Source organism: Promicromonospora sp. NPDC052451, from assembly GCF_044547525.1.
Lineage (GTDB): Bacteria > Actinomycetota > Actinomycetes > Actinomycetales > Cellulomonadaceae > Promicromonospora.
This window is the reverse complement of the sequence record NZ_JBIUAP010000003.1, coordinates 1-55844: the sequence shown is the minus strand read 5'-3', so window position 1 is coordinate 55844 and position 55844 is coordinate 1. Positions and strand designations below refer to the sequence as shown.

The 55844-nt window shown below is 73.4% G+C and carries 54 protein-coding genes (1 of these 54 running past the window's edge); 30 read left to right on the top strand and 24 right to left on the bottom strand.

Annotated elements, in window-relative coordinates; genetic code table 11:
• The 3 genes from ACIG47_RS05995 to ACIG47_RS05985 form a co-directional block, all read right to left on the bottom strand.
• Positions 1-1255: the 5' portion of a DNA/RNA helicase domain-containing protein gene (locus ACIG47_RS05995; protein ID WP_397430040.1), read on the bottom strand. It extends 473 nt beyond the left edge of the window; 1255 of the gene's 1728 nt are visible here — the first part of the coding sequence; the start codon lies at positions 1253-1255; its stop codon lies beyond the left edge, outside the window.
• 156 nt (positions 1256-1411) lie between these two features.
• Positions 1412-1747 carry a nucleotide pyrophosphohydrolase gene (locus ACIG47_RS05990; RefSeq protein ID WP_397430039.1) on the bottom strand — a complete coding sequence of 112 codons (336 nt, stop codon included), beginning with the start codon at positions 1745-1747 and terminating at the stop codon, positions 1412-1414.
• Positions 1748-1773: 26 nt separating this feature from the next.
• Positions 1774-2451: a DUF429 domain-containing protein gene (locus ACIG47_RS05985; protein ID WP_397430038.1), complete on the bottom strand. Its 678-nt coding sequence runs from the start codon at positions 2449-2451 to the stop codon at positions 1774-1776.
• A 112-nt stretch (positions 2452-2563) separates the two neighbouring features.
• Here ACIG47_RS05985 and ACIG47_RS05980 point away from each other — a divergent pair, with 112 nt between their 5' ends.
• On the top strand, positions 2564-2833 hold the full coding sequence (locus tag ACIG47_RS05980) for a hypothetical protein (RefSeq protein WP_397430037.1): 270 nt from the start codon (positions 2564-2566) through the stop codon (positions 2831-2833).
• 36 nt (positions 2834-2869) lie between these two features.
• On the opposite strand, the gene ACIG47_RS05975 is transcribed toward ACIG47_RS05980, so the two are convergent.
• Positions 2870-3370 carry an HAD domain-containing protein gene (locus ACIG47_RS05975; RefSeq protein WP_397430036.1) on the bottom strand — a complete coding sequence of 167 codons (501 nt, stop codon included), beginning with the start codon at positions 3368-3370 and terminating at the stop codon, positions 2870-2872.
• Positions 3371-3411: 41 nt separating this feature from the next.
• Positions 3412-3957 (bottom strand): hypothetical protein, encoded by a 546-nt coding sequence (locus tag ACIG47_RS05970; RefSeq protein WP_397430035.1) that lies wholly within the window; start codon positions 3955-3957, stop codon positions 3412-3414.
• A 65-nt stretch (positions 3958-4022) separates the two neighbouring features.
• Between ACIG47_RS05970 and ACIG47_RS05965 the strand changes: the two genes are divergently transcribed.
• Together ACIG47_RS05965 and ACIG47_RS05960 are read left to right on the top strand one after the other, a co-directional pair.
• On the top strand, positions 4023-4484 hold the full coding sequence (locus tag ACIG47_RS05965; RefSeq protein ID WP_397430034.1) for an NUDIX domain-containing protein: 462 nt from the start codon (positions 4023-4025) through the stop codon (positions 4482-4484).
• 33 nt (positions 4485-4517) lie between these two features.
• Positions 4518-5162: a LysE family translocator gene (locus tag ACIG47_RS05960; RefSeq protein WP_397430033.1), complete on the top strand. Its 645-nt coding sequence runs from the start codon at positions 4518-4520 to the stop codon at positions 5160-5162.
• A 44-nt stretch (positions 5163-5206) separates the two neighbouring features.
• Here the strand turns inward: ACIG47_RS05960 and ACIG47_RS05955 are convergent, their stop codons facing one another.
• Both ACIG47_RS05955 and ACIG47_RS05950 read right to left on the bottom strand, forming a co-directional pair.
• A complete protein-coding gene (locus ACIG47_RS05955) occupies positions 5207-6547 on the bottom strand; it encodes an FtsX-like permease family protein (protein ID WP_397430032.1) in 1341 nt (446 codons plus the stop codon).
• A complete protein-coding gene (locus tag ACIG47_RS05950) occupies positions 6544-7248 on the bottom strand; it encodes an ABC transporter ATP-binding protein (protein ID WP_397430031.1) in 705 nt (234 codons plus the stop codon). Before ACIG47_RS05950 ends, ACIG47_RS05955 begins: the two co-directional genes overlap by 4 nt.
• A gap of 206 nt (positions 7249-7454) precedes the next feature.
• Between ACIG47_RS05950 and ACIG47_RS05945 the strand changes: the two genes are divergently transcribed.
• From ACIG47_RS05945 to ACIG47_RS05930, 4 genes are all read left to right on the top strand, one after another.
• On the top strand, positions 7455-8600 hold the full coding sequence (locus tag ACIG47_RS05945) for a protein kinase family protein (protein WP_397430030.1): 1146 nt from the start codon (positions 7455-7457) through the stop codon (positions 8598-8600).
• Between the two features lie 124 nt (positions 8601-8724).
• Complete coding sequence (locus ACIG47_RS05940) at positions 8725-9672, top strand: sugar phosphate isomerase/epimerase family protein (protein ID WP_397430029.1); 948 nt, start codon at positions 8725-8727, stop codon at positions 9670-9672.
• Positions 9673-9807: 135 nt separating this feature from the next.
• Positions 9808-10209 (top strand): DUF6234 family protein, encoded by a 402-nt coding sequence (locus ACIG47_RS05935; RefSeq protein WP_397430028.1) that lies wholly within the window; start codon positions 9808-9810, stop codon positions 10207-10209.
• An 84-nt stretch (positions 10210-10293) separates the two neighbouring features.
• Positions 10294-10809: a GNAT family N-acetyltransferase gene (locus ACIG47_RS05930; RefSeq protein WP_397430027.1), complete on the top strand. Its 516-nt coding sequence runs from the start codon at positions 10294-10296 to the stop codon at positions 10807-10809.
• 116 nt (positions 10810-10925) lie between these two features.
• On the opposite strand, the gene ACIG47_RS05925 is transcribed toward ACIG47_RS05930, so the two are convergent.
• From ACIG47_RS05925 to ACIG47_RS05915, 3 genes are read right to left on the bottom strand one after another with little or no spacing between them, the layout of a single operon-like run.
• Positions 10926-12137: an ABC transporter permease gene (locus tag ACIG47_RS05925; protein ID WP_397430026.1), complete on the bottom strand. Its 1212-nt coding sequence runs from the start codon at positions 12135-12137 to the stop codon at positions 10926-10928.
• Positions 12134-12832, bottom strand: coding sequence for an ABC transporter ATP-binding protein (locus tag ACIG47_RS05920; protein WP_397430350.1), 699 nt, complete (start codon positions 12830-12832; stop codon positions 12134-12136). Before ACIG47_RS05920 ends, ACIG47_RS05925 begins: the two co-directional genes overlap by 4 nt.
• Positions 12829-13359 (bottom strand): hypothetical protein, encoded by a 531-nt coding sequence (locus ACIG47_RS05915; RefSeq protein ID WP_397430361.1) that lies wholly within the window; start codon positions 13357-13359, stop codon positions 12829-12831. Before ACIG47_RS05915 ends, ACIG47_RS05920 begins: the two co-directional genes overlap by 4 nt.
• A 115-nt stretch (positions 13360-13474) precedes the next feature.
• On the opposite strand from ACIG47_RS05915, the gene ACIG47_RS05910 reads away from it, so the two are divergent.
• On the top strand, positions 13475-13963 hold the full coding sequence (locus tag ACIG47_RS05910) for a hypothetical protein (protein ID WP_397430360.1): 489 nt from the start codon (positions 13475-13477) through the stop codon (positions 13961-13963).
• Here the strand turns inward: ACIG47_RS05910 and ACIG47_RS05905 are convergent.
• Positions 13915-14418 carry a hypothetical protein gene (locus ACIG47_RS05905; RefSeq protein ID WP_397430025.1) on the bottom strand — a complete coding sequence of 168 codons (504 nt, stop codon included), beginning with the start codon at positions 14416-14418 and terminating at the stop codon, positions 13915-13917. The genes ACIG47_RS05910 and ACIG47_RS05905 overlap by 49 nt on opposite strands.
• A 160-nt stretch (positions 14419-14578) precedes the next feature.
• On the opposite strand from ACIG47_RS05905, the gene ACIG47_RS05900 reads away from it, so the two are divergent.
• Complete coding sequence (locus ACIG47_RS05900; protein WP_397430024.1) at positions 14579-15235, top strand: response regulator transcription factor; 657 nt, start codon at positions 14579-14581, stop codon at positions 15233-15235.
• Positions 15232-16464: a sensor histidine kinase gene (locus ACIG47_RS05895; protein ID WP_397430023.1), complete on the top strand. Its 1233-nt coding sequence runs from the start codon at positions 15232-15234 to the stop codon at positions 16462-16464. Before ACIG47_RS05900 ends, ACIG47_RS05895 begins: the two co-directional genes overlap by 4 nt.
• Here ACIG47_RS05895 and ACIG47_RS05890 read toward each other — a convergent pair.
• Positions 16461-17639 (bottom strand): GTP-binding protein, encoded by a 1179-nt coding sequence (locus ACIG47_RS05890; RefSeq protein ID WP_397430022.1) that lies wholly within the window; start codon positions 17637-17639, stop codon positions 16461-16463. The two genes, ACIG47_RS05895 and ACIG47_RS05890, sit on opposite strands and share 4 nt — an antisense overlap.
• Before the next feature lie 169 nt (positions 17640-17808).
• On the opposite strand from ACIG47_RS05890, the gene rpmB reads away from it, so the two are divergent.
• The 6 genes from rpmB to rpmF are packed head-to-tail and all read left to right on the top strand — an operon-like array spanning position 17809 to position 19194.
• On the top strand, positions 17809-18045 hold the full coding sequence (gene rpmB, locus ACIG47_RS05885; protein ID WP_119146075.1) for a 50S ribosomal protein L28: 237 nt from the start codon (positions 17809-17811) through the stop codon (positions 18043-18045).
• Entirely contained in the window at positions 18045-18350 is a 306-nt protein-coding gene (gene rpsN, locus ACIG47_RS05880) for a 30S ribosomal protein S14 (protein ID WP_397414482.1), read from the top strand. The genes rpmB and rpsN overlap by 1 nt, the downstream gene beginning before the upstream one ends.
• A gap of 32 nt (positions 18351-18382) precedes the next feature.
• Positions 18383-18505 (top strand): type B 50S ribosomal protein L36, encoded by a 123-nt coding sequence (ykgO, locus tag ACIG47_RS05875; protein WP_020013141.1) that lies wholly within the window; start codon positions 18383-18385, stop codon positions 18503-18505.
• A 16-nt stretch (positions 18506-18521) separates the two neighbouring features.
• Positions 18522-18818 (top strand): type B 50S ribosomal protein L31, encoded by a 297-nt coding sequence (locus ACIG47_RS05870; protein ID WP_397414480.1) that lies wholly within the window; start codon positions 18522-18524, stop codon positions 18816-18818.
• A complete protein-coding gene (gene rpmG, locus ACIG47_RS05865; protein WP_119146081.1) occupies positions 18818-18985 on the top strand; it encodes a 50S ribosomal protein L33 in 168 nt (55 codons plus the stop codon). Before ACIG47_RS05870 ends, rpmG begins: the two co-directional genes overlap by 1 nt.
• A gap of 38 nt (positions 18986-19023) precedes the next feature.
• On the top strand, positions 19024-19194 hold the full coding sequence (gene rpmF / locus ACIG47_RS05860; RefSeq protein WP_397430021.1) for a 50S ribosomal protein L32: 171 nt from the start codon (positions 19024-19026) through the stop codon (positions 19192-19194).
• Positions 19195-19256: 62 nt separating this feature from the next.
• Here rpmF and ACIG47_RS05855 read toward each other — a convergent pair whose 3' ends face one another.
• Complete coding sequence (locus tag ACIG47_RS05855) at positions 19257-20525, bottom strand: ATP-grasp domain-containing protein (protein ID WP_397430020.1); 1269 nt, start codon at positions 20523-20525, stop codon at positions 19257-19259.
• Positions 20526-21100: 575 nt separating this feature from the next.
• Entirely contained in the window at positions 21101-22510 is a 1410-nt protein-coding gene (locus ACIG47_RS05850) for an MFS transporter (protein WP_397430349.1), read from the bottom strand.
• A 341-nt stretch (positions 22511-22851) separates the two neighbouring features.
• On the opposite strand from ACIG47_RS05850, the gene ACIG47_RS05845 reads away from it, so the two are divergent.
• The 3 genes from ACIG47_RS05845 to ACIG47_RS05835 all read left to right on the top strand — a co-directional run bounded on the left by ACIG47_RS05845 (position 22852) and on the right by ACIG47_RS05835 (position 25391).
• The gene (locus tag ACIG47_RS05845; protein WP_397430019.1) at positions 22852-23571 is read left to right on the top strand and encodes a response regulator transcription factor; all 720 of its coding nucleotides are present in this window, start codon (positions 22852-22854) and stop codon (positions 23569-23571) included.
• Between the two features lie 10 nt (positions 23572-23581).
• Positions 23582-24676 carry a sensor histidine kinase gene (locus ACIG47_RS05840; protein ID WP_397430018.1) on the top strand — a complete coding sequence of 365 codons (1095 nt, stop codon included), beginning with the start codon at positions 23582-23584 and terminating at the stop codon, positions 24674-24676.
• 67 nt (positions 24677-24743) lie between these two features.
• Complete coding sequence (locus tag ACIG47_RS05835) at positions 24744-25391, top strand: M15 family metallopeptidase (RefSeq protein WP_397430017.1); 648 nt, start codon at positions 24744-24746, stop codon at positions 25389-25391.
• A 61-nt stretch (positions 25392-25452) separates the two neighbouring features.
• Here the strand turns inward: ACIG47_RS05835 and ACIG47_RS05830 are convergent, their stop codons facing one another.
• The gene (locus ACIG47_RS05830; protein WP_397430016.1) at positions 25453-25917 is read right to left on the bottom strand and encodes a winged helix-turn-helix transcriptional regulator; all 465 of its coding nucleotides are present in this window, start codon (positions 25915-25917) and stop codon (positions 25453-25455) included.
• Between the two features lie 77 nt (positions 25918-25994).
• Between ACIG47_RS05830 and ACIG47_RS05825 the strand changes: the two genes are divergently transcribed.
• Together ACIG47_RS05825 and ACIG47_RS05820 are read left to right on the top strand one after the other, a co-directional pair.
• Positions 25995-27257 carry an MFS transporter gene (locus ACIG47_RS05825; RefSeq protein WP_397430015.1) on the top strand — a complete coding sequence of 421 codons (1263 nt, stop codon included), beginning with the start codon at positions 25995-25997 and terminating at the stop codon, positions 27255-27257.
• The gene (locus tag ACIG47_RS05820; RefSeq protein ID WP_397430014.1) at positions 27257-27967 is read left to right on the top strand and encodes an SDR family oxidoreductase; all 711 of its coding nucleotides are present in this window, start codon (positions 27257-27259) and stop codon (positions 27965-27967) included. Before ACIG47_RS05825 ends, ACIG47_RS05820 begins: the two co-directional genes overlap by 1 nt.
• A gap of 115 nt (positions 27968-28082) precedes the next feature.
• Here ACIG47_RS05820 and ACIG47_RS05815 read toward each other — a convergent pair whose 3' ends face one another.
• The 4 genes from ACIG47_RS05815 to ACIG47_RS05800 form a co-directional block, all read right to left on the bottom strand.
• The gene (locus ACIG47_RS05815; RefSeq protein WP_397430013.1) at positions 28083-31436 is read right to left on the bottom strand and encodes an ATP-binding protein; all 3354 of its coding nucleotides are present in this window, start codon (positions 31434-31436) and stop codon (positions 28083-28085) included.
• Positions 31433-32161 (bottom strand): DUF4194 domain-containing protein, encoded by a 729-nt coding sequence (locus ACIG47_RS05810; RefSeq protein WP_397430012.1) that lies wholly within the window; start codon positions 32159-32161, stop codon positions 31433-31435. The genes ACIG47_RS05815 and ACIG47_RS05810 overlap by 4 nt, the downstream gene beginning before the upstream one ends.
• A complete protein-coding gene (locus tag ACIG47_RS05805) occupies positions 32154-33677 on the bottom strand; it encodes a DUF3375 domain-containing protein (RefSeq protein ID WP_397430011.1) in 1524 nt (507 codons plus the stop codon). The genes ACIG47_RS05810 and ACIG47_RS05805 overlap by 8 nt, the downstream gene beginning before the upstream one ends.
• A 71-nt stretch (positions 33678-33748) precedes the next feature.
• The gene (locus tag ACIG47_RS05800; RefSeq protein ID WP_397430010.1) at positions 33749-34369 is read right to left on the bottom strand and encodes a TetR/AcrR family transcriptional regulator; all 621 of its coding nucleotides are present in this window, start codon (positions 34367-34369) and stop codon (positions 33749-33751) included.
• A gap of 139 nt (positions 34370-34508) precedes the next feature.
• On the opposite strand from ACIG47_RS05800, the gene ACIG47_RS05795 reads away from it, so the two are divergent.
• On the top strand, positions 34509-35267 hold the full coding sequence (locus ACIG47_RS05795; RefSeq protein WP_397430009.1) for an SDR family NAD(P)-dependent oxidoreductase: 759 nt from the start codon (positions 34509-34511) through the stop codon (positions 35265-35267).
• On the opposite strand, the gene ACIG47_RS05790 is transcribed toward ACIG47_RS05795, so the two are convergent.
• Complete coding sequence (locus ACIG47_RS05790) at positions 35258-36313, bottom strand: DUF4037 domain-containing protein (protein WP_397430008.1); 1056 nt, start codon at positions 36311-36313, stop codon at positions 35258-35260. The genes ACIG47_RS05795 and ACIG47_RS05790 overlap by 10 nt on opposite strands.
• A gap of 372 nt (positions 36314-36685) precedes the next feature.
• Positions 36686-38107, bottom strand: a complete 1422-nt coding sequence (locus ACIG47_RS05785; protein WP_397414440.1) for an FHA domain-containing protein — start codon at positions 38105-38107, stop codon at positions 36686-36688.
• A gap of 58 nt (positions 38108-38165) precedes the next feature.
• Here ACIG47_RS05785 and ACIG47_RS05780 point away from each other — a divergent pair, with 58 nt between their 5' ends.
• A complete protein-coding gene (locus tag ACIG47_RS05780) occupies positions 38166-38957 on the top strand; it encodes a UdgX family uracil-DNA binding protein (RefSeq protein ID WP_397430348.1) in 792 nt (263 codons plus the stop codon).
• A 41-nt stretch (positions 38958-38998) separates the two neighbouring features.
• Here the strand turns inward: ACIG47_RS05780 and ACIG47_RS05775 are convergent, their stop codons facing one another.
• Both ACIG47_RS05775 and ACIG47_RS05770 read right to left on the bottom strand, forming a co-directional pair.
• A complete protein-coding gene (locus ACIG47_RS05775) occupies positions 38999-43444 on the bottom strand; it encodes a hypothetical protein (RefSeq protein ID WP_397430007.1) in 4446 nt (1481 codons plus the stop codon).
• Positions 43445-43561: 117 nt separating this feature from the next.
• Complete coding sequence (locus ACIG47_RS05770) at positions 43562-44233, bottom strand: GAP family protein (protein WP_397430006.1); 672 nt, start codon at positions 44231-44233, stop codon at positions 43562-43564.
• A 157-nt stretch (positions 44234-44390) separates the two neighbouring features.
• Here ACIG47_RS05770 and ACIG47_RS05765 point away from each other — a divergent pair, with 157 nt between their 5' ends.
• From ACIG47_RS05765 to ACIG47_RS05755, 3 genes are read left to right on the top strand one after another with little or no spacing between them, the layout of a single operon-like run.
• Positions 44391-46712 carry an arylsulfatase gene (locus ACIG47_RS05765; RefSeq protein ID WP_397430005.1) on the top strand — a complete coding sequence of 774 codons (2322 nt, stop codon included), beginning with the start codon at positions 44391-44393 and terminating at the stop codon, positions 46710-46712.
• A gap of 7 nt (positions 46713-46719) precedes the next feature.
• Complete coding sequence (locus ACIG47_RS05760; RefSeq protein ID WP_397430004.1) at positions 46720-48660, top strand: SulP family inorganic anion transporter; 1941 nt, start codon at positions 46720-46722, stop codon at positions 48658-48660.
• Positions 48660-49223, top strand: coding sequence for a DUF4203 domain-containing protein (locus tag ACIG47_RS05755; protein WP_397430003.1), 564 nt, complete (start codon positions 48660-48662; stop codon positions 49221-49223). Before ACIG47_RS05760 ends, ACIG47_RS05755 begins: the two co-directional genes overlap by 1 nt.
• A gap of 9 nt (positions 49224-49232) precedes the next feature.
• Here ACIG47_RS05755 and ACIG47_RS05750 read toward each other — a convergent pair whose 3' ends face one another.
• Entirely contained in the window at positions 49233-49925 is a 693-nt protein-coding gene (locus tag ACIG47_RS05750; RefSeq protein WP_397430002.1) for a GAP family protein, read from the bottom strand.
• A 122-nt stretch (positions 49926-50047) separates the two neighbouring features.
• On the opposite strand from ACIG47_RS05750, the gene ACIG47_RS05745 reads away from it, so the two are divergent.
• The 4 genes from ACIG47_RS05745 (at position 50048) to ACIG47_RS05730 (ending at position 55710) form a co-directional block, all read left to right on the top strand.
• Complete coding sequence (locus tag ACIG47_RS05745) at positions 50048-51736, top strand: SulP family inorganic anion transporter (protein WP_397430001.1); 1689 nt, start codon at positions 50048-50050, stop codon at positions 51734-51736.
• 93 nt (positions 51737-51829) lie between these two features.
• Positions 51830-52327: a DUF1269 domain-containing protein gene (locus ACIG47_RS05740; protein ID WP_397430000.1), complete on the top strand. Its 498-nt coding sequence runs from the start codon at positions 51830-51832 to the stop codon at positions 52325-52327.
• Between the two features lie 21 nt (positions 52328-52348).
• A complete protein-coding gene (locus ACIG47_RS05735; protein ID WP_397429999.1) occupies positions 52349-52801 on the top strand; it encodes a hypothetical protein in 453 nt (150 codons plus the stop codon).
• A gap of 191 nt (positions 52802-52992) precedes the next feature.
• Entirely contained in the window at positions 52993-55710 is a 2718-nt protein-coding gene (locus ACIG47_RS05730; protein ID WP_397429998.1) for a LuxR C-terminal-related transcriptional regulator, read from the top strand.
• Positions 55711-55844: the final 134 nt, after the last annotated feature.

The following is a 55844-nucleotide window of genomic DNA, read 5'->3' as shown; positions in this document are numbered from 1 at the left end:
CCCGAACGGTGCGCACCATCTCGCCCAGGTCGTCGAACATCCGTAGGTCGTACGACCCGAACGACTCGACCGAGGGACCGGCCGGGCCGTCGGCCAGCACCTCACGCACGTACCGCACGTAGTCTGAACCCGCCCGGACGCGCATCTGTGAGGTCAGCGTGTACAGGCGTCCGCTGCGGCGAGCCACCTCGACCACGGCATCCTGCTTGTCCTGCGGGATGTCTGCGGGCATGACGCTCTGCTCGCTGTCGAGCATCAGGACCTGGTGCTCGCTCTGCGCGCGGATCCAGTCGAGCTGGGTGTACCCAGGATCGTCGTCGCCGAACAGCCGCCTGTTGATCTCCCCGAACTGCGTGTTCATCGCGCCGTTCGACTGACTCGCTCGCTGTCCGAGCCGATGTGCCTCGTCCACCACCAGCAGGTCGAACTTCTCGCGCGCGTTGCCCACGGCGAAAGGGCTCAGGACCATTGACGGGCTCAGTCCCGCCGTCGTCCGGAACACCCGCTTGATCGTCTTGCGCAACGACTGCTGCGGGACGACCAGGCCGAACCGCTTACCACGCACGAGATCCGGGTAGCCCTCGGTGAACAGGTCCGAGAACAGTTCGTCGCCGTCCACCAGTTCCGGGTGCTCGGCATCCGCAACATCCTGGAGAAGCTTGATCAGGAAGACCCCGACGATCGTCTTCCCGGTGCCCGGCTCGCCCCGGATCACTGATGTCGTCGCAAGGCCCGCCTCGATGTCCTCGAAGAGCCCTTCGGCGACACTGTCGACGACGCTCGTCTGGTCCGGGTTCAGTGCTTTGAACGGCGAGTACTTGAACAGGTCGGAGTTCTCGATCTCGCGGATGCTTCTCCTGAGCACACCTCGCTCGCGGAGCATCTCGAAGATCTTGTCGAACGTCTCCTGGTACTCACGACGCCGGTAGTAGTCGGCGTCCGTGATCCCCCCGTTGCGGTTGCGAACCGTGCATCCGTCACCCGCGAGATAGGTGATCAGCCTCGATTCGAGGTCGAGACACACAGACTTGTGAAAGGTCTCGGCAAGGACGATCCGCAGCTGCTTCAGGTCGTTCTTCAGGCGCCGGTGCTGGTCCATGCGCTTCGCAAGGTTGAACGTCTCGCCCACATAGACCTCACGTCGCCTGCTGAGAACGTAGACGACGGGCCAGTTCGTGTACCGGCCACCTCGCGACCGGAGGTGCGCGCCGGTCTTCGCCGTGTAGCGCAGGTCCTCGATCTCGAAGCTCGTCATGCGTCGCGCCACCACGTGGCGCGGTGCTTGCGGTTGCGTTCCCTCGCGTCTCCCCCGGATCCAGCGGCCCACGCCCAGACATCCACCATGAACTGAGAATATCGGTCGCGGTCAGACCCTAGGTCGGGGCCACGCCAGGACCACGGTTCCGTCCTTTCAGGACGATGGCTCCGTCGGCGGGAACCTGCCGTCGTTCCTCGTGATCTTCGCGTGCGCTGCCTCGATCAGGTCGACGCCGCAGACGTCGGCGAGCTGGACCAGGTACAGGAACACGTCGGCGAACTCCTCCTCGATCCCGTCACGCGTGTCCGGATCAGCCAGCTTCTGAAGGACTTGGGCATCAGTGAGCCACTGCATCTCGGCAAGCAGCTCACCCACCTCACCACCGAGCGCCATGGCGAGGTTCTTCGGCGTGTGGAACTGACCCCAGTCCCTGGCGTGGGCGAAATTGCGGAGTCGGTCGCGTACGGACTCGATGGTGGTGTCGTTCATGGGACCGATTGTCGCGGGTCGCGCGCTCATGCATGAATGCATGCCACCATGCCGTCCAGGACCTGGGGCGGGTCCGGGTATCGCTGCGCGCTCCCTGTCAGGACGCGCCCTGCGGTCCAGCATGCGACGGCAGCATCGAGAACGTCGTCAGCGCCGGCTACGAATCCTGGAGGACCGAGATCCGCCGGCAGGCTGATACCCGCAGTCTCCAGGAGACGTCGCCGGTCCTCCAGCCCGGCCCACGTCGACTTCGGCGCTGGAAGGTAACGGCCCGCCATGGTCACGAACGACACCTCCGGATGCACCTCTACCACCCGCCAGGTGTCTGAGCGGACGGTCAGATCCGCCTCCAGGATGCGCTGCTTGAGTGCCCATGCCTGCCGGCTGATCCCCTTGCCGGTCATCCGTCTCGCCACCTGGCCGGCAGCCTCATAGGTCTCCGCGTCGAGCACGCGACGCGGAGGAGTGACGAAGACGGACCGCCACCGCGGGCCGACAGCCTCGCGTGCCAACCGATCGGCCAGCCGTGGCTCGTTGCTCGCGGGCAGGCCGATGGGGATGTCGACTCCGATCACCTCGACAGGCCCCTCGGCACTCGCCGCCGCCAGCAGTCCCGTCAGTGTCAGATCGGCATACGCTCGCATGTCGCTCGCGACCGCGACCCAGTACCGTCCCGCGCCGTCGACACCCAGTACCCTGGTCACCCCACCATCGTGGCGCACCGAGCATGACACTGGCGGGCACATGCCGCGCGGACGCGGGTGAATCCCACCGGTGATTGGCCGGCGCAAGCCTGTTCCGGCCAGGATCCTGAGCGTGTCTCCCCTCGCCTTGTTCCTGCTCCTCGTCGCTACCCCGGTCGTCGCCGGTTTCGCCGCGACCTACCCGTGCGGCGCGAAGAACAAGGACGGCACGCGGTGCAGGCGCGGGCGAAAGGGTCCGATGGAGCGTTGCCAGGACCACACGGAGCAGGGCAGCACACCGTCGGACTGGTTCTGGCTCGCGGGCTGTGCCGCTGGGCTCGGCATGTTCTACGTGTGGCGCCTGCTCTACCCCGGGCCGCTCCTGGAGACGTTGCTCGCCTGACCACATTCCCAGCGCCTTGGTCGGACAAGCCAGCGATCAGAAGCGGCCGAGCCACTCAGCGATCACCGCAAGATCCGGAGCCGTCACTCCCACCTCGGACGGCACTCCGTACAGCAGAGCCTCCCCGTCGTGCTCTGCGGCCACGAACTCCCGGTCGGCATCACCGATCACGTCGTCCACCCACACGAACGGCTGCCCGTCCGCGATCCGTACCAGCGCTCGCGTCTTCCACTGGAGCTGGTCGTCCCCTTGGTCCCCGGCGTAGGCGGGCAGCTCGGCAACCGGCAAGGGCGGAAGCCCCAGTAGCGGCCCGATCACCTCGTTCGCACCATCCATCCAGGCCGTGGCCCATACCAGGTCACACCCCAGCCCGGACAGCAGTGGGCCCAGCGCGCGATCCACGCGCGCGAGGTGCGGGTTGGACGCCGTCGTCCACACCTCCGGCGCCTCCGGCACCGCCGGCATCCCGGCGCCGCCGAAGGGAAGCAGCGTCCCGTCCACGTCAAGGAACAGGACGGTGCGTACTGCACCGATCATTCGAGAACTGTAGGGCCACACGCACCATCGCGGCACGCGACCTACGCGCGGTGGAGGTCCAGCCCACCGTCCTGATGAACAAGGCTCGAACTGGTCGTCAGCCCTCTTACCCCCATGCGCGATCTTGCCGCCGCACAGAAGTCGTCACGGGCGCGGCGAAGAACTAGAGCTTGCTCGAGCCATCCGCTGTGGTCGAACTCGGCGTCCGGATCCAGCCGCGCAAACTCTTCCAGCTGTCTGGCGGCAGCTCTCATCCGGCGTGCCGCACGAACAGTCTCGGTGTCTGCGAGAAGGCAGAGCTCCTCCCATGCCTCGGTCACCGCCCGGTCGAGCTCCTGGTTCGACAGCGCGGCCAGGCCTTCGGCGGGATCGACCCGGGTCGTCGTGGCGCCTGGCCGACGGTCGGCGGTGATCCCCGCGACGAGCTGTGAGTACCGACGCAGCGCTCGCGAGTATCGGAGGCAAGCGTCGTAGAAGCGCTCACGGCGCCACCGTGCGGCGTCTGTGACCATGGTGGTCGCCAAGGTGCCGACCACCCCCAGCGTCACGCCGATGAGGGCGGGCATCTGCGCCAGGAAATCGTCCACAGCACGAGAGTGGCATAACGCCCAAGTTGGTCATAGCCCCCTCAAGCTCGCACCTGAAAGGAATCATGTTCCCTGCCCGCTCCGCCGAGCAGCCCTACCTCGTCGAACGCAACCCCGGCTACTTCGAGTACCAGCTCCCCGTCTCCGTCAAGGCCGTCATCGCCTGGCGAGGACTGCTCCCGCTGCTGCGCAACGAGCGCGACGAGTGGGAGCTCCCCGGCGGCAAGCTCGAACCGGGCGAGGACCCGGCGTCGTGCCTGGCCCGCGAGATCCGCGAGGAGCTCTCCTGGGACACCACCGTCGGCGACCCCGTCGACGCCTGGGTCTACGAGGTCTTCCCGCACCGCCACGTCTTCGTCCTCACCTACCTCGCCACGTACGACGGCGAGGCCGCCCCCGCCCACAGCCACGAGCACAAGGAGCTCGTCCTGGTCCGCCCGGACGACGTCGCCGGCCTCCCCATGCCCGACGGGTACCGCACCTCGATCGCCCGGGCCGTCGCACGGGGTCACCTCGAAAACACCTGACGGGCCCCGCGACCCGGTCGCTACCATCGCCTCATGCCCGAGACCACCCAGCTCGTCGCCTTCCTGGCGGCGTCCGTCGTCTTCATCGCACTGCCGGGACCCAGCGTCCTGTTCGCGATCGGCCGCGCCCTGACCGTCGGCCGCCGCGACGCCCTCCTCTCCGTGAGCGGCAACGCGCTGGGCCTGCTCGTCCAGGTGGGCTTCCTGGCGGTGGGGCTGGGTGCGCTCGTCGAGGCGTCGGCCACCGCCTACACCGTGCTCAAGCTCGTGGGCGCGGGGTACGTCATCTATCTCGGCATCCAGGCGATCCGGCACCGCGCGGACGCCCGCCTCGCCCTCGCCGCGCCCGAGGGCGCCCGCCCCACGAGCGCGCGGCGGGCGGTCTGGACCGGGTTCGTCGTCGGCGCCACCAACCCGAAGACCATCGTCTTCTTCGCGGCCTTCCTTCCGCAGTTCATGAACGACGCCGCGCCCGCCGCACCCCAGCTGCTGTTCCTCGGCCTGCTGTTCGGCGTGCTGGCCCTGTGCCAGGACTCGATCCTCGCGCTGGTCGCGTCGCAGGCGCGCACGTGGTTCTCCCGCGAGCCGAGGCGGCTGGACCACCTGAGCGTGGCCGGTGGGCTCGCGATGGTCGGGCTCGGCGCGGGCCTCGCGCTGGAGGGCCGGGTCCGGGCCTAGGGCCCGGCCCGGGCTGCACGTGGTGAGCTGACGGATACAGCGGCTCAGGACCCCTGCGACTGACGGACGGCGGCCCCGCCCGTCGCCCAGCGGGCGACGGGGAGAGCGGAGCCGGCAGCCAGGACCGCACAGGCCACGGCGACGGCGAGTACGGGCCACCAGTCCGGCCGGCCGGGATCCGCCCCGTGCGCCGACGCGTGCCCAGCCGCGGTGAGCACGACCACCACGGTGACCAGCACCGCCTGCACCACCGCGACCAGCAGGACCAGGACCACGTCCGCCGCGACGACCCGCAGGACGTCCGCCCGTGCGGCGCCCGCCAGCCGGAGCGCGGCCAGCTCACGCCGGCGCCGCTCGGTGGACATCGCGAACACGACAGCCACCGAGATCGCGGTGTACACGAGCGCGAGCCCGATCACGCTGCCCACGGCCACGTAGTCGGCCGTCGTCAGCCCCTCCCGGCCCGCGCCGGCGATGGTCGAGGTCCCGGCAAGGACTCCGGACGCCAGGGCGACCGTGACCAGGACCGGCGTGACGGTCGCCACCGTCCGGCGCAGGTCGGTCCGCGCCGCCGCCAGCGCGAGCAGCAGGGGCCCGCCGCGCGCCAGGAGCCCGGTCGCGCCCAGGATCACCCGTGCCAGCACCGGGCCGCACAGGGCGGCCAGCGCGGTCAGGGTGAGCGTCAGCAGCACCAGGTAGGCGGTGGCCGACGGCGTGTCGGCCTCACCGATCAGCGCGATCTCCAGCACCGCTCCGGCGGCCAGCAGCACGACGCCGACGAGCCGGACGGCCCCCGTGCGGACCACCGGTACACCGGCGTCGCGCAGCGCGGCGGCCGCAGGCACACGACTGCTGGTCAGCGCCACCGGGACGGCCGCCGCCAACGCCACGACGAGGGCGACCCCGGCGGACAGCGCGGCCGGCCACACCGGCAGGGCGGTCTCCAGCGCCGCGGGGGCGAGGCCGGCGTCGGACAGGCCACGGGCGGCCAGGGGCGCGAGCGGCAGACCGCACAACGCTCCCCCGACCGCGGCGACCAGACCCACGACGAACGCCTCCACGAGCAGGAGCGCACCCGTCCGCGCTCCGCTCGCACCGGCCAGCCGAAGGAGTGCGAGCTCGCGTTGCCGCTGCACCGCGGAGTACGACAGGGTCGAGGAGGTCACGAAGGTCGCCGCAAGCACCGCCACGGCGGTGGCGTTGGCCAGCAGGGTCGTCGCCAGCGTGGCCAGGTCCGGGGCGGGCCCGACCACCTCGGGACGGCGCACGGCGACGACGGCGCTGGTCGTCACGGTCAGCAGCGCCGCGGCCAGCGCGACCGACACGAACGCACCCGCGAACCCGGCAGGGTGCGCGCGCACGCTCCGCGCCGCGATGCCGATCATGCCGCCTGCCCCAGCCGGGCGAGACGGCCACCGAGCTCGACCGCGTCGCGTGAGGCCGATTCCCCCACGATGCGCCCGTCACGCAGGTACACGACCCGGTCAGCGGCGGCCGCGGCGACCGGGTCGTGCGTCACCATCACGACCGTCGTACCGGCCTCGTCGACCAGGCCCCGCAACAGGTCCAGCACCTGCGCCCGCGAGCCGGTGTCGAGCGCCCCCGTCGGCTCGTCCGCGAACAGCACACGCGGCCGCAGCGCGACGGCGCGCGCCATCGCGACCCGCTGCTGCTGACCACCTGACAGCGCGCCGGGCAGGCGATGCTCGACGCCCGACAACCCCACACGGTCCAGGGCGGCCGCCACCGCACGCCGATCAGCCCGCCGACCGCCGACCAGTCGCGGGAGGGCCACGTTCATCCAGACCGGGAGTGTCGGCACCAGGTTGTAGTCCTGGAACACGAACGCCACCTGCTCACGGCGCAGACGCGAACGTGCCCGGTCGCCGAGGCCCGCCACGTCGTGGCCGGCCAGCACCACGCTGCCCTCGTCGGGCTCGTCCAGCCCCGCCGCGCAGTGCATGAGCGTGGTCTTGCCCGACCCGGACGGGCCCATGATCGCGGTGAACGTCGCCGGCGCGAACTCCACCGAGACCTCCCACAGCCCCAGGACGCGTGCGGCACCGGCACCATGGTGCTTCGTCACGGCACGCACCTGAACCGGGGCACCAACATCGCTCATGCCATCGAACGTAGGGCGCAGGCCGATGGGGCGGCTTCCGGTGATCTCCCGAGATCCACCCGGATCCGACCCTGGGCCGTCTCAGGGTCACGGCGCTCCGTCACCGACGACAGCCTCCGCATGCCGTCACGTCCGGGCGGCCTGGTCACACGATTGGTACGGTCCAGGTCGTGAGTGTCGGGCGCGGTGAGCCGAGCGGTACGGACTCGCGCGGGTCGCTGACGCACGGGCAGTGGACGACACCGCGCGAGCGCCCGCGTGCGCGGACCGCAGGTCGCTCCCGTGACGCGCGCCTGGCCCGCCATGGCGTCGTCTCCACGGCGCTGGCACTCCACAGCGACCACAGACTTGGCGAGCTCGTGGACGCCGGCACGCCGGCCGGCAGCGGCATCGGCGGGCAGACCGTGGTCGTGGACGTCGACGGAACCCCGGTCTTCGTCAAGCAGGTGCGCCTCACCGACCTGGAGCGACAGGCGGAGAACGTCCGCTCCACGGCCAACCTGTTCGACCTGCCGCTCTTCTGCCACTACGGCGTGGGCACCATCGGCGGCCCCGGGTTCGGTGCCTGGCGTGAGCTGGCCGTACACGCCATGACCACAGGCTGGGTGATCGCCGGTGACCACGACGGCTTCCCGCTGATGCACCACTGGCGGGTGCTGCCGGACGCGGGGCAGCCGCTTCCGGAGGAGCTGGCCGACATTGACCGAGCCGTCGCCTACTGGGGCGGCGGTGCGGCGATCCGCCGCCGGATCGAGGCGCTGCGCGACTCCTCGGCCAGCATCCTGCTGTTCCTGGAGTACATCCCGCAGAACCTCCACGACTGGCTGGGCGGTCAGGTCCGCGCCGGTGGCGTGGCTGCTACGGAGGCTTGCGCCATGGTGGACCAGGAGCTGCGAGCCGGGATCTCGTTCATGAACGACCGCGGCCTGCTGCACTTCGACGCCCACTTCCAGAACATCCTGACCGACGGCGCGCGTCTGTACTTCGCCGACTACGGCCTCGCGATCTCCTCCCGTTTCGAGCTCACGCCGGACGAGGCCGGATTCCTCGACGACCACCATGGCTACGACCACCACTACGCCGCCACGCACCTGGTGAACTGGCTGGCCGTCGCCCTGTACGGACACGCACCGGAGGAACGGCGGGCGGCCGTGCGCTCCTGGGCCCAGGGCGTGACGCCGGAGGGTGTGCCCGCGGCCGTCGCCGCGCTCCTGACCCGTGACGCGCCCGTCGCCGCAGCGATGGGGAGCTTCTACCGCCGGTTCCAGCGAGAGAGCCGCACGACGCCGTACCCGGACGAGCTCTCCCGGATCTGACTGCGGGACACCCGGCCGGCCCAGTCACCCCTTGACAGACATATTTCACCCGACAAGACTCTTTTGTGCGTCGCGCGTCAAAAGTCCGGCGTGCGGTGATCACGACAACGACGTCAGGAGCACGATGCGGGGTACACGACAGCGCTCACGACACCACCGTCGACGACTGCACGGCACCGCGCTGGTCGCGGCGCTCGCCCTGGGCACCCTCGCGGGCACCCCGGCAGCTACGGCCGCGGCGCCGGGGCACGCGGAACCAGGCTGCGGGCCAGGCCCCGGCATCCCGGACTCCCAGATCTCCATCCAGCTCTACACGCACGTCGGTGAGCTGGGCTCGGGAACACCGTCGGCCGACACGCTGGACCGAGTGCTCGGCGAGGTCGCCGACGCCGGGTTCCGCAACGTCGAGCTGTACGACCAGCCCTACGACATGCCCGTGGGGGAGCTCAAGGCGCTGCTGCGCGAGCACGGCCTGCGCGCGGCGTCGAGCCACGGCAGCACGGACTGGGAGACCTGGCCGCAGACCGTGGCCTACGCGAAGGCGCTCGGCCAGCGCTACGTGGGCTCCGGCAGCATCCCGGGCAGCACCGCCACCTACGAGGACGCCGTCGAGACGGCGGCCTACCTCGACCGGCTCGGTGAGTACTCCCGCGACCACGGCGCGGGCAAGATGCTGGTGCACAACCACACCGACGTCTTCGAGCGGACGTTCACGCACCCGGACACCGGCGAGACGGTCACCGCGTGGGAGGCCCTCGTGGAGAACACGAACCCGCGCTACGTCACCTTCGAGCTGGACGTCGGCTGGGCCGCGGAGGCCGGCATCGACGTCGTGGACCTCATCGAGGAGCACGGCGACCGGATCGAGCTGCTGCACGTCAAGGACGCCGTGAACATCGGCTCCGAGGAGGGACTCACACAGGTGGGCCTGGGTGACGGCGAGATGGACCTGACCGGGATCCTCGGGGCGGCCCGCGGCGACGTGCGGTACTACACGTACGAGTGGGACTGGGCACCGTCGTTCGAGTCCTCGGCGCGGTCGTTCGACTACCTGGACTGCTTCCGGTACTGATCCGCGGACGACGGCGCGACCGGCTTCGGTCGCGCCGTCAGCGCCCCTTCAGTTTCCTTCCGCCCCGACATCCCCGAGCCGTACGATCCGCGCCATGACACGTTCGGGCCGAAGCGGGCAGCAGGGGCAGCCGGGATGAGCGACCCGGGCGAGAGCACCGGCGCCGCTCCCGGCGTGGCGGGCGAAGTCCTCGGGTCGCTCGCCGCGCTCGCCGGACCGTGGGTGCTCCTGTTCAACACCTGGAACGCCTACGGCTTTCTGACCGACGCCACCCCGGAGCCGAAGCACACCGTGGTCTATGCCGTCGTGGCCGCCGGCATGCTGTCCGGGGTCGTGTGGACGTTCGTGTCGGCCCGGCGACGGGGTGCGCGCGTCCTCACGTACGTCTGGCACACGCTCGTGGCGGTCGTGGCAGTCGGAGCGATCGGACTGCTGGTCGTGCCCCAGGTGGACTGGCGCTCTCTCAACGATCCGCCGCCCGTGGAACAGAACCTGGACTACGAACCGTGCTACTCGGGCGGGGATCCCTGCGGCTGACCGGAGACCCGCCAGACCCGCTGTCGCCAAGCGACCCGAATCCGGGCTCAGCGCAAACCGACCACCATCCGCTACCTTGTCCGCGTGCCCGACCTCCTCATCGCCCCGCGCCATCCGGCCCACCTGGATCGCACCGTCGAGGCACTGCGACTGGTCCACGAGAAGGACCGTTACCCCCTGGTCTGGCCCGACGACCCGAAGGCCTGGCTCACCCCGGACAGCACGCTCGGCGCCTGGGTCGCTCTGTCGGACGGGGTCGTCGTCGGGCACGTGATGCTCGTGGAGGGGGGCGCCGTCGAGCACGCCGACCAGCTCGCCGAGGCCGCGGGTGTCCCCCTGGTCGGGCTCGCCGGGGTCAGCCGTCTGTTCGTCGCCCCGGCGGCACGCGGCATGGGCATCGCCTCGGCGCTCCTGGAACGTGTCGAGGACACGCCCACCCGGCGCGGCCGCCGTCTCGCGCTCGACGTCGTCGATGACGACGGCCCCGCCGTCCGCCTCTACGAACGCCTGGGCTGGACCCGCGTGACCCAGGGCCCGGCCACCTGGACCACCCCGTCGGGCACCCGCCCGACGTCGGCCGCCTACCTCTGCCCCCGCTGAGGCCACCGCCCGTCACCCGGTCCGGGCCCGAGCATCTCCTCGAGGGGGCCACCCCTGGCGAGCACCGGCCCGTCCGGGCGCTCCGGCGCTCGACCAGGGGCGGGCAAGGACGACGGTCACGCGGCCGTCAGCGCCTCCGTCGGCGACAGCCGCGACGCACGCGTCGCCGGGTAGAGGCCGGCGAGCCCGCCGATCACGACCGTCGCACCGACCGCCAACCCGGTCGCCCACGGCGGGACGACGGTGGGCCACCCCTGGAGCGCCGAGTACAGGGCGGTGACCGCGACACCGAGCAGCACGCCGCCCGCGCCCCCGAGCGCGGACAGCAGCACCGCCTCGACGAGGAACTGGTTGCGGATGTCGCCCCGGGTGGCACCCAGCGCGCGGCGCAACCCGATCTCACCCCGCCGCTCCAGCACCGAGACCACCATGGTGTTGGCCACGCCGATCCCCCCGACCAGGAGCGACACGGCACCCAGGCCCAGGAGCAGGGCGCTCAGCGTGCTGTCCGCGGCGTGCTGCGCGGCCAGCGCGTCGGACGGACGTGACACGTCGGCCTCGTTCGGCGCAGCCGGGTTCGCGGCCCGGGCCAGCATGCCCTGCACGGTGCCCACCGCGGCCGGGTCGGCCCGGGCGTAGACCGTGGTCGGGTACCCGTCGAACCCGAGCAGCCCGGTGGCCGCCGGCCAGCCGATCAGCGCCGCCGTGTCCAGCTCGGGCGCCAGCACCACCGGCCCCAGGATGCCGACCACGGTGAACCACTGTCCGCCCAGGTACACCTGCTGGTCGGGGCCGACCGACCCGACGCCGAGCCCCGCGGCGGCGTCGGCGCCCAGCACGACGGCCGGGTAGTGCGCCGTGGCGTCGTTCAGGAAGGCGCCGGAGAGCACCGCACCGCCCACGGTGTCCAGCAGGTCGAGCTGGGCAGCCGTCACCGCGATGCTGCCCGACTCCGCGGCGGGCACGTGGTCGTTCCGGTACACCCGGGCCCCGCCGACCACGCCGGTGGCGCTCACCGTCTCGACCAGATCCAGGTTCTCGACCATGGGGACCGACTCCGGAGGTAGGTGCGCCTCCTCGCCGAGCAGGCTCTGGCCCGGGCTGACGGTGAGCAGGTTGGTGCCGAGCGCCGCCATCTGCCGGTCGAGGTCCTCGCGGCTCGACGACGAGATGCCCACCACCGAGACCATCGCCGCGATACCGATCGCGATCCCGAGCGCCGACAGGACGATGCGGACCGGGCGTGAGCGCAGCCCGGAGCCGCCGGCACGGAGCAGGTCCGCGCCGGACAGGCGGGCCGGCCGGAGCCGGGCGGGTCGGGCGGTCACGAGAGGGCTCCGGCCGGGCTGCTGTCGGCGACCTTCACGCCGTCGCGTACCTCCACCTGCCGGGGCAGGGAGGCGGCGATGTCCCGGTCGTGGGTGATGACCACCACCGTGGTGCCCACGCCGTTGAGCTCGCGCAGCAGGTCCATGACGCCGCTCCCGGAGGCCGAGTCGAGGTTTCCGGTGGGTTCGTCGGCGAGCAGCAGGAGCGGGTCGCCGACGACGGCGCGCGCCACCGCGACCCGTTGCCGCTCGCCGCCCGACAGCTCGTGCGGACGGTGCCCGGTCCGGTGCGACAGGCCCACCCGGTCGAGGGCCCGCCGTGCGCGGACGAGCCGTTCGGAGCGCCGGGTCCCGGAGTACAGCAGGCCGTCGGCCACGGCCTCCAGCACGGGCACGCCGGGCGCGAGATGGAACTGCTGGAAGACGAAGCCGATCGTCCGGGCGCGCAGGGCGGAGAGCTCGGCGTCCCCGAGCGATCGGACGGCGTGGCCGTCGATCGCGACGCTGCCGGTGGTGGGCCGGTCGAGGGTGCCGAGGATGTTGAGCAGGGTCGACTTGCCCGAGCCGGACGGGCCGACGATGCCGACAAGCTCCCCGCGCGTGATGCGGAGCGAGACCTGGCGCAGGGCCGTGACGCCGCCCGGGTACTCCTTGGAGGCGTCGTCGAGGACGGCGATCGGCGGTGGCGCGCTCATTCCGCGACCCCGACCGTGACGCCCTCGGCGATGCCGGGGCCGCTGACCTCGACCATGCTCTGCGCGAACATGCCGGTCTCGACGGGGACGAATGTGGTGGTGCCGTCCTCGACGACCTCGACCGTGTACCCGCCGTCGGGTGCCGCCACCAGGGCGGTGACCGGCACCATCAGCACGTCCTCCCGCTCGCCGGTGACGATGCGCAGCGTGACCGGCGCGGAGTCGAACCCCCCGGCCAGCGCCTCCGGCTTCTTGATCTGGACGACGACGGTCACGAACGTCTCCTCCTCGATCTCCTGGGCGACCTTGCCCACGCTGCTGACCTTGCCGTCCACGGTGGTCCCGTCCGGCAGCGTGATCGTCGCCGGGTCGCCCTCGGCCACCAGGTGCTGCAGCTCGACGTCCAGCGGGATGGTCGTCACGGGCGTGGTGCCGGTGTAGGTGACGACCTGCTGGTTCGGTTCGGCGCCGAGGTGGCTGCCGGGGACGAGGCCGCCGAGCGCGATCCGGATGTCGCCGTCGTGCACGAAGACCTGGCCGGGGGGCGACGGTGCCGGTCTGCGGCCAGCCGACGTCCGCCTGCCAGGTGGAGACGGCGGTGGCCGTCGCGGCGTCGTAGGTGTCGTCCACGTCGAGGTCGGTGTGGCCCAGGTCGTGCAGGCTCTGCTCGAGCTGCTCGACGTCGCTGCCCACGGAGCCGACGCCGAGCACCCGGTACGGCTGGACGGTGCCGTGCAGCAGCAGCACGGGCTCGTCGTCGACGGCGTAGACCGGCTCCCCGAGGCCCACGGTCGTGCCCGCACCGGCGACCCAGGTCACCACGCCGGAGTCCTGCTGCGCGACGAGCCCGACCGGCTCGCCGTAGGAGATCAGCCCGCCGACCTGCTGGGTCTGGGTGAGGGTGCCGCGGGTGACCTCGGCCGTGGCGGGCGGCAGGCCGTCGGCGTCCGGGGGCGGTGGCGGGCTGCCACCGAAGCCGTGGGCCGCCGCGAGCGCCGCCCCGGCGGCCGCGACGATGCCCGCCCCGACCAGCAGGCGCCGTCGGACGGCGGTCCGGGGTGTCCTGGTGCGGGATGTCACGGTCACTCCCCGCTCAGGATGTCGCCGCAGGCCTCGGCTGCCTGCTGGTAGGTGGGGTCGGCGCGGTCGATGCCGGTGTCGCCGAACAGCCCCTCGGGCCCGGGCTGCGGGTCCGGGAAGTCGGGCAGCCCGTTGTCGCGCATGCACGCGGCGAAGGCGAGGTAGACATCCATGTCCTGGCCGCTGGTCTCGCCCCGGATGCCGGCGGGCAGCAGGTCCTGGCACTGCTCCATGGCGTCCTGCACGGCGGCGCTGCTCGGGTCCACCGAGTCGGCGAACTGCGGCAGGCCGGTCTCCGGGTCGGGGTCGGACACCTCGACACCGTGGTCCCGCATGCACTGCGCGTAGGCCTGCGCGTCGGGTGTCGGCTGCGCGGGGTCGCCGGTCCCGGCGGTGGTGCCCGGCCCGGCGTCCGGCGTCGTCGTCCCGGGTGTGCACCCGGCCAGCAGCAGCGCCGCCAGGAGCGTGCCCGCCGCCGCTGCGGCGGGGTTCCGTCGTGTCCTCACATCGTCCTCCAGGCTGGGGCGGCGTGGTCCGCCGCCGGTGCGACCAGTCCACGGGGCCGCCCGTAACGCCGCGGTAACCACGGGTGAGCCTGGTTATCCCGGCGTTATCCGCGATCGGCGACACTGGATCACGGGTGCCGAGGAACGAGGGAGGCCGGCGATGCGGGTGCTGGTGGTCGAGGACGAGCCGCGCCTGGCGGCCGCGATCGCGGAGGGCCTGGGCCGGGAGGCGTTCGCCGTCGACACGGCGCTGGACGGCGGGCGGGCGCTGGAGAAGGTCGCGGTCACGGACTACGACGTCGTGGTGCTCGACCGCGACCTGCCCGTGGTGCACGGCGACGAGGTGTGCCGGCGGATCGTGGCCGGCCCGGGCAGGTCCCGGGTGCTCATGCTCACCGCGTCCTCTGCCGTCCGCGCCCGGGTGGAGGGCCTGGCGATCGGCGCGGACGACTACCTCACCAAACCGTTCGCCTTCGCCGAGCTGTCGGCCAGGGTGCATGCGCTCGCCCGCCGTGCGGTCCCGGCGGTGCGCCCGGTGCTGGAGCGGGGCGACGTGCGCGTCGTCCAGTCCACGCGGGAGGTCACCCGGGGCGGGGTCGAGGTCGCGCTCGCGAACAAGGAGTACGCGGTGCTGGTGGAGCTGCTCCGCGCCGACGGCGCGATCGTGTCGGCCGAGGAGCTGCTGGAGCGGGCCTGGGACGAGCACACCGACCCGTTCACCAACACGGTGCGCGTGACGCTGATGAAGCTGCGCCGCAAGCTCGGTGACCCGGACGTGATCCGCACCGTCCCGGGCGCGGGGTACCGGATCCCATGACGGGCCTCGGGCTGCGCGGCCGGCTCACCGTCCTGTACGGCACCCTGTTCCTCGTCGCCGGGGCTGCGATCCTGGGTCTGCTGTACCTCGTGGTGCAGGACCGGCTGGAGGCAGAGCTCGGCAGCGAGGCCGCGGACGACCGGCTGGCGCTGGTGCGCCAGGAGGCCGCGGCGTCCGGGCGGGACACCGTCACGCTGCCCGACGGCTCCGCCGTGCCCGTCGAGGAGATCGCCGCCCAGATCCAGCAGGGCCGTGAGGACATCAAGGACGCCGCGCTGGACTCCCTGCTCGTCCAGGGCTCCCTGGTCGTGCTCGCCGTCGGTCTGGCCGCGGGCGCGACCGGGTGGGTGGTGGCCGGCCGGGGCCTGCGGCCCCTGCACGCCATCACGAGGACGGCGGAGCGGATCGCGAACGCGCGCGGACCGGAGCGTGACCTGTCCGAACGGCTGGCCCTGACCGGGCCGCGGGACGACATCAGGCGTCTGGCGGACTCGTTCGACGCGATGCTCACGTCCCTCGACGCCGCGTTCGACGCCCAGCGGCGGTTCGTCGCCAACGCCTCTCACGAGCTGCGCACTCCCCTGGCCCTGGAGCGCACGCTGATCGAGCTGGAGATCACGAAGCCCGCGGTACCCGGCGAGACCGCCCACCTCGGGCGGACCCTGCTGGAGCTCAACGAGAAGAGCTCCGCCCTCGTCGACCGCCTCCTGGTGCTCGCCGACAGCGCGAACCCGGTCGAGCACCCGGTCCGTGTCGACCTCGCCGACCTCGCCGGCGCCGCGGTGGCGGCCGTGACCGGGGCGCAGCAGCACGGTATCGAGATACGCACCGACCTCCGCCCGGCCCCGGCCACCGGCGACCCCGTGCTGCTGGAACAGCTCGTCCGGAACCTGGTCGAGAACGCACTCGTCCACAACGTCGACGGCGGCTGGGCGGCGGTGTCCACGGACACCGAGGGCGACGCGACGGTGGTATGCGTGAGCAACACCGGCCCGCGTGTGCTGCCGCACGAGGTGGACGGCCTGTTCGAGCCGTTCCGGCGGCACCGCGCCGACCGCACGCAGAGCGTCCAGGCCGGCGTCGCACGCACCGGATTCGGCCTCGGCCTCGCCATCGTCAAGGCCGTGACCGACGCCCACCACGGCACCCTCCGCGCCGTCGCCCGGCCGGAGGGCGGCCTCGAGGTCCGCGCGACGCTGCCGGGGCCTGCGGACGCCGGCGTGGCCTAGACCGTCCGTGCCCCCAGCCACGGCGCCAGGTGGTCCTCGCGCCAGAGCCACGCCACGCCGTCCGACACCTCCTCGGGTGTGCACAGGGCGGCCTCGAACGCCTCCAGCAGCCGCTGCCGCTCGGCGCCGGAGCCGTCGGCGGCCCCCACCACCACGATCCGGGTGTGCGGCACCGTCCCGGCGCACACCTCCGGCCACGGCCCCAGGTCCGCGACCGCGAGCTGGCCGCCCGCGCCGTCCCACAGGCAGGCGAGGCCGGGCCGGTCGGCCACGTGGAACACACCCCGCGCACGCAGCCGGCCGGCGCTGAGGTCCTCGATGCGGTCCAGCAGCCGTTCCGGGTGGAACGGCAGGGACGAGCGCAGCTCCAGCGTCCAGCTCCCGTCGCCGGGAGCGGCGCCGCTGACCACCACCGCGCCCAGCGGGTGAGCCCGCCGTTCGGCGCGCGACGGCGAGTGGCGTCCGGCGGCCAGGCCGGCCGCCGTCACGGCGTGCAGGCCGTCCACGCGCCGCGTCCCGGCGCCGCGCAGCCGGTCCAGCAGGCCCGAAGCCGTCGCACGCACGGCATCGGCACCCAACCCTGAACCTGAGGTCGAACCTGAGGCCCCGCCCCGGCACGCCACCACGAGGTCCGCCTGCTCCACCTGCGCCGCGAGCGCCTCCCCCACCGAGCGCTCGTCGTCGGCCGTGAGCTCCAGGCCGCGTTCGGTGAGGGTGTCCTCGCCGAGCAGGTCGTCCTCGAAGGTGTCCAGGTCGACCACGGCGAGCGACGTCGCGATGCGGGTGTGCGCGAGCTGGCCGCCGGGCGTGGTCTCGGCGGCGAGCGCCCGCGCGGCCGGCAGAGGCTCCGCGCTGACCGGCAGGGCGAGCAGCACGTGGGACCAGCGGCCGTCGTGGGCGAGGCGGGCGATGGTGGGGACGGCGTCCTCCCGTACGGCGCAGGAGAGGCAGGCGTGCTCCAGGGGGACGAGCACGTCCTCGAGCACGCCGGTGGCGTCCTGGACCACGCGGCGGAGGTGGTCGGTGTGGATGTCGTGGCGTACGGCGACGACGCCGGGTGCGTCCATCAGCAGGCCGAACAGCGCGGAGTCGCGCAGCACGGGGTCGGTGCACGCCAGGACGCTGACCGGGATGATTCCGTGGCGCCGGCTGGTTCGGTCTCCGGTGGGGAACATGCTGCCTCCTCGCCCGGGGCCGGCCGCGGTGGCAGCCACGACCGGCCCGGAATAATTGATAACCGTTCTCAGTTCTGGTTCACTGTAGCGCGTCATGAGAACGGTTCTCATCCACGGCGGCCGCGAGGCCGGCGGAACACGCGGCGAGCTCGCCGCGACAGGAGGTCAAGTGTCAGCCAGATGCCAGGTGCTCGGCACCGTGCCGGGTTTCGGCCACTCGGTCTCGCACTCCCACGTGCGGACCAAGCGCCGGTTCGACCCGAACATCCAGAAGAAGCGCTACTGGGTCCCGTCGCTCGGCCGTCACGTCACGCTGCGCGTGAGCGCCCGCGGCATCAAGACGATCGACCGCCGGGGCATCGACGTCGTCGTCGCCCAGATCCTGGCCCGAGGGGAGAAGGTCTGATGGCCAAGAAGTCGAAGATCGCCGCCGACGCCCGGCGCCGCGAGCTGGTCGCCCGGTACGCCGAGCGCCGCGCGGAGCTGCGGCGCACCCTGCGGAACCTGGACCTGCCCGACGCCGAGCGCACGGCCGCCGTCCGCGAGCTGGCCCGCCAGCCGCGCGACGCGAGCCCCACCCGCGTGCGCAACCGGGACGTGGTGGACGGCCGGCCCCGCGCCTACTCGCGCAAGTTCGGCCTCTCCCGCATCCGGTTGCGCGACATGGCCCACCGCGGCGAGCTGCCCGGCGTGACCAAGTCCAGCTGGTGACCTGACCCCGTACCGAGAAGGAGGAGCGCCCCATGAAGGTTCGCGCATCCCTGCGTTCCCTGAAGGACAAGCCCGGCGCGAAGGTCGTGCGCCGCCACGGCAAGACGTTCGTGATCAACAAGCTCAACCCGCGCTGGAAGGCGCGCCAGGGCTGAGCGGAAGGAGCAAGCCATGAAGAACATCCACCCCACCTACGGCCCGGTCGTCTTCCGGGACGCGAGCGCCGGCTTCACGTTCCTGACCCGCTCCACGCTCGCGGGCGACACGGACTCCGGCCCCGGCCGCCCCACGGCGACCATCGAGTGGTCCGACGGCAACACCTACCCGGTGGTCGACGTCGAGATCAGCAGCGCCAGCCACCCGTTCTGGACCGGTTCGGCCCGCGTGGTGGACACCGCCGGACGCGTCGAGAAGTTCCGGCAGCGCTACGCCAACCGCGGTAACGACAACAGCAAGGGTGGTAAGTGATGGCCTCGCGCACCGACCTCCGTCCCGTCATCAAGCTGCGCTCGACGGCGGGCACCGGGTTCACCTACGTGACCCGCAAGAACCGGCGCAACGACCCCGACCGGATGGTGCTGCGCAAGTTCGACCCCGTGGCCCGCAGGCACGTCGACTTCCGCGAGGAGCGCTGACCGCAGCGCTCCGGAGCGCCGACTGAGAGGAGGCCGCCGTGGCGGTCCCCAAGAGAAAGATGTCCCGGTCCCGCACCCGGTCGCGGCGTGCGCAGTGGACGGCCCAGGCACCTGAGCTCGTCCCCGTGATCACACCGGACGGACGGCAGGTCCGGGTTCCGGCCCGGCTGGTCCCAGCCGTCCGGCGCGGCCTGGTCGTCCCGGACTGAGCCCGTCCGCACGAACGCCCGCCCGGCCTCCCGAGGGAGACCGGGCGGGCGTTCGTCGTGCGTCAGACCGTCGCGGGCGCGTCGACCACGACCTCCAGGCCGGCCACGATCTCGTCCGCCCAGGCCTTCGCGCGCTTGCCCGAGGGGTCGGCCACCAGCACGTGGCCGATCCGCTCGTTGTTGTCGCCCGGCCGCACGGCCCGGCCGGGCGCGGGCAGCTCGTGGCCGGCCACGCGCTCGTCCTCGGCCAGGCGTTCCGCACCCCGCACACCGCGCACGACGCCGTCCGACGGCGCCAGGAGGAACGTGACCGCCGCGCTGGCCGCCGCCGCGGGGCCCGGGGCGGGCTCGCGGCCGAGTGCCAGGTCCACGAGCACCCGCAGCGGGTTGAAGCCCGTGACCAGCCGCACCAGCTCGAAGATGTAGCCACCACCCTGCCGCGGGTTCACCTCGACCAGCCGGGGCCCGGCCGCCGTGAGGCGCACCTCGGTGTGGCTGATCCCGTGAGTCAGCCCGACGGCGTCGAGCACCGCGACGACGTGCTCCTCGATCGCCGCGCGGTCGGCAGGGTCGAGCGGGGCCGGGAACAGGTGCCCCGACTCGACGAAGCCGGTCCCGGCCTCGACGTCCGGTTCGGCGACCGACTTCGCGGTGATGCCCAGCACCCGCGTGACGCCGTCGCGGGTCACGGCCTCGACGCTGTACTCCGGCCCCTCCAGCACCCGTTCGAGCAGGGCGAGGCGCTCCAGCGGCTGGTCGCGGGTGTTGCGCTCGGGACCGGTGACCTCCGCGAAGGCGATCGCGAGACCGGACTCGTCGGTCACCTTGCGCACGGCGGTCCCGGAGTTCATGTCCACCGGCTTGACCACCAGCGGGTACCCGAGGTCGGCGGCGGCCTTGTGCGCCTGCTCCCACGTGGCCGCCACCGCGAACGGTACGTCCGGCACGCCCGCCGCGGCGAGCGCCCCGCGGACCAGGTGCTTGCGCGTGGCCGTGCGCAGCGCCTCGGCCGGCGCACCGGGCAGACCCAGCTCCTGGGCGACCACGGCCACGGCGGGCAGGTAGTAGTCGCAGGTGGTGAGCACGCCGTCGACGGGGTGTCGCGTGGCGACGTCCCGGGCGGCGGTGGCGAGCGCGGCGTCGTCGTTGGTCTCGGCGACCACGACCTCCGCGGCGAGCGCCAGCACGGGATGGGCGGTGCCGTCGGGCAGCCGGTACAGGTCCGGGTCGCGGGTGACCAGCACGTACTCGTGACCGGACTCGCGCAGCAGGGGCGGGAGCATGAGACCGGTGGACTGCAGCCAGCTCTCGATCATGAGCAGGTTCGCCACGTCAGCACACCTCACCGGGACAGGCGCTAACGGGAGTCGTTCTCAACATGCCGCACAGCCTGCCACGGATCCGCCGGCCGTTCTCGCCGTCCGTCCGCGACCTGTGGAAAACCAGGTCCGGGGCGTGCGAGGACCAGGCGGTGGACAGGCACCCCGGTTGTCACGGCATGCGGGACGAGTATCACGGACAGCGCGAGGGGCAGTAGCCCCGAGTAGTGAGCCCGGGAGCCTACCCGTCAGGTGGGTAACCCGGGCTTCGCGCTGTCTAGGCCGACAAGCCTTCCGTCCGCACCACGAGCCCGCGAACCTTGTCCTTCCAGACTCCACCACGCTGCCAGCACCACGCGATGGCGTCGGCCGCCCAGAGGAGAGGCTCCTCGTCGACGAACACATGGCTCTCGCGCACGAGAGGCACGACGGGGTCGGGGCGGCGAGGAGTGTGCACCGAGATCCTTGGTGGCTGCGAGGGGAAGCACGAAGGCGAAGTCCGCACTCGCGAACTTCGCCTTCTCTAGCCCCCAGGCTACGGCCCCTCAGGCCACCTGTCGCGCCAGGATCGGGTCCCGACCCGACTGCTACAGCACCCCGTCCGGGAGCGACGGGTGTTCGTCCGCCGAGGGCTTCGGGCGTGGGATGAGCAGCGCCAGGACCGTGCACACGAGCGAGGCGAGCAGGCCGAGCAGGAGGGCCGTGCGGAACGCGTCGTCGGAGGGCACCGGGATGCCCTCGTACTCGGCGCCGCCCGCCGCGAGCACCCCGCCCACGACGGCGGCGGCCGACGTCGTGCCCAAGGACCGCATGAGGGTGTTCAGCCCGTTGGCGGCGCCCGTCTCGTGCGACGGCACCACCCGCATGATGAGGGCGGGCATCGCCGCGAACCCCAGGCCGATGCCGACACCCACCACGAGGTTGACCACCAGCACGGACCACACGTCCAGGTCCACCACGACGGCGATGACGTACGAGGCCGCGATGACCGCCGACCCCGCCGCGAGCAGCGGCTTGGGGCCCAGGCGGTGCTCCAGCCGGCCCGCCACGGGCGACATGGCCAGCATCACCAGACCGGACGGCATGAGCACCAGGCTGGCCTGCATCAGGGTCAGCCCCAGGCCGCCCGCCCCCGTCGGCAGCTCCAGGAGCTGCGGGAACACCACGTTCGAGGCGAACAGCGCGAAGCCCATGGCGATCGAGGCCAGGTTGGTGAACAGCACGGTGCCGCGCGCCGTCACGCGGAGGTCCACGAGGGGCTCGGGGACGCGCAGCTCGTACCAGCCCCACACCAGCAGGACGAGGAGCCCGCCGAGCAGCAGCCCGAGCGTGCGCGGCGCGCCCCAGCCCCAGTCGTTGCCGCGCGAGACCGCCAGCAGCACCCCGGTCAGGCCGACGGCGAGGCCGGCCACGCCGATGACGTCAAGCCGCCCGCCCGAGCGCAGCGTGCTCACGGGCACCACCCAGGCCACCAGCACCAGGGCGAGCAGGCCGATCCCGGCGGCGACCCAGAACACCACGTGCCAGTCGTACCGCTCGGTCACGAAGGCGCTGATCGGCAGGCCCAGCGCGCCGCCGACGCCGAGCGTCGCGCTGACCAGCGCGATGCCCGAGCCGAGGCGGTCGCGGTGCAGCACGTCGCGCAGGATCGAGATGCCGAGCGGCACGACGCCCATGCCCATGCCCTGCAGCGCCCGCCCCACGATGAGGAGCACCACCGACGGCGCCAGCGCCGCGACCACCGAGCCCAGCGCCAGCAGCCCGAGCAGCGCGAGCGCGACGGTCTTCTTGCCGTACATGTCGCCGAGCCGCCCGGAGATGGGCGTGCAGATCGCCGCCACCAGCAGCGTCACGGTGACCACCCAGGCGGACACGTCCCGCGGGACGCCCAGCAGCACCGGCAGCTCCGCCTGGATCGGCAGCAGGATCGTCTGCATGAACGACGCCCCCATGCCGGCGAACGCGAGAACGGCGATCACCAGGCCCGGGCGCGGCATCCGCGTGAGCCGGGAACGGTCCTGACCACCGGGAGGAAATCGGAACTTCATGCGCGGCGGACGACCCTTCGACGAGCGGACGGACCTCGGCACGCTCGGTGTGCTCGCAGCACGAGCACCGCCCGGGGCACGAGGGGGATACCTGCACCTTACATAGTTGCCCGCGCCAACCGAGCCTCTCCGTCGCCAGAACAGGCAGGCGCGCCTGATGAACCGCCGAGAACAGGCCGGTCGGGCGAGCCGCTGAGCACCACGAGCGCCTCGCCCGACCGACCCGTTCGAGGGAGCCCAGGAACCTCGGCCGCGGCACATCGCCGGCCCGCACGACCTAGGCTGCCGGTATGCGCGTGCTGATCGTGGAGGACGAGCCCTACCTGGCCGAGGCCGTCCGGGACGGGCTCCGGCTGGAGGCGATCGCCGCCGACATCGCCGGGCACGGCGACACCGCCCTGGAGCTGCTCGGCATCAACTCCTACGACCTGGTGGTGCTCGACCGGGACATCCCCGGCCCGTCCGGCGACGAGGTCGCCCGGCGGATCGTCGCGTCCGGCAGCGGCCTCCCGATCCTCATGCTCACGGCGGCCGACCGGATCGACGACAAGATCTCCGGGTTCGAGCTCGGCGCCGACGACTACCTCACCAAACCCTTCGAGCTCCGTGAGCTCGTCATGCGCCTGCGGGCGCTCGACCGCAGGCGCGCGGTCAGCAGACCGCCCGTGCGGGAGGTCGCAGGCCTGCGGGTGGACCCGTTCCGCCGGGAGGTCTACCGGGACGGCCGCTACGTCGCGCTGACCAGGAAGCAGTTCGCGGTGCTCGAGGTGCTCGTCGCGGCCGAGGGCGGCGTCGTCAGCGCCGAGGAGCTCCTGGAGCGGGCATGGGACGAGAACGCGGACCCGTTCACCAACGCCGTGCGCATCACCGTCTCCGCGCTGCGCAAGCGACTCGGCGAACCCTGGGTCATCGCCACCGTGCCCGGGGTGGGCTACCGCATCGACACGGGGTCGCCTGTCGACCCGGGTGCAGGGTCCGGCGCCGGGCAGGAGGTCGCGGACCATGGCTAGGCGGCCCGGGATGAGCGTCCGCCTCAAGCTCACCCTCAGCTACGCCGGCTTCCTCATGGTGGCCGGCGTCCTGCTGCTCGCGGTGGTGTGGCTCTTCCTGCTGCGCTACGTACCCGAGGTGATCCACACGCCCGAGTCGAGCTCGCCGCCCGGATTCCCCGGGCCCTCGTTCATCCCCGACCAGGGCGACCTGACGCGCGCCTTCTTCCCGCGTGCCCTGGTCGCGCTGGGGCTCCTGCTCGCGTTCGGGCTGCTCGGCGGCTGGCTCCTCGCCGGCCGCATGCTGAGCCCGTTGAGCCGCATCACCGAGGTCACCCGGAGCGTGGCGCAGGGGTCGCTCACCCACCGGATCCGACTCCCCGGCCGGCGTGACGAGTTCCGCGAGCTCGCCGACGCGTTCGACACCATGCTCGCGCAGCTCGAGGCCCACGTCACCGAACAGCAGCGGTTCGCCGCCAACGCCTCGCACGAGCTGCGCACCCCGCTGGCGATCACCCAGACGCTCCTCGACGTCGCGCGCAGCGACCCCGACACCGACGCCCGCGAGCTCGTCAGACGGCTCCATGCCGTCAACGCCCGGGCGATCGACCTCACGGAGGCCCTGCTGCTGCTCAGCCGCGCCGACCAGCGGTCCTTCGCCCGCGAACCGGTCGACCTGTCCCTGGTGGCCGAGGAGGCCACCGAGACGCTGCTCCCCCTCGCCGAGGAACGCGGCATCACCCTCGAGACCTCCGGCGACATCACCCTGGCCGGCGGATCGCCGGCTCTCCTGCTGCAGCTCACGACGAACCTCGTGCACAACGCCATCGTGCACAACCTGCCCGACCACGGGACCGTGTGGGTCAGCACCCGGACCTCGCCGCGTGGCGCGCAGCTCACCGTCGAGAACACCGGGCCGACCCTCACCCCGATGCTCGTGTCGACCCTCACCGAGCCGTTCCGGCGCGGCGCCGCCCGGATCCGCAGCGATCACGCGGGCGTCGGTCTCGGCCTGGCGATCGTCAGGAGCATCACCCAGGCGCACGACGGGACCCTCACGCTCGCGCCACGGCCCGACGGCGGACTCCGCGTCACCGTGGAGCTGCCTGCCACGCGGAGCCCGTAGGCACCTATCGGCGACGTATCGAAAAACCGAGACGTCCTGGCAACATCGCCCCCGCTGGGCTGGGGGCATGACCCGACAGAACCTCTCGGTACCCCCGGCGCACGCCACCGCTCGCACCAGGCGCACCCGCGGTCGCCCGACGGCGGCACCGCTGGCCGCCGCCGCCGTCCTGCTGCTCGTCGCCCTCGGCGCCTATCCCCTGCTCGACCGTGCCGGCTCACCCGTGGTCCAGGCCGTCGACAAGGTGCTCGACCCCGGATCGGCCCCGTCCGGGTCGACCGGGGTCGGAGGCGGCGAGATCCCCGGCGGCTCGGCCACGCTCGACGACGACCTTCCCGGGATCACCCGGCTGGACCCGGCGCTCGCCGACGCCGTGCGCCAGGCCGCCGCCGACGCTGCCGCCGACGGTGTCGAGCTCTGGATCACGAGCGGCTGGCGCAGCCCCGCGTTCCAGCAGAGCCTGCTCGACGAGGCGGTCCGCGAGCACGGCAGCCTCGAGGCCGCCCGGCACCTGGTCGCCACGCCCGAGACGTCCGCCCACGTCACGGGCAAGGCTGTCGACATCGGGCCGACCGAGGCGGACTACTGGCTCATCGAGCACGGCCCGGGCTACGGGCTGTGCCAGGTGTACGCGAACGAGATCTGGCACTTCGAGCTCCTGACCACGCCGGGCGGCACCTGTCCCCCGCTGCTGGAGGACGCCACGGCGGGCTGAGCCGCGTGCCTGTACCCCCTCGGCCGGCCGGGTCAGGGCGCCGGCCCTGACCCGGACCGGGTCAGGATTCCAGCGCGCCCGGCCCGGGGACGAGGGCGACCTCCTCCGGCGCGAGCTCCCGGCCGTCCTCGGCTATGAAGGAGAGGCGCACGGGCGCCTCCGTGTCCCGGTCGACGTAGGCGACCGAGGGCCCGAAGCCGGAGGGCCGGTGCACATCACCCCACGCGACGAAGGCCGCCATGACGGTCTTGAGCTCGGCTCCCGCCGGGGTGAGCACGTACTCGTCACGCTGCCGCTGACCCGCGTCGCGGTACGGCTGACGTTCCAGCACGCCGCCCTCGACGAGGGTCTCCAGGCGTGCGGTGAGCACGTCCGGGGCGATGCCCAGCCGCGCCCGGAAGTCGGCGAACCGGGTGACGCCGAAGAAGGCCTCGCGGACCACGAGCAACGTCCACTTCTCCCCCAGGATCTCCAGGCTGCGGGCCACGGAGCAGCGGGCGTTGCGTTCACGGGGCGTTGTGCTCATGACCACATCCTATCTGAGTTGTGGATTCCAACCTAGATGCTAAGTTGTGAATCCCAACTCAGACAGGAGTCCTCCCGATGGCTTTCACCTGGGCAGCACGCGGCAGCCGCTGGGCGGCGGCGTCCGCCGTGGCCCTCGCGCTCTGGGCGTCTGCGGCGCCGACGCTGGTGTACCCCGTGTACGCCGCGCAGTGGCACCTGACGACGGCGGTCACCACCACGGTGTTCGCCGCCTACCCCGTCGCCCTGATCGCGACGCTCCTGCTGCTCGGCGGGCTCGCGGAGAGCGTGGGCAACCGTGGCGCGATCCTCGCCGGTCTCGGCGTCCTGGGCCTCGGCGCCCTCACCTTCCTGCTGGCACCGAACCTCGCGCTGCTGCTCGTGGGGCGCGCGCTCATGGGCGTCGGCGTGGGGCTCGGCCTCGGCCCGGCCACCAGCGTGATCGCCGCCTCCGGGCCGGACGAGGGCCGGGACCGCACCGGCGCCGTCACCGCGGGGGCGTCGGCGGTGGGCCTGATCACCGCGCTGCTCGTCGGCGGCGCCACCGTGCAGTTCACCGCCAACCCGCTGCACGCGGGCTACGGGGTGCTGCTCGCCGGCGTGGTCGTCGCCGTGGTGGCGGCTTGGTACCTGCCGCGCCCCGCCCGGAGAGCTCCGGCACGCTGGCGCCCCCGTCCGCTCGCGGCGCCGCGGCACCGCCTGCCGTTCGTCGCGGGCGCGCTCGGCGTCTCGGCCGCCTACGCGCTCGGCGCGATCTTCCTCGGCATCGGCGCCCAGTTCGCCCGTGACACCGTGCGGTCCGACGACGCCTTCGTCAACGGCGTGGTGCTGGCCCTGTCCGCGGCCGCCATCGGGGTGACCGCCCTGCTGGCCGGCCGGCTGCGGGCGTCCACCGCGGTGCGCCTCGGCGCCGGAGCCGCGCTCGCCGCCCAGGGGCTGATGCTCGTCGCGGGCACCACCCACTCGATGCCGCTGCTGATCGCCTACTCCCTCGTGGGCGGCGCCGGCTACAGCCTCCTGTTCTCCGGCGGCGTCACCCTGGTCACCCGCAGCGCGAGCCCCGCGCACCGGGCCGCGACCACGTCGTCGGCCTATCTGGTCGCCTACCTCGTCCAGGCCGTCGTGGCCGTGAGCGTCGGCCGCCTGGCCACCGGGCTCGGCCTGCAGGTCGCACTCGCCGCAGGCAGCGCGACCGTCGCCGCGCTCGCCCTGGCTGCCGTCCTCACCGCCCGTGGCCGGACAGTCGTGCCCGACGCGGTCAGACCCGCGGCGGTCACCCCCGCCGCGCCGTCCACCCCCACCGATTCCCCGTCCTACCACCTGATGAGAGCGAGCTCGTGATGACTGCCCTGAAGAATGCCGTGGTCCTGGTCACCGGCGCGAACGGCGGCCTCGGCCGCGCGTTCGTCGCCGAGGCCCTCCAGCGGGGCGCCGCCAAGGTCTACGCCAGCGCCCGGACCCCACGGGAATGGACCGACCCCCGCGTGGTGCCGCTGCCGCTGGACATCAACTCCCCCGAGTCGGTCGCAGCGGCGGCCGAGCAGGCCGCCGACACGACGGTCCTGATCAACAACGCCGGGATCTCCGACGGCGGGCAGCCCGTGCTGACCACGCCGATCGACACCGTGCGCGCGGTGTTCGAGACCAACGTGTTCGCGCAGGTCGCCGTCACGCAGGCCTTCGCGCCCGTGCTGGCCGGGAACGGCGGCGGCGCCATCGTCAACCTGCACTCGGCGCTGAGCTGGCTCGCCCTGGGCACCTACTCGGCGACCAAGGCGGCCTTCTGGTCGTTCAGCAACGCGCTGCGCGTGGAGCTGCTGGGCCAGGGCACGCATGTGCTCGGGGCCCACCTGGGGTACACCGACACCCCGATGATCGCCCGCCTGGACGTGCCCAAGGAGGACCCGCGCGACATCGTGGCGGCCATCTTCGACGGTCTGGAGGCGGGCGAGCCGGAGGTGCTCGCCGACGACACCAGCCGCCGGGTCAAGCAGGCGCTGTCCGGCCCGCTGTCGGCGCTCTACCCGCAGCTCCAGGCAGCGGCTTCCTGAGGCCCGCCCGTCCTGGCGCTTGCGGCGGCGTTGCTGCCGCAGGCGTCAGGACGTCGCGCCTCCGGGCGCGCCCAGGACCCGCGGCACATCGCCCGCCGGGCCGGGGAGCGGGCAGTCAGGCCTCCGCCACCCCCGCCACCGCCTTGGTGCGCGAGCGCCCCGAACCGTCCTTGAGCACCACGTACTTGAGGTCCACGTGCGGTTCCAGGGCGCTGTACTTGTCGTTCGGCGCGCCGATCACGAGCTGGAAGCCCAGGCCGCGCCAGGCGCCCACGGCCCTGCCCGTGAACCGGGCGTCGGCCTTGATCAGGGCCTCGTCCAGGAACACCGGCGCGTAGCGCGGCCGTTCCGCCCCGGCGTCGCCGAGCTGGTAGCGCAGGGCCGCGCCGACGATGAACGCGACCAGCTCCTGCGACTCGCCACCGGACTTCTCGCCGATGCCGTCGTAGTGCGCCACGTGGTTGCCGTCCAGGTCCACCTTCTCGGCGCTGAGCCGCACGTGCCGCCGTACGTCCACCAGGTCCGCGAAGTCGGGCGAGCCGCGGCGGATGCGGTCCACCACCCGGGCCATCCGCAGGTAGCGCCGCTCGCGCTCGGCGTCGGTGGCCTCACGGGTCAGCGCCTCGCGCAGGGAGCGCAGCTCCTTGCGGAACGCGCCGACGACGGCGGACTGGTTGTCGCGCGCGTCGATCCGGAGCCGGTGGTCGTCGTCCGCGAACGGCAGGTTCGCCAGGATCTCGTTGACCGGCCCGATCCGTTCCTTGATCTCGCGCACCGCCCCGGCCAGCGCGCTGTGCAGGTCGGTGAGGTCGTTCCCCGACAGCCGCAGCAGGCTGTTGCGCCACTCGGCCTCCAGCTCGTGCAGGCCGTTGGTCTCCAGGTCGGTGAGGATCCGCTCGTAGTCGGCGAACGACTCGTCGGGGTCGGTGCCCAGGTTGGGGTCGTGCCAGCGTTCCTTGAACGTCTCGAACGTGCGCCGCAGCGCCTCGCGGGCCGTGCCGAGCGCGGTCTGCGCGGCCTCCCGGTCCGCCCGGAGCCGTTCGGTGGCCTGGCGCAGCGCACTGTCGAACGCCGCGAGCGCCTCCGCGGCGTCGCCGTGCCCGGTGTCGGGCCCGGCGGCGTCGAACAGCCCGTCGAGGTACTCACGCTGGTCGGGGGCGACGGTGGTGCCGGCGTCCTCGGCGGCGTCGAGCGCCTGCTGGGCCGCGTCGACCTCGTCGGTGACGGCGGTCCAGCGCTGTTCGAGGGCCTCGGCCGCGGCGCGCGTCTTGCCGAGGTTCTGGTTGAGCTCGTCGATCTGCCGCTCGAGCGTGCCGGCCTGCTCGCGCAGTCGGGTGATCTCGGGGTTGCCCGCGGTGACCTCGTCGATCACGGCGGCCCACCGGTCGCGCTCGGCCTCTACCGCGGCCACGTCGACCTGGTCCCAGACGAGCCCGCTGACGGTGCGGTACGCGTCGAGCTCGTCGTCGTGCCGGTTGAGCAGGTCCTCGGCGTCCTGGACGTGCTGCTCCACCTCGGCGAGCCGGCCTCGGGCCCGCGCGATCCGTTCGTCGAGCTCGGCCAGCGCGCGGCCGTTGGTGAAGCCCAGCACGTTGCCGCGCAGGTTGCCGCCGTGCGCGCCCCGGTGCCCCTCGGACTGCTGCCCCGACCGGGTCAGGGCCATCGTGTGCTGCCCGAGCTGCCCGGGCGTGTCCACGCAGACGTACGCGAAACGCTGCGCCAGCTCGTGCTTGAGCCAGCCCGCGAACGGCCCGCCGCGCACGTCCAGGCGGCCGGGCAGGGTGCGCGAGTCGAGCCGCACGTCGTCGCGCAGGCCGGTGGGGACGCCCTCGAAGCGGATGCGGGTGGTGGTGGGCACGCTGTCGATGGCCTTGCGGAAGGACTGGATGCGCGCGGTGTCGATGAGCATCTTGGTCGCGAAGCCGCCGAGCGCCAGGTTGAACGCGCCGCGCCAGGGCTCGAACTCGGTGCGCACCTCCAGCAGCTCGCCCACGAAGGGCAGGTCCTCGGGTGTCAGCCCCGCCGCCTCGGCCAGCACGGCGCGGGCCCGGTGCAGGTGGTCGGGGATGTTGCCGCGCCGGTCCGCGGCCGCCGCCCGTTCGGCCTCCAGGTCGGCCAGCTCGGCGCGCGCGGTGCTGCGCAGCGCCATCGCCTCGCCGAACCCGTCCCGGGCCGCCTTCCTCGCACCAGCGTCGTCCAGGGCTGCTCGCGCACGGGCAGCCACCGCCGAGAACTCCGCCTCGGTGGTGACCGTCGCGTCCAGCACGCCGAGGGCGTCGTCCAGGCGCCCGCGGGCGCGCGCGACATCGGCCAGCCGTGCGCGGACGCCCTTCAGCTCGCGCTGCGCCGTGGCCAGGCGGTCGCCGCCGGACGCACGCAGCGTCTCCTGCACGCCGTCCAGCTCCGCCTTGGCGGCGGCGATCCGGGACTCGGTCTCCGCGGCGAGCGCGTGCGCGTCGCGGTGGCCCGCCTGCAGCTCGTGCTCGACGGCGCGCAGCAGCCCGAGCCGCCGCTCGTTGCGCCACAGCGCGGCCGGCGCGGCGTCGTCGGTGAAGGAGCCGATCTGGTCGATGACGCGCAGGCGCTCGCCGGAACGGCCGACGGCGGCGTGGTGCTCCCGGATGGGCGACAGTGCGCCCACCTGCTGGCGGGCGGTGATCATCTGCTCGCGGGTGCCGGCGAGCTCGTCGAAGTGCTCCACGACCTCGTCGGCCTTCGCGAGCGTCTCGGGCTCCTCCAGGACCATCGCCTTGTACAGGGCGTCGACGGTGGTGATCTGCTGGCCGGCCTGGATGCGGCCGAGCAGGGCGACGGCCTTGTTGCCGTCGCCGGACGCGCCGATGCCGAGCGTCGAGTGCAGCCGGGCCGTGAGCTCCCGGTCGGTGTCGAAGGACACGAGCCCGGCGTCGGTCACGGCCGCGCGGGCGAACCGCTGGGCGGCGGCCCGCTCCAGGCCGCGCAGGTCGAACGGGCCGTCGCAGGTGGCGCGCAGCGCCACGACCTCCTCCAGCGTGCGCGCGGCGGCGGGCACGTACCAGGCGCGGACGGCGGTGAACTCGGTGCCGGACTGGTCGGCCCACGTCATGGCGATGGCCGACCAGGTGTCGCGCCCGTCGCCGCGCAGCACGCGCTGCCGGGTGCCGTCGTCGGTGCGCGACTCGTCGATCTTGCCGCGCGCGTAGGACAGGATGTTGCGCTGGTCCTTGCCGCGCGGCCGCCCCACGACGCTGCCGTTGGACGCCCCGTTGAACGGGGTGGTGTGCGGCATGAGCAGCGCGATGTAGGCGTCCATCAGGGTCGACTTGCCCGAGCCGGACCCGCCGGACAGCAGGGTCGCGGTGGGCGCCAGGCGCACGCGGTGGTGGCCGTCGTACCCGCCCCAGTTGACGAGCTGGAGGTCGCGCGCGACCCACTGCTGCCCCGTGGAGGCCGCCGGGATCATCCCGAACAGGGTGTCGATCATCGTCATCGTGCGTCCTCCTCGCCCGCCGCCGTGGCGGCGGTGTCCTCGTCGCGGACGCCGTTCTGCTCCCGCAGCCAGGCGCGCAGCTCCACGAGCCGCTCGTTGCTCAGCACGATCTCGACCAGCGGGGTGACGCGGTACCGGCCCTCGGACTCCTCCTCGACGAGCCCCTCCTTCTCCAGCCGTCGGACGGCGTTGCGGATCTCGGTCTGCCGGGTGGCCAGGTTCCTGTCGTCCGGGTCGAAGTAGGTCAGCACGGTCTGCTCGACCTCCTCGACGTCGACGCGGGCGGACGACTCGCCCGCACCGCGCTCGCGCTGGAACACGGTGCGCAGGTGCACCAGGACGAGGGTCTCGGCGCGCGTGTAGGGGTCGTCCTTGAGCAGGATCGGCACCTCGGTCTCGGCGGAGCGCACCTGCTGCTTGTACGCCACGCCGCGGTCGTGGTCCACGACGAGGTGCACGTACAGGTCGTGCAGCCGGGACTCGATCACCTGCTGGTTCTCCAGCAGGGTGCGCCACTGCGCCCGGTCGCGGTCGGCCACCAGGAACCTGCGCTGCAGCAGGCGCACCAGCACGCGGCGCACGGGGGCGTCCAGCGTGCCGGTGTCGCCGGCGAACTGGCCGGCGTCGTCCTCCTCCATCGGGACCGGGTCGACGAACGCCTCGGCGGGCGGCTGCTCGCCCGTGAGCTCCTCGGCGGGGGCGTCCTCGACGGCGGTGTCACTCATCGTTCGTGTCCTTGTCTTCCCTGGCGTCTTGCGTGGTCCGTACCGTCACGCCGCCGAACGCGAACCGCCGGCGGGAACCGTCGGGGCGCACGGCCTCGACGACGGCCACCTGGTCCGTCTCGGTCATGCCGTCCTGGTGGGCGATCTCCAGCAGCCCCAGCAGGTCGACCGGCCGTCTGATCCGTTCGGGTGCGGCGCCGAACGCCGCCGCGAGATCGGCCTCGCCGGACTGGCCCGCGAACCCGGCCGTGAAACCGGCGAGGTGCTCGCGCAGCTCGGCGTAGTGCGGGCCGCCCCACTCGCGGGCGCCGTCCTCCAGGTCGGCTTCCGCGTCGTCCCACGCCCGCAGCGGGGCGGGCGGCTGCGGCGGCCGCAGGTCGCTCGTCGACTGGCGCAGGTGCGCCACGCCGGCCACCGGCAGGCGGCGCAGCGGGGCCACCTCCTGGCTGCGCCTGGTGCCCGGGATCCAGCCCTGGAGGCCGATCATGACCTCGCGCAGCAGCTCGTCGACCTGCCGGTCGCGCAGCGGGTCGTGGTTGCGCACCTGCGTGGTGATGACGTGGGACGCCTGCCGCTGGGCCTTGATCACCTCCGCGACACCCTGCTCGATCCGCCGCCCGATGTCGCGCAGCTCGGCCCGCTGCTGCGCCGGCAGACGGCCCGTGAACCGGTGCCGCAGCACCGTGTCGAGCTGGACGGACAGCTCGTCGATCCGTTCCGGGTCACCGATCAGGCGCAGCGCGCCGGCGAAGGCGCGCCCCTCCGGCGTCGCGGTCATCACCTGCTCGCCGCGCTCCAGGTACTCGCGCAGCACGTCGCCCGACGGGCGCTCGTCCTGCCGCAGGGCCGCCACCACGTCACGCTGCATGGCCCGGAGCGACTCGGCGACGCGCGCGAAGTCGGCAGGCAGCTCGCGCACGAGGTGCAGCACGTTCTCCGCCTCCTCCAGCAGCTCGTCCTCACCCACCTCGTCGACCTCACCGGTCCGCTGGATCCGCGCCAGCTCGTCCTGGAGCCGCCTGATCTGCGCGTCCAGGCGCGACATCCGCACCAGCACGTCGGGGTCGGCGTCCTGCGCCAGCCGCTCGACGGCGTCCAGGAGCGTGCGAACGCGCGACTGCGAGACCCGCGCCCGCGCGCCCCCGGCCCGCCCTGCGACCTCCAGCGCGCCGACCGCGTGCGCCGACAGCTGGTACACCTCCACGTCTCCGTCGACGATCTGCCGTTTCAGCCAGCCGACGTCGGCCCACTGGCGGCACAGCTCACGCGCGCTGCCCAGCGGGATCGCCCGGGTGCCGTCGGCGTGCAGCTCGTAGCCCTGCGCCCGGAGCTGGTCGAGCGCGTCACCGATCTCGGTGTGCGCCTCCGCCACGGGCACGGTGGGCCGCTCGGGTGTGAACACGAGCGACAGCAGCGACACCACCAGCGGCGCGTACCTGCGGTGCAGCAGGTCGAGCATCGGCTCCTGGAAGGCGCGGAGCGCGCCGAGGTAAGCACCCTCTGCACGAGTAATCATCGCCGCTCAGAGTACGTGGGACCACGGACATCCACGCTCCCGTCGTCCACAGGCCCCGGCTCGCGGGCCGATCAGACCGCCGGGGGCGTGACGGGTTCCCCGGAAGCGGGCGGCAGGAGCTGCGCCGCGAGCGAGCGAGCCGTCTCCGCCAGCGTGCCGACGTCCATCCCGGTGCGCCCCATGAAGGTCAGGCCCTGCTGCGCGGCGAGCAGCGCCCGGGCGGTCCGGACGGGGTCGGAGGTGCCCGGCAGGTCGCCCTCGGCCTGCGCACGGCGCACGGCCTCGGCCAGGACCGCCGTCGTCGCCTCGTACGCCTGCCGGGCCTCGGTCGCGACCACGGGATCCGCGGCCGCGAGCTCCGTGGTGCTGTTCGCGAGCAGGCAGCCCCGGCGGGCGGACGCGCCGTCGGGGTCGCCTGCCGTCGCCACCAGGAAGTTGCGCAGGGCGTCGATCGCGCGCGGCGCGGCGTCGACCGACCGTCGCAGCCCCTGTTCGAGCGACTCCACGTAGCGGCGCAGCACCCGCAGGAAGAGCTCGTGCTTGTCCCCGAAGGCGGCGTAGAGGCTGCCCTTGCCCAGCCCGCTCACCCGCATGAGGTCCTGGAGCGACGTGGCGGCGTAGCCCGCGTCCCAGAACTGGTCGCAGACAGCATGCAGCACCGCGTCCTCGTCGAACTGTCTCGGCCTGGCCATGCGCCCAGGATAGAAGATTCTTGACCGATCGGTCCAACACTCCTAATCTGGACCGGCCGGTCAACAATCCAGCACGAGGCGTCCGCGGCCGGACGGACATCCACCTCGACGCAGCCACCACCACGAAGGACACATCGTCATGGGTCAGCTGACCAACAAGACCGCTCTGGTGACCGGCGGGAACTCGGGCATCGGCCTCGCGGCCGCACAGCGGTTCGTCGACGAGGGCGCCCGGGTCTACCTCACCGGCCGCCGCAAGCCGGAGCTCGACGCCGCGGCCGAACGGCTGGGCGACCGCGCCGTCGCCGTCCAGAGCGACGTCTCCGACCTGGGCGACCTCGACCGGCTGTTCCAGCGCATCGCCGACGACGGGAGCCGGCTCGACGTCCTCTTCGCGAACGCCGGCGGAGGCGAGGCGCTCCAGCCCCTGGACACCCTCACCCCGGAGAGCTTCGACCACACCTTTGGGATCAACGTGCGCGGCACCGTCTTCACGGTCCAGAAGGCGCTGCCGTTGCTCAACGACGGCGGCAGCATCGTGCTGACCGGTTCCAGCTCGGCGAGCCGCGGCGTGGCCGGGTTCGGCGTCTACTCCGCCACGAAGGCCGCCCTGAGCCAGTTCGCCCGCGTCTGGGCGGCCGAGCTCGCGCCCCGCGGCCTGCGGGTCAACACGGTGGTGCCCGGACCCACGGACACCCCCGGGCTGCGCGGCCTGGCCGCGGACCCGGCCGAGGTCTCCGCCATGCTCGACGGCATGGCCGCCAGCACGCCGCTGAACCGGCTCGCCGACCCCGCCGAGATCGCGAACGCCGTGCTCTTCCTGGCCTCCGACCAGTCGAGCTTCATGACGGGCAGCCAGCTCTTCGTGGACGGCGGCGAGGTGCAGGTCTACCCCTGATCCCCGGCCGCCACCGGGCCCGCGCGCCCGGCGCGGACCTGCGCCAGCCGGCGGCGCAGGTCCGCGTCGGTGAGCGTGCCCACGTCGTCCACCCACTGCTCGACGCCACCCCGATGGCCCAGCGCCCGCACCTCCGGGTCGGCGACGGCAGAGCGCAGCACGCCGGCCACGTCGCGCAGACCCGTGAACGGCCGGTCGAAGAACGGCTCGCACGAGGCGCCGTCGAGCACGGGCAGCCCGACGGCACGCTGCCGCTCGTGCAGCGCGTCGCACGCGCCGCGCAGCGCGGCGTCGCGCTCCTGCCAGGTCGCGGCGACGAGCGCGTCGTCCAGGTGCCCGGTGACCGACGGCGCCACCGGCAGCCGGGCGAACAACGTCCCGGCCCACTTGGGGTACGGCGGCCAGCGCCGCTCCAGCAGGAAGCCCAGCCGGACCATTCCCGTGGCGAGCCGCGCGGCGATCAGCCGGGACCCGAGCTCGTCGCCGAGCTGCCCGGTGCGGCCCACGAACGGCAGCTCCTGCCCGAGACGCGCCCACTCGGCGGCCAGCACGTGCAGCCACACGTCGTGCGGGTACCAGGCGAGGCGTTCCCGCAGCGCGGTGATCTCGCCGGAGGTGTCCTCGAACACCGGCCCGGCGGTGATCTCCAGGACGGACTGGCCGGTCAGGGCGAGCCAGCCGGCGGCCGAGAGACCGCCGATATCGACCCCGGTGCGCGACCGGACGAAGTCCGCCGCCGCCGACACCTCGACGCGGTGCCGGACCACGGGGTCCCAGGTGACGGCGAACGCCGTCGGCCACCCCTGGTACGACGGCGGGAGCGATGCCGCCAGGAGCGCGTCCACCTCGCCGACGCGCTCCGCCGGGACCAGCAGCGTCAGCCGCAGCCCCCAGTCGTGGTCACGGGACGTGTCGTCGTCGAGCCCGAGCACGTCCGACCCGGTACCGAGCCGCCCGGCCGCGCGGGGCATCCCGGGCAGCTCCCGGTCCAGCAGCGGACGGACGACGTCGGCCCAGTAGCCACGGGCGATCTCGATACCGGACATGACGCCAACCTAGGCCAAGGCGGTGCGCTGCCACGCCGGCGAGTTCGGCCCCTTGCCTCAGCGCGGCCGGCGAGTTCGGCCCCTCGCCCCAGCGCGGCCGGCGAGTTCGGCCCCTTGCCTCAACGCGACCGGCGAGTTCGGCCCCTCGCCCCAGCACAGCCGGCGAGTTCGGCCCCTCGCCCCAGCGCGACCGGCGAGTTCGGCCCCTCGCCCCAGCGCAGCCGCCATGTTCGGCCCCTCGCCTCGAGATCGGTCCATCGACAGACCGATCTCGAAGCAAGGGGCCGAACACGGAGCCCTGCGCGGGTCAACTGACCGAACAGACAGGGGCCACACGCCAGGCCCCGCCCCGGACAGCCCGCCCGAGCCGGCTCAGCGCACGCTCGCCGTGACCGCCCGCGCCGTCAGGCAGGTCCAGCCGCCCACGTAGACCCGGTCGCCGTCCGAGAGCCACCGGCGCTCGCCCGGCCGCAGCGGCGTCGTGGGCAGCTCGTCGCCGCGCGCGGCCACGTACGTGCCGTTGGCCGAGCCGAGGTCGATGACGCTCCAGCCGCCCTCCACCCAGGCGATCTCGCAGTGCCGCCGTGAGACGCCGGTGTCCTCGCAGACGATGTCCGGCACGACGCCGCGGCTGCGCGACGCACGGCCGACCACCAGTCGCTCACCGGTCAGGGGCACGACGGTGTCGGCCGTCGCCGGCGGCACCAGCCCGTCCTGCGGCACCTGGTCGGCCGACCACTCGAAGTCCGAGCGGACCTCCAGCGCCCAGGCCGTGGGGGCGGCGTCGCGCACGAGCGGCTTGACGGCGGGCAGCACCACCTTGGGCATGGTGATGGAGTCGTCGGGGCGGAGCGCCGCGCCGATGCGTACCGCGAGCAGCGGCACGTGCTCCTGGACCACCGCCGGGTGCGCGGCGAGCATCCGCGCCAGGTGCAGCGCTCCGTCGAGCGGCATGCCGGCGCTGGGCTGCACGCGGACGTCGTCGCGCTTCTCCAGGAGGTGCTGGAGCACCATGGAGCGGAACACCGGCGCGTGCGTCATCAGCTTGCCGGTGGTGACCGCCACCGGCTCGACGCCCGGGTGGCTCAGCACGGCGCACAGGCCGTCCGCCAGCGACCGGGCCGCCTCGTCCAGGATCTCGCGGCAGGCGAGGTCGCCGTTGCTCGCGGCCTGGATGACCCGCGGCGCGAACCCGGCGAACAGCGACACGTCCGTGACCGACGTCCAGCGCTCCCGCCGCCCGAAGTGCCGCTCGGCCGACTCGACCAGCCCGGGCGACGCCCCCACGCGGCGGCCGTCCATCGACCGTGCGGCGGCGTCCAGCCCGCGCCGTCCGATCCACGCGCCGCCGCCGTTGTCGCCCACGTGCGGGCCCATCCCGTCCGCGAGGTGCCACCGGCCCACGTCGTCGCAGGCCACCGCGACCGCACCCGTACCGACGGCGAGCGTCGCGCCCGGCCCCGAGCCCAGCGCGCCCAGGTGGGCGGTGACGGCGTCGCTAGCCACGGCGGTCGCGGTGGTGCGCAGCTCCTCCGCGAGGATGTCGTGCACGCGGTTCGGGTCGAGGCTGCCGGCCTGCGTCTGGGACCGGAACCCGCGCATCCCCACCGCGGCGGCGCTCACCCGCGGCCGCCCACCGAACTCCGCCGCGAAACCGCGGCACAGGTCGCGCACCACCTCGGGCACCGTCGAGCGTCCGTTCACGACCGTGGCCGGCGGCCCCGTGACCTCGTACGACCGGCCGCCCGGGGCGCCGCCGACCCGCAGGCGCGAGCCGGTGCCCCCGATGTCCACGCCGGCTACCCCGACACCCGCTCCGGGCGCCCCCGCCCCACCCTGCTGACCAGTCGCTATCGGCACCGGGTCATATTCACCCGGAACGCGAGATACCGCACCCGTCACCTGTCATACGCCGCAGGACGCTCCACCTCGGCCTGGCTGCGGGTTCACGTCGCGAGCAGACGGGCGCCGGGGCAGGCTGGGTGCGAGAGCAGCGAGGAGGTGGATCATGCCGCAGGCCCGGACCGACCGCCCCGGTGCCGAGGAGTGGGTCCCCGCGGACGCCGACGTCGACGCGCTCGCGTCCGCCGTGCACGACTGCCGCGGCTGCGAGCTCTGGCAGCCCGCGACCCAGGCCGTCTTCTCGTCCGGTCCCGCCGACGCTGCCGTGGCGCTGGTCGGTGAGCAGCCGGGCGACCGCGAGGACCGCGAGGGCGAGCCGTTCGTCGGCCCCGCCGGACGGGTCCTGGCCGAGGCCCTCCATGCGGCGCACCTCGACCCGGACCAGGTGTACCTCACCAACGCCGTCAAGCACTTCCGCTTCACGGAACGGGGCAAGCGCCGACTGCACCGCACGCCCGACGTCGCGCACGTGCGCGCCTGCCTGCCGTGGCTGGAGGCCGAGCTGGCCGCCGTCCGGCCCCGGGTGGTGGTCGCGCTCGGGGCGACGGCGGCCCGCGCCGTGCTGGGCCGGGCGGTGCGGATCGGCACCGAGCGCGGCCAGGTGCTCGACGGCGAGGCCTACGACGTCGTCGTCACGACGCACCCCTCGGCGCTGCTGCGGCTGCGGGAGCGTGCCGACCGCGCCGAGCAGCTCGAGGCCCTCGCCGCCGACCTGCGGACCGCCGCGGACGCCGCCCGCTGAGACCGGCCCCGCCGGTGCCTGCCATCACCGAGCACGGCCGGTCACGACCTCCGCCGGGCCCGCGATCCCAGCATCAGGGCCGAACCCAGCACGAGGAACACCACCGTCGCCGAGACGATCCCGCCCACACCGGCTCCGGTCAGGGGCAGGTCCCCGCCGATACCGGGTGCCTCACCCGGACCTGGCCCGCCGTCCACCCCCGTCCCGCCCCCGGGCGCCCCACCGGGCCCGCCCGGTCCGTCCGGCGGCGCGGGCGACGGCGGCGGCGAAGACGGCACGGACGGCGTCGGCGTGGATGACGGCGTAGGAGTCGGCGTCGGGGACGGCGTGGGCGACGGCGTGGGCGACGGCGTGGGCGACGGCGAAGGCCCCTGCCCCGCCGTGTTGACCACCGCGCACTCCACCGACGCCCCGGCCTCCGCCACGAGCTGGAACCCGGCCGCCCCGGGATCAGCGTCGGCCAGCCCGGCACAGGTGACCTCGCCAACCGTCCACCCGTCGCCCGGATCCGACTCCGCGACGGTGTACCCGCCCCCCGCCACGAGCCCCGTCCACGACACCGTCGCGGAACCCGGGCCGGTGCCGGTGACCGTCTGCGTGCCCGGCTCGGTCGCGTCGTCGGGCGTGAGCACGAGGTCGAAGGACCACTCCTGGCCCGGGTCCGCGCCGACCACCGTCTTGGTCACGGACACGTCCGCGGGCGCCGCCGTGTTGACCGCGTCGCACGAGACCACGGTCGCGGCCGTCGCCGTGAACTGGAACCCGTCGGCGCCGGGGTCCTCGTCCTGCGTGCCGGTGCACGTCAGGCCGGCCGACCAGCCCGCGCCCGGGTCGGGCTCGGTCAGGCTGTAGGCCGCGCCGGGCTCCAGGTCGGGCCACGTCACCACCGGCTCCTGGTCCGTCACCGTGAGCGGCACCGGTCCGCCCGGCCCGGTGAGCACGAGGTCGAACGACCACGGCGCGCCGTCGGCCCAGCCGGCCACCGTCTTCGCGACGCTGAGGCTGCCCCACGGCGCGTTGGTGTACGTGCAGGTCACGGTCTCGCCGGGGTCCAGCTCGATCGCCCCCTCCAGCCCGTCGGCGCTCGACGGCTCGCCGTCCGGGTCGCTGTCGACGCAGGTCAGGCCGGTGCCCTCGAAGCCGGGCGACGGGGTCTCCGTCACCGTGTACGAGCCGGGGGCCACGTCGGCGGACGTCCGCGTCCCCGTGCCCGACTCGGTGGCGATCGTGAACTCCGGCGGGTCCAGCCAGTCGCCCGTGAAGCCGAACTCGCCGTCGCCCTCGGTGACGTTCTTCTCGATCACGATCGTGCCGGTCCGGAAGTTCTCCGCGGTGCAGTCGCCCACGTCGCCGGGGTTCACCGAGAAGTCGCCCAGGTCGTCGATCACGAACGGCTCCCGGCCGTCGGCGGGCGTGACGGTGCACGTCAGCGCGCCCTGGACCCAGCCGTCGGTGCCGGACTCGACGAGCGAGTAGCGCACCCCGGGAACGATCTGCGGCAGGTCGACCGTCGCCGTGCCGTCCACCGTCGTCACGGGTACCACCACCGGGTCCACCGCCTCGTCCAGGTCGGTCAGGACGAGCTCGAACTCGCCGTCGCCGCCCACCGCGGTCTTCGTCAGGGTGCCGCTGCCCTGCACAGCCGTGTTCACGAGCTCGCACGACGCCGACGCGCCCACCGGCGCGACGAACTGCAGCCCCGGGCTGCCCGGGTCGGCGTCCTCGACGCCGTCGCACTCCACGTCGCCCGTCCAGCCGGGCACCTGCTCCTCGGTGATCGAGTACGCCTGCCCGGGGACCAGCCCGGTCCAGGTCACCGTGCGGCCGGACTGCCCGGTACCGGCGACGGTCTGCGGCGATGTCCCGCCCGCCGGCACGGGGTCGATGCTCAGGTCGAACGCCCACGGCTGGTCCACGCCGATCCCGGTGGCCACCTTGGCCACGCTGATCGACGACGACGTCACGGCGTTCTCCGCCCCGCAGTCCAGCACCTGGCCCGGCGTGAGCACGAGCTGGAACCCCGGTGCCGGGCTCAGGTCGTCCAGGCCGGTGCAGGTGATCTCGCCCCGGGTCCAGCCGGGCGGCGGCGTGCCGCCCTCCCGCAGCGTGTACTCGACGCCCGGGACCAGACCGTCCCACTCGACGGTCGGCGATGCCGAGGTCGCGGCCCGGGACACGACGGTGCCGCCCGGGTCCACCAGCTCGAAGTCGAACGTCCACGACAGGTCGGGCCCGCCGCCCGCCACGGTCTTGGTGACCGACGCCGTGGCGGCGTCGGCCGCGTTCGTGAAGAAGCAGACGACGACTCCGCCCGCGGGCAGGTCCACCGCGACGCCCCGCCCGTCCGCCGTGGGCGCCCAGAAGTCCTCGGTGCAGTCGAGGTCGGTGAGCGACCAGCCCGGCTCGTCGGCCGGCTCGGTGATGGTGTGCACCCCGGCGTCGAGGTCGAGGAACGTCCGGAGCGCGACGTTCGGCGGCACCGAGTTCCCGTTGAGCGTGAACGGCTCCGGGTCACCGCCGGGCGGCGTGTGGACGAAGTCGAACTCCTGGTCGTACTCCACGGGCACGGTCCGTTTGATGACCGTGATGGAGCCGGGCAGCGTGTTGGTGAAGAAGCACCGCACCGTCTCCCCCGGCAGCACCGTGAGGTCGATCGCGCGCGTGGCCGGGTCCCCCGAGTGGTCGGCGCCGCCGTAGGTGCAGGCGAGGTCGGCCAGCACGGTCGCCGGGTCGCCGTCGTCGGTCAGCTCCTCGATCGTGTAGGTGCCGGCCGGGACGTCGGTGATCACCTCCTCGTACAGGGTGCCGTCACCCTGCTCCACCTCGATCGAGAACTCCTCGCCGCCCGGGATGTCGCTCGTGAAGTCGAACGTGCGCCCGTCCACGCCGTGCGCCTCCTTGGCGACGACGACGGTGCCGAGCCGGGTGTTGGTGAAGGTGCACTCGATCTCCTGCCCGGCCAGGGGCACCACCGTGGCCGAGCGCTCCGCCAGGTCCGCGTCCGCCGTGCACGCGATCTCCGGGGGCAGCCAGCCGTCCGCCACACCCTCGGTCAGCGTGACGGGAACGCCCGCGGGCACCGGGAACGACGCACTCCGGCCGTCGGTCAGGGTGACCGGGTCCTGCCCGGTGACCTCGAACGTGAAGTCACCCTCGGCCCCGTCCGGGACCGTCTGCTTGGTGACGGTGACGACGGCCGCCGAGTTCGTGACCACGCAGTCCGTGGTGCTCTGCGGGCTGACGGGGAACCGGTCGGACGGGTCGTCGAGCACGTACTGCTGCGGCGGGCCGCCCGCGGGTGGCACCGCGGTGCACACGACCGACTCCTGGGTCCAGGGCGGTGGCGCGTCGGTCTCCGTGAGCGAGTACCCGTCACCGGCCAGCACGTCCTGGTACGTGACGGTCTCGCCCGCGGCGAGGGTGCCGTCCAGGGTCTCCACCACCGGCGGGCCCGGCTGGACCGGCCCCGTGTCGCTGTCCACCGTGAACCCGAACTCGTCCCCCGTGCCGGCCACGTCCGGCACGGTCTCCTTGGTGACGCTGAGCGCGCCGCAGTTGGAGATGTTCAGGCGGTCTGGCGTGTGGTCGGCGAAGTCCTGGATGTTCGCGGTCTCGGAGTTCCCCGTCCGGGTGAACATCTCCGAGACCTGGAACGTGGAGCACACCTGCGGGGAGAACAGCCCGGCCGAGCTGAGATCGATGGCGAACTCACCGAACGTCTCCTGGAACTGGTTGGTCAATGGCGGGCCCTCGCTGCGCACGCCGACCGACCAGTCGAAGTCGGCGGTGCCGGGCTGCACCACCCAGGTGCCCGCGCCGAGGGGGTCCGCGCAGCCGTCACCCGCCGCCGGCACCCACCGCTCGACCTCCACCGTCGTACCCGACGAGGCGTAGTTGAACTCCAGCAGCACGTCGTCGCACCGGCCAGGCCCCGGACCCTCCAGGTGCTGGAACACGCTGACCTCACCGTTGCCGACGTACCGCGTCCAGTACCCGTAGAGGATCGGGTGCTGCGCACCGGCCGGGGTGGTGACGACCTCGACGCCGTAGCCCGTGGAGCACAGGTCGCCCTTGGCGTTCGGGTTGGACGGCCCGGGCCGCCACGGGTTGGTACCCGGGCTCTGGCTCGGCGGCGCGCCGGTGGGATCGGGGTTGGCGTTGCAGGCGGCGCCCGCGGAGCTGTTGTCCCAGTCGAAGCTGCCCTGGACCACGCCCGTGGAGCTGTTTCCCTGGGCTGTCACGTACGGGCCGGTCGGCGTGAACGTGAAGCTGCTGTCCGGCTGCACGTCCGTGATGAAGTCGCCCCAGTTGAACGTCTCGGGTGGCGCGGCCGGGTCCGTGGTGCCGTCCAGGGCCATCCCGGTCTGCAGGCCGGACGGTTCCAGGGTCGCGGCCGCGGCGCGGACCGGCAGCAGGACCGGGACCAAGACGGCGGTCACCAGGGTGGTGGCCGCGAGCGCCGCTACGAGCCGGCGGGCGCCCGTCACGCGGCGTCCGCCTCGTTGTTCCGACCCGGCACAGGTTCCTCCCGCTCGTCTCGGGTGCTGGACGCGTTCGACGCTACGAACGGGGTGATCGGCCGACCACCGGGGTCCCGGCGGATTTCAGAGGACGGAAATCCCGTCCCCGAGCATCTTGGCGCCGAGCACGAGCAGCAGGACGGCCATGATCGCCGCGTTGTTGCGGACCATCCACGACCTCAGCTCGTCGAGCACCGGGCCGGCCCGGGACCCGAGCGCGACGTAGATGACCACGGGAGTCACGACGCCCGCGCTGGCCACCACGGCGAACACGAGCGCCGCGACCACGGTCGCGGACGTGTCCCCGGGTGCCGCCGCCGCGATCGCCGCGCCGCCGGACACGACCAGGAGCAGGTTCTTGGGGTTGACCGCGCCGAGCAGCACCGCGAGCCCGGCCGACCGCGCGGGCGTGAACCGCTCGATCGCCGCCATCCATGCCGGGGCGGGCGGTTCGGCGTCGCCCCGGGGGCGGCCGCGCCACTGCCGGACGCCGAGGGCGACCAGCAGGACGCCGAGCACGATCTTGAGCCAGCCGGTCCAGGTGGCGGGCCCGCCGTCGTCGGGCGTGGCGTTGCCGGCGACGAGGGCGACCACGGCCACGAGGGCGAGCACGGCCACGAACCAGCCGACCACGAAGGCCAGCGCGTTGGCCCGCGCCCGCCCGCTCACGAGCATCAGCACCACCGCGACGATCGGCAGCGGGCTGATCAGCACACCGACCGCGACGGGCAGCGACTGACCGATCGCAGCGCCCATGCTCCTCACCTCCGCCAGGGCGGCCTCGGCGGCCGTGCGGCCCACGCTAGGCATCGCCCAGGGGGCGCGGCGTCACCCGAACTGGGTGACCCGGCGGCCCCGGCGCACGCCGAGCATGAGCCGTGACGCAACCGGTCGAGCAGATGAGGTGGAGACCATGTCGGAGCCGTTCAAGGGCCGGATCGAGCTGGACGTGCGGGACTCGGTGCCGGACTGGGCACCGTTCACCCTGAGGAAGGCTCCCGACGGAGCGCCGAACGTCCTGGTGATCCTCTACGACGACACGGGGATGGCCGCGTGGTCGGCCTACGGCGGGCGCATCGCGATGCCCACCCTCGACCGCCTGGCGGCGGGCGGGCTCACCTACTCCCAGTGGCACACGACGGCGCTCTGCTCCCCCACCCGGTCGGTCTTCCTCACGGGCCGCAACCACCACGTCAACCGCTGCGCCGCGATCATGGAGGCGACCAACGGCTTCCCCGGCGCGGCCGGCCGGCTGCCCGCGGAGTGCGCCACCGTGGCCCAGCTCCTGCAGGACAGCGGGTGGTCCACGTTCTGGCTGGGCAAGAACCACAACGTGCCCGAGGAGGACATCTCCAGCGGCGGCAGCCGGTCGGAGTGGCCGCTGCAGAAGGGGTTCGACCGCTTCTACGGGTTCCTCGGCGGGGAGACCAACCAGTGGTACCCCGACCTCGTGGAGGACAACCGGTTCATCGAGCCGCCGTACACCCCCGAGGAGGGCTACCACCTGTCGAAGGACCTGGCCGACCAGGCGATCCGGATGCTCCGCGACCAGAAAGCGTCCAACCCCTCCAAGCCCTGGTTCATGTGGTACTGCCCGGGCGCCAACCATGCCCCGCACCACGCCCCGCAGGACTACATCGACAAGTACCGCGGCATGTTCGACGACGGGTACGAGGCCTACCGCGAGTGGGTGCTGGCTCGCATGATCGAGCGCGGCATCCTGCCCGAGGGCACGGAGCTCACCCCGCTCAACCCGATGCCCGAGGACGCCGCCAACCCCGCGGACCGCGTGCGGCCCTGGGCCGAGCTGACCGACGACGAGAAGCGCCTGTTCAGCCGGATGGCCGAGGTCTTCGCGGCGTTCTCCGAGTACACGGACGTGCAGATCGGCCGGGTGATCGACCACCTGGAGCAGACGGGGCAGCTCGACAACACCCTCGTCTTCTACTGCGCCGACAACGGCGCGTCCGGTGAGGGCAGCCCGGACGGGTCGGTCAACGAGAACAAGTTCTTCAACGGCTTCCCGGACGACCTGGCGGAGAACCTCGGCTACCTGGACACCCTGGGCAGCCCGGAGACGTACAACCACTACCCCACCGGGTGGGCGGCCGCGTTCTCCACGCCGTTCCAGATGTTCAAGCGGTACGCCCAGTACGCGGGCGGCACGTGCGACCCGATGGTGGTCCACTGGCCGGCCGGGATCCGGGCGCGCGGTGCCGTGCGCCACCAGTACCACCATGCGACCGACATCGTCGCGACCATCCTGGACGTCACGGGTGTCGAGCTGCCCGCCACCTACCGGGGTGTGGAGCAGCGCCCCCTGAACGGCGTCTCGATGCGGTACAGCTTCGACGACGGTGACGCACGGACCACCAAGGAGCGGCAGTACTACGCCATGCTCGGTACCCGGGCGGTCTGGCAGGACGGCTGGAAGGCCGCGGCGGTGCACGCCCCGATCAGCGGGCACGGCCGGTTCGACCAGGACGCCTGGGAGCTCTACCACGTCGACCAGGACCGCTCCGAGTCCCGGGACCTCGCGGCCGAGCATCCGGAGAAGCTGCGCGAGCTGGTCGCCGCCTGGTTCGAGGAGGCGGACCGGAACAACGTGCTCCCGCTGGACGACCGGACCGCCGTCGAGCAGCTCACGATCGACCGCCCCCAGGCCGAGCCGCCCCGCACCCGGTACGTCTACTACCCGGAGGCCGCGCCGGTCCCCGAGGGCGTGGCCGTCAACCTGCGCGGCCGCTCGTACAAGATCGTGGCCGACGTCGAGCTCACGCCCGACTCCGAGGGCGTGCTCTTCGCCCACGGGGCCCGCTTCGGCGGGCACGCCCTGTTCGTCACGGACCACCGGCTGCACTACGTGTACAACTTCCTGGGCATCAAGCCCGAGCAGGTCTTCGTCTCGGACGTGCTGCCCACCGGGAAGACCACGCTCGGGGTCGAGTTCGTGCGCGAGGCCGCCGGGGACCACGGGGAGTCGATCGGTACGACCCGCCTGTACGTCGGCGAGGACGTGGTCGCCGACGGGCCGATGCGCGCGCAGGTCGGCAAGTTCACGCTCTGCGGCGACGGGTTGTGCGTCGGGTACGACAGCGCCGACCCGGTCAGCCGCCTGTACCGCGCGCCGTTCCGGTTCACCGGCGGCCGGCTCCTGGGCGTGGGCATCGACGTGAGCGACGAGCAGTACCTCGACCTGGAGCGCGAGGCCGCCGCCGCCCTGTCGCGGGAGTGACCCGCGGGTGAGCGACCACGACCTCTCCTCGCTCTTCGGCTCGCGGCTGCGGCAGGCGGTCCGGCGCGCCGGCCGACGCGTCCGGCAGGAGGGCGCCGACGTCCTGCCGCGCCGCCGGCATCTGCGCGACGACATCGTCGCCGGGCTGCCGGGCGCGATCTCCAGCGTGCCCGACGGGATGGCGGCCAGCGTGCTCGCCGGCGTCAACCCCGCCCACGGGTTGTACGCGTCCTTCGTCGGCCCCGTCGCCGGCGGCCTGACCAGCTCCACCCGCCTCATGGTGGTCACCACCACGAGCGCCGCGGCCCTGGCCGCCGGGTCGGCCCTGGCCGGGTACGACGGCGAGGACCGCTCCGCCGCGATGATCCTGCTGACCCTCCTGGCCGGAGGGCTCATGATCGTCGCCGCGCTGCTGCGTCTGAGCCGGTACATCCGGTTCGTCTCCTACTCCGTCATGCTCGGCTTCCTCACGGGCATCGCCGTGAACATGGTGCTCGGCCAGATCCCCGACCTGCTGGGCATCTCCGCGCAGGGATCCGTGTCCGTCACCAAGGCGTGGTACGCGATCACCCACCTGCCCGACGCCGTCCCGGCCGCCGCGCTGTGCGGTGCGTCCGCGCTCGCGGTCCTGGTGCTGCTCGGGCTGACGCGCTGGTCGGTCATGAGCTCCCTGGTCGCCCTGCTGCTGCCCACCGTGGGCGTGCTGCTGCTCGGCGCGGGCTCGGTGGCCCTCGTCGAGGACACCGGCGCCATCCCCCACGGTCTGCCGGTACCCGTGCTGCCGGAGCTGCGCCTGTTCAGCACGGAGCTGGTGGGCGGGGCGGCGGCCGTGGCCGCCCTCGTGCTGATCCAGGGCGCGGGCGTCGCGGAGGCCGTGCCGAACCCTGGCGGCGCCCGCAGCTCCACCCGCCGCGACTTCGCCGCCCAGGGCGTCGCCAACGTCACCTCCAGCCTGTTCGGCGGTCAGCCGGTCGGGGGCTCGGTCGGGCAGACGGCGCTCAACCTGACGGCGGGCGCGGCGAGCCGCTGGGCCGCGATCTGGTCCGGGCTCTGGATGGCGATCATCCTCCTGGCGTTCTCCGGCGTGGTGGGCAAGGTGGCGATGCCGACGCTCGCGGCCGTGCTCGTCTACGCCGGCGCCAAGGCGGTCTCGCCCGGCGAGATCGCCGCGGTCGCGCGGGCCGGGCGCATCCCGGCGCTCGCCATGGTGGCCACGTTCGTCGCCGTGCTGGTGCTGCCGGTGGCGCAGGCGGTGGGCGTCGGCGTCATCGTGTCGCTCATCCTGCAGCTCAACCAGGAGGCCCTGGACCTCAAGGTCGTGCGCCTGGAGCGGGACGAGGCCGGCCACACGGTCGAGTCCCGGCCGCCCCGTGCGGTGTCCGCCGGCGAGGTGGTGCTCCTGGACGCCTACGGCTCCCTCTTCTACGCCGGGGCCCGCACCCTGCAGCGCCAGCTTCCCGTCCCGGTCGCGGGCCAGGACGCGGCCCCGGACCACGACGCGGACGAGAGCGCCGCGCGAGCGCCGGCCCCGGGTCCGGCGCACCGCGAGGGTCCCGTGGTCATCCTGCGCCTGCGCGGCCGGACCACGCTCGGCGCCACGTTCCTCAAGGTGGCCGGCGACTACGCCCACGCCCTGCACGAGGCCGGCGGCTCGCTCTACCTGACCGGCGTCGACCCCGACCTGGCCGCCTCCTGGGAGCGCGACGGGACGGTGCGCGGCCTGGCCGGCGTGCACGTGCGCCCGGCGACGCCGCGCCTGGGCGAGTCGACGCGGGCCGCCCTCGAGGCCGTCGCCGCCCACCGCACGGGCGGCGACACCGGGCACGACGCAGGGCACGACGCAGGGCACGGCACCGTGCACCGCGTGGACCCGGCGGACGACGCCGGTCCCTTCCCCGCGCCGGGCTCCCCCGCGCCCGATTCCCCCGCACCCGACGGAGACCGCTGATGTCCGCCCTCGCCATCATCCTGGTCGGCCTGGCCCTGTGCCTGGCAGGCTCGCTCTCGGTCCGTCTGGCCGTGCTCGCCGCCGGGTTCGGCGTGGCCTGGACCCTCGCCGAGGCGTTCGACGCCGACACCGGCACCGCCGTGCTGATCGGCCTGGGCGGGGCCGTGCTGGCGGCGGTGCTGACGCTGCTGGTCGCACGGCTCCTGTTCTTCGTCGGCGGCCTGTGCCTGGGCGCCGTCATCGGGGCCAGGCTGTTCGTCCTGGTCCAGGGCGGCAGCGCCGACGTGCTGCTCGCGGTGATCGTGGTACCCGCCGTGGCGTTCGTGTGCGCACTCCTGGCCCGCCGCTTCGAGCGGCCGTTCCTGGTGTGGGCCACGGCGCTCGGCGGCGCGGCGCTGGTGCTCTCCGGTGTCGGGCGCCTCTGGGCGGGCGTCGCGGGCGAGCTGTGGCGGCCGACCTCCAGCGCGGGCGTCGTCCTGGTCCTGGCCCTGTGGATCGCGCTGGCGGTCGCCGGGCGCGTCGCCCAGGGACGCTGGGTGCGGTCCGGGCCCCGGGACGGGTAGGCCGCCGGTTCAGCCGAGCACCTGGACCAGGCCACGCACCGTGAAGAGCGCGCCGAAGACCAGGAGCACGGCGGCCCCGATCGCGCGGTCGTGGTGCACGAGCCAGAACCGCATCACCGTCAGCCGCCGGCGCCCGGGCAGGCCCGTGGCGGCGTAGAACGCGGTGGGGATCACGTAGTCCAGGACGCTGGCTACCACGAGGACCAGCACCCCGGCAGCCTGCTCGGCCACCGTGACGTCGGCGGTCAGGACCATCCCCAGGCCGGACAGGAAGATCGCGACGTTCGGGTTGACGAGCGCGAGCACCACCGCGCTGACCACGAGGACCCGCGTGGTCGGCTGCGCCAGGCGACGCGCCCATCCCGGGACCTCCGGTTCGGCACCGGACGGGGGCCCGGGCGGCGCGGCCCTCGCCCGGACCAGCGCCAGCACACCGACGGCCAGGAACAGCACGCCGACGACGAGACCGATCCAGCCGCGGACGGTACCGGGGTCGGCCGTCTCCTGCGTGCCCGCGGTGCGGCCGAGGGACAGCACCACCGCACCGAGCACGGCGTACACGACCATCACCGTCCCGCCGAACACCGCGACGTTGCGGTACGGGCGGTGCGACCCGAGCAGCAGCAGGCACGCGACGATCGCCGCGGGAGTCACGGCGAGGCCCAGGATCTCCGGCACGAGCTGTGCGAGCAGGTCGCCCATGCGCCGACCATCGCCCACCGCAACACGGGAGGTGTCACCCCTTCCGGGTGACCTGGCCCGCGCGGGCCCGCGCCTACGGTCGACGCCGACCGGTCGTGCCGCCCACCGGAGAGGAACTGTCGGTGACCAGACTCCTCGCCCCGTCGTTCACGGGGTTCCAGCGTGCGTGGGTGCGCCCGGACGTCGTGGCGGGCCTGGCCGTCTGGGCGGTGCTGGTCCCGGAGGCGCTCGCGTACGCCGCCATCGCCGGCGTGCCGCCGGTCGTGGGCCTCTACGCCGCGGTGCCGGCCCTGGCGCTCTACGCCCTGGCGGGCACGTCCCGCCAGCTCGTCGTGTCCCCGATGTCGGCGACGGCCGCGCTGTCCGCGGGCATCGTCGCCGGTGTCGCGGGCAGCGACGGCGACCCGGTGACACTGACCGTCGCCCTCGCGCTCGCCACCGGCGTCGTCGCGATCCTGGCGGGGCTGCTCCGGCTGGGCTTCCTCGCCGCCTTCATCTCCGAGCCGGTGCTCAAGGGGTTCATCATCGGCCTCGCCCTGACGATCATCATCGGTCAGGTGCCCGATCTCATCGGCGTCGAGGGCGGCTCAGGCAGCTTCTTCGAGAAGACGTGGGCGCTGCTGGGCCGGCTCGGCGACGTCGATGCGCTGACCGTGACGGTCGGCCTGGCGAGCCTGGCGGCCCTGGTCCTGGTGCGCCGCACCATGCCGTTCCTGCCGGGATCGCTCGTGGTGGTCCTGGCGGCGATCGGCGCCACGGTGCTGCTCGGACTCACCGACAGCGGCCTGGCCGTCGTGGGCCCCATCGACTCGGGGCTGCCGCAGGTCGGTGTCCCCGACGTGAGCGCCACCCAGTTCGCCGAGCTCCTCGGTGGCGCGGTCGGCCTGATGCTCATCGGCTTCGCGGAGGGCCTGGGCGCGGCCAAGACGTACGCCGCCCGCGAGGGTTACGACGTGGACCCCAACCACGAGCTGATCGGCCTCGGGCTGTCGAACCTCGGCTCCGGGTTCCTCTCGGGCATGGTCGTCAACGGGAGCCTGTCCAAGACCGCGGTAAACGCGAGCGCGGGGGCGCGGTCCCAGGTGTCGGCGCTGACTGCCGCAGCGCTCACGGTGCTCACGCTGCTGTTCCTCACCGGGATCTTCGAGCAGCTCCCGCTGGCGACCCTGGCCGCCGTCGTGGTGGCCGCCGTCGTGGAGCTGGTCGATGTCCGCTCGCTGCGCCGCCTGTGGCGCGTGCGGACGGGGCGCATCGCCCGCGTCTACCAGGTCACCGCACGCGCCGACTTCATGGCCGCCGGGGCCGCTCTGCTGGGCGTCCTGGTCTTCGACACGCTGCCCGGTCTGGTCATCGGCGTCGCCGTGTCCCTGGTGCTGCTGCTCGCCCGGACGTCGCGGCCGCGCATCACCGTGCTCGCCCCCGTCGGCGACGAGCCGGGCCGGCCCTGGGTCGACGCGCGACGCAACCCCGGCTACCCCACCGTGCCGCACGTGCTCGCCGTCCGGGTCGAGGGGCCGCTGATGTTCGCCAACGCCGAGTACGTGCGCTCCCAGGTCCGGGACCTCGCGACGGGGACCGACGGGCTGCGGCTCGTCGTGCTGGACTGCCGTGCCACGCCGTCCGTCGACGTGACCGCCGCCGCGATGCTGGCACAGCTGCGCGAGGACCTGCGGCGCGACGGCGCCGACCTGGCCCTCGCCGAGGGCATCGGCCAGGTGCGCGACGTCCTGGCGCGGTCCGGCGAGGAGGGCGAGCCGCCGCTGTTCACCACGCTGGACGACGCCGTCCGTCCCGACGCCGGCCGCGGGTGACCAGGTTCACCGGGAACGGGTGAGGCCCGGGACCCGCGGGGCGGCTGGAGTGGCGGGGTCAGGGCAGTCCACGTGATCCCGAAGGAGCATCCCATGGCTCAGGCAACGCTGACCGTCTGGAAGTTCAAGAGCGCCGACGGGGCGGACACCGCGTCGACGACGATCCAGCAGCTCGCCCGCGAGAACCTCATCTCCGTCCACGACGCGGCGACCGTGCGCTGGGAGGAGGGTGCGAAGAAGCCGAAGACTCGTCAGCTCGCCTCCACGACGGGTGCCGGGGCTCTCGGCGGGACCTTCTGGGGGATGCTCTTCGGGCTCCTGTTCTTCGTCCCGCTGCTCGGCGCCGCGATCGGCGCCGCCACGGGCGCCCTGAGCGGCGCCCTCACCGACGTCGGCATCGACGACGGCTTCATCAACCGCGTCCGGGACGAGATCACGCCCGGCACCTCGGCGCTGTTCGTCATGTCCTCGGACGCCGTGGTCGACAAGATCCACGACGCGTTCGCCGGGCAGGAACCGCCCGAGCTCATCTTCACCAACCTCGACGCCACGCAGGAGGCAGCCCTCCGCGAGGTCTTCGCCGAGGACTGACCCGCACCGAGGAGCCAGACCATGTCCGAAGCACGCACGCCCGGGTCCGACCCGTATCCCGGCATGACACCCGTGGCCGCCTACGGCCCGCCGCCGTCGGTGGCGCTCACCACCTCCGGGTTCGCCGGGACGATGCTCATCATGGTGGCGCTGTTCCAGATCCTCCAGGGGATCGCCGCGGTCGCCGCCAACACCGTGTACCTGACCGGCGTCGAGTACGTGTACCAGCTCGACGTGACCACCTGGGGCTGGGTGCACATCGTCGTGGGCGCGATAGCGCTCGCGACGGGGATCGGTGTTCTCGCCGGCCGCGCCTGGGCGTATATGGTCGGAATTGTTCTCGCCGTGGTCGCAAGCATCACCAACTTTGCATTCTTGCCGTACTACCCCATTTGGAGCATTGTCGTCCTCGCGTTCAACGTTGCCGTGATCTGGGCGTTGTGCACGCTTCTCGCCGAGCCGGAAAGGGCATGAGGAGCGGGTGAAAAACCCTGCCACCAGGCACCGCGAACGAATGCCGGGCATCATTGCTGCAGAGCGTTGATGAATTCTCGGGTGCACGACATTCACGTTTCAGAAAGCGCCATGTCTGGTCCGTGACGTCCCGCACCACCATCGGACGGCCAGGGGGCGGCCGCCACCTTCGAGTGGGAGGACGCCCAGGTATGCGCACGACATCGAGCCCGGTCGCCGCGCGAGCCCGTACGACGACCGCCTCGCGGCCGGGGGTCGCACCCACGATGCCCGGCCCGCACGGCCGTGGGACTCCGCCCGACCGGTCCATGCCCGCGCTCCCGCGGGTCTACGTGCCCCGCCCCCGCCTCTGGCAGCGGCTGGACGAGGCGGTCGAGGGGGCCGTGTCCCTCGTCGTGGCGCCCGCGGGTGCCGGCAAGACGCTGGGCGTCGCCGGCTGGCTGCGACACACCGGTTCCGGCCGCGCCCGGGACGCGGTATGGATCGACGCCGACGCCTCCTGGACACCCGACCGGCTCTCTGCCGCGCTGGACGGCACGAGCCACCCCGGAGCCGGGGCCGGCCCGCCGCTCGTGGTGGTCGACGACGCCCACCTGCTGCCCCGGGCGACCCTGCACCACCTCGACGAGCGCCTCAGCTCCGCGCCCACCTCGCTGCGGGTGCTCCTGCTGAGCCGCTGGACCCTGCCGCTGACCCGGCTGGTCCCGGAGCTCCTGGGCCACTTCACGTTCCTGCGGGGCGACCTGCTGCGGCTCGGCGACGCCGAGAACGCCGCCCTCGTCGCGGGCCACGCCCGCACCGACGACCCGCGGGTGGCCGACGCCGTGCACCGGCACGCGGACGGGTGGTGCGCCGCCGCGGTGCTCGCCGCCCGTGGCGTGGGCGCGGCGCCCGACCCCGTGATGGCCGCCCGCCTGCTCTCCCACGACACGGCACCGCTCGCCGACCGGGTGGCGGGCGAGGTCTTCGGCACCCTCAGCCCCCGGCAGCGGCACCTGCTGCTGTGCGTCGCGGGCGAGGGCGCGGTGAGCGTGCCGACGGCCGCCCACCTGGCCCACGACCAGCACGCCGGAGAGATCCTCGCGGAGCTGGAGGACACCGGCCTCCTGGTGCGGCGCGACGAGCGGTGCGCGGGGGCCGACGAGTTCCGCGTGCACCCCCTCCTGGTGGAGATCGTCCGGCAGCGGCTGACGGCGGGCGGCGTCGAGGCAGCCCGGGCCCGGGCCACCGTCGTCCGCGCGGTCGGGCTCGACGTGGCCCGGGGCAACCCGTCGGACGCCTTCGCCCGGCTGGTCCGGGTCCGCGCGCCCGGCGAGGCCGCCGACGTCCTGGCCCGCGACGGGGTGCGGATGGTGCTGAGCCTGTGCGGGCCCGACGAGGTGGACGAGTTCGTCCGCACCGAGCCCGAGACGGTCGACGGCCGCCCCGACACATGGTTCGCCATCGCGCTCGGCTGCTGGCTCCGGGACGACGTCGAGGGCACGCGGCACTGGGGCGACCGGCTGCTCGGCGGGCGGCGCCGGCCGCACTCCTGGCTGCCCGGTCATCCCGAGGGCCTCGACGCGCGCCTCGCCTGCGTACGCCTCTGGCGGGCGGCGCTCGCGCTGGAGCCCGCCTACGCCGCCGTCGGCCACGCCAAGCGCGTGCTCGCCGCGTCGCAGGCGCGCCCCGCCGTGCGGGAGGCGAACGCGGACGTGCTGCCGGTGCTGGCCACCGAGCTCGGCGTGCTGCAGAACTGGCTCGGCGAGCTCACGGAGGCCGAGACCAACCTGACCCTCGCCGTCAGCCTGTCCCGCAGCCAGGGACTGGCGCCGCTCGGGACGTGCGCCCTGAGCCACCTCGCCTTCACCCAGTACATGCGCGGGCGCGAGAGCGCGTGCACCGAGCTCGCCACGGAGGTGCTCGACACCACGGGCGCGCCGGAGACGCGCGGCGGGCAGGTCGTGGCGGCGCGGGCGGGCCTCGCGCAGCTCCTCGCCCGCCTGCTCGACGTGCCGTCCCCGCGCGAGACCACCACGGAGCAGGCGGCGAGCCCGCGCTATCACAGCGGCGACCTGTGCACGCGCTTCTGGTTCCGGATCTGGGACGCCCGCCTGCAGGTGCTCGCGGGCGACGTGGCGGGGGCGCAGCGCATCCTCTCCGGCCCCGGGGAGTGCCTGCGGCTCACGGACGACCAGCTCCCGGACCACCTGCGCGTCGCCCTGCTGGTCGAGCGGGCGTTCGTGGCGGCGCTGGCCAACGACCGCGACACGCTCCGTTCCCTGCACCGTTCCCTCGAGCTGCTCGACGCCGTGGGCGAGTCCGCTCTCGTGCAGGGTCTGCACGCCGACCGGGACGGTGACCGACGGGTCGCCGCCGCGGCGTTCGAGGCCGCCTCCGCGGACGCCACCTACTCGCAGCCGCCCACGCGTGCGCTCGCGCTGGCCTGCGAGGCCCAGCTCCTCGACGCGCTCGGCGACCCGGCGGGCTCCGGCGACCGCCTCGCGGAGGCGATCGCCGTGACCGAGTCGCGCAGGAACGCCGCGCCGTTCCTGGGTTGGACGCGCCAGGGCACGCCCATCGAGACGCTCCTGCGGCGGCTGGCCAAGCGGGTCGGCTCCGGGTGGCTGAGCGACCTCGTGGCAACGGCCTCGGGACGCCCCGACGTCACGGCGCTCTACGCGTCGGTGACGGCGACGCCGGGCGAGCTCGACGACGTCGCCCAGGCGCTCGTGCCCCCGGCCCTCAGCCCGCGCGAGCGGGAGGTGCTCAACGAGCTGGCCCGGGGCGCCACCTACGCGGACATCGCCGCGGCGCTGTTCGTCTCGGAGAACACGGTCAAGACCCACGTGTCGAGCCTGTACACCAAGCTCGCGGCCTCACGCCGCAGCGAGGCGCTCAAGATCGCCCGGGGCTTCCACCTGCTCTGAGCGCAGCCGGCGGGGGGGGGGGGCCCCCCCCGGGGGGGGGCCCCCCCCCCCCGGGGGGGGGGCCCCGCCCCCCCCGCCCCCCCGGGGGGGGGGCGGGGGGGGGGGGCGGGCGGGGGGGGGGGCGCGGGGGTGGG

Bases quoted from the DNA above. Each gene is read 5' to 3' on its own strand.
- ACIG47_RS05990 (WP_397430039.1), bottom strand. From the start codon at position 1,747: ATGAACGACACCACCATCGAGTCCGTACGCGACCGACTCCGCAATTTC.
- ACIG47_RS05975 (WP_397430036.1), bottom strand. From the start codon at position 3,370: ATGATCGGTGCAGTACGCACCGTCCTGTTCCTTGACGTGGACGGGACG.
- ACIG47_RS05965 (WP_397430034.1), top strand. From the start codon at position 4,023: ATGTTCCCTGCCCGCTCCGCCGAGCAGCCCTACCTCGTCGAACGCAAC.
- ACIG47_RS05960 (WP_397430033.1), top strand. From the start codon at position 4,518: ATGCCCGAGACCACCCAGCTCGTCGCCTTCCTGGCGGCGTCCGTCGTC.
- ACIG47_RS05955 (WP_397430032.1), bottom strand. From the start codon at position 6,547: ATGATCGGCATCGCGGCGCGGAGCGTGCGCGCGCACCCTGCCGGGTTC.
- ACIG47_RS05940 (WP_397430029.1), top strand. From the start codon at position 8,725: ATGCGGGGTACACGACAGCGCTCACGACACCACCGTCGACGACTGCAC.
- ACIG47_RS05935 (WP_397430028.1), top strand. From the start codon at position 9,808: ATGAGCGACCCGGGCGAGAGCACCGGCGCCGCTCCCGGCGTGGCGGGC.
- ACIG47_RS05920 (WP_397430350.1), bottom strand. From the start codon at position 12,832: ATGAGCGCGCCACCGCCGATCGCCGTCCTCGACGACGCCTCCAAGGAG.
- ACIG47_RS05900 (WP_397430024.1), top strand. From the start codon at position 14,579: ATGCGGGTGCTGGTGGTCGAGGACGAGCCGCGCCTGGCGGCCGCGATC.
- ACIG47_RS05895 (WP_397430023.1), top strand. From the start codon at position 15,232: ATGACGGGCCTCGGGCTGCGCGGCCGGCTCACCGTCCTGTACGGCACC.
- ACIG47_RS05890 (WP_397430022.1), bottom strand. From the start codon at position 17,639: ATGTTCCCCACCGGAGACCGAACCAGCCGGCGCCACGGAATCATCCCG.
- rpsN (WP_397414482.1), top strand. From the start codon at position 18,045: ATGGCCAAGAAGTCGAAGATCGCCGCCGACGCCCGGCGCCGCGAGCTG.
- ykgO (WP_020013141.1), top strand. From the start codon at position 18,383: ATGAAGGTTCGCGCATCCCTGCGTTCCCTGAAGGACAAGCCCGGCGCG.
- ACIG47_RS05870 (WP_397414480.1), top strand. From the start codon at position 18,522: ATGAAGAACATCCACCCCACCTACGGCCCGGTCGTCTTCCGGGACGCG.
- rpmG (WP_119146081.1), top strand. From the start codon at position 18,818: ATGGCCTCGCGCACCGACCTCCGTCCCGTCATCAAGCTGCGCTCGACG.
- ACIG47_RS05850 (WP_397430349.1), bottom strand. From the start codon at position 22,510: ATGCCGCGCCCGGGCCTGGTGATCGCCGTTCTCGCGTTCGCCGGCATG.
- ACIG47_RS05845 (WP_397430019.1), top strand. From the start codon at position 22,852: ATGCGCGTGCTGATCGTGGAGGACGAGCCCTACCTGGCCGAGGCCGTC.
- ACIG47_RS05840 (WP_397430018.1), top strand. From the start codon at position 23,582: ATGAGCGTCCGCCTCAAGCTCACCCTCAGCTACGCCGGCTTCCTCATG.
- ACIG47_RS05835 (WP_397430017.1), top strand. From the start codon at position 24,744: ATGACCCGACAGAACCTCTCGGTACCCCCGGCGCACGCCACCGCTCGC.
- ACIG47_RS05830 (WP_397430016.1), bottom strand. From the start codon at position 25,917: ATGAGCACAACGCCCCGTGAACGCAACGCCCGCTGCTCCGTGGCCCGC.
- ACIG47_RS05825 (WP_397430015.1), top strand. From the start codon at position 25,995: ATGGCTTTCACCTGGGCAGCACGCGGCAGCCGCTGGGCGGCGGCGTCC.
- ACIG47_RS05820 (WP_397430014.1), top strand. From the start codon at position 27,257: ATGACTGCCCTGAAGAATGCCGTGGTCCTGGTCACCGGCGCGAACGGC.
- ACIG47_RS05815 (WP_397430013.1), bottom strand. From the start codon at position 31,436: ATGACGATGATCGACACCCTGTTCGGGATGATCCCGGCGGCCTCCACG.
- ACIG47_RS05810 (WP_397430012.1), bottom strand. From the start codon at position 32,161: ATGAGTGACACCGCCGTCGAGGACGCCCCCGCCGAGGAGCTCACGGGC.
- ACIG47_RS05805 (WP_397430011.1), bottom strand. From the start codon at position 33,677: ATGATTACTCGTGCAGAGGGTGCTTACCTCGGCGCGCTCCGCGCCTTC.
- ACIG47_RS05800 (WP_397430010.1), bottom strand. From the start codon at position 34,369: ATGGCCAGGCCGAGACAGTTCGACGAGGACGCGGTGCTGCATGCTGTC.
- ACIG47_RS05795 (WP_397430009.1), top strand. From the start codon at position 34,509: ATGGGTCAGCTGACCAACAAGACCGCTCTGGTGACCGGCGGGAACTCG.
- ACIG47_RS05790 (WP_397430008.1), bottom strand. From the start codon at position 36,313: ATGTCCGGTATCGAGATCGCCCGTGGCTACTGGGCCGACGTCGTCCGT.
- ACIG47_RS05770 (WP_397430006.1), bottom strand. From the start codon at position 44,233: ATGGGCGCTGCGATCGGTCAGTCGCTGCCCGTCGCGGTCGGTGTGCTG.
- ACIG47_RS05765 (WP_397430005.1), top strand. From the start codon at position 44,391: ATGTCGGAGCCGTTCAAGGGCCGGATCGAGCTGGACGTGCGGGACTCG.
- ACIG47_RS05755 (WP_397430003.1), top strand. From the start codon at position 48,660: ATGTCCGCCCTCGCCATCATCCTGGTCGGCCTGGCCCTGTGCCTGGCA.
- ACIG47_RS05750 (WP_397430002.1), bottom strand. From the start codon at position 49,925: ATGGGCGACCTGCTCGCACAGCTCGTGCCGGAGATCCTGGGCCTCGCC.
- ACIG47_RS05740 (WP_397430000.1), top strand. From the start codon at position 51,830: ATGGCTCAGGCAACGCTGACCGTCTGGAAGTTCAAGAGCGCCGACGGG.
- ACIG47_RS05735 (WP_397429999.1), top strand. From the start codon at position 52,349: ATGTCCGAAGCACGCACGCCCGGGTCCGACCCGTATCCCGGCATGACA.
- ACIG47_RS05730 (WP_397429998.1), top strand. From the start codon at position 52,993: ATGCGCACGACATCGAGCCCGGTCGCCGCGCGAGCCCGTACGACGACC.